Below are 57671 nucleotides of genomic sequence, written 5' to 3'. Positions count from 1 at the left end.
ATCATTTCCTCTTCGGTAAAGACGTTGAAGCCCTCGACCTGCTTCAGGTGTTTGCGAATGGTCGTCAGATGTTCACGCTGCAGTTCTTTTTCGACATAACCAACTAAACCATCCTGAACTGCGCCGGGGCCGGTCATGTCGATGGTACCCAGGGCGTTGAAACGAATGCCGTCCTGGTAATAACCGGCGATGGCCTTTGCGAGTCCGAGGGATGAATAGTCAGACGAATTTGGCAAGCGCCCGTCAGCCTGAGCCTCAAGTATGACCTTGAATACAATATCCTCGACTGCCGACGCATCTGATGGCGTCACGCCTGCGAGACTCAAGCGGCGCTCAACCTCATACAGGCAGTCATAGTTCACCCGGATCAAGTTCATGCTCGCATTGACCATGCCGCTGCCAGGGTGAGCCAGAACATAGGCATTCATTTCACTCGCCGACGGATTGCCCCTGGCCGCGCCGCGCCCGATGGCATCCTGGGGCAAAGAAGTCGGCAAAGGTGCAGAAAAAATCTTCTCCACACCCGGTTTGCTCCGGGCGAATGCACTCAGTGCTTCAAGATGTTCGGCGGGGATCTTTCCGACTCTGTCGACATAACGTTGCCGATCGCGCCCCGGCATCAAGGCATCGTCATGGTTGAGCAGTAACTGCAGAACACCGATCTTCGCGTCCTCACTGAAACCACTGATATCTACGCCGCCCGGCCTCTCGATCAGCGGTGGCAAATAATCCATGTCGCTGTAACGTCCGCCCTCGAGAAATTCGGCCTGCAACCGCACCACATCACTGGCTGCTGCAAAGTTGCCGCGCATGGCGACTTCGCGCTGGTAGACGTCCGCCAGAAAGTGACTGGCAAACTCCTGGCGAACATCGCGCAGGCGCAAGTCCTCACCCACCATGGCCTGATGCGAATCCAGACATTTCTGGCGGAAGGCTTCGAGCGTCGCACGGTCCTTGCCATAACCACGCACCATCAGATCGATCCGCGCCTCGTCCGCACGCCCGGCCCAGCGTGGCTGATTCAAGTAATCGAACATCTGCTGTTTTAATACGCGCGCGCGGTCTTCGATCATGCGTGACAGCGCCGTCGCGTTCGCCGAACTGGCGTCTGGTGACTCCATCGTGTGCGCACGGGCACTGTCGAGAATCACTCGGTTCATTTCAAAGGCCAGCAGCGCGTCACCGTCATACCAGAGGTTGAATGCATATCCCTGCGACGCCAGTACCTTGCGCCAGATGTTCATGTAATCGCGCTGATTCGGCCCGACCTCACTGCCACCCACCCAGACAAAATGCATGATGCGCGGTATCGGTTTACCAGCGGACAGCATCTCCACAGTGGCACTCAGGCGGCGGTCGTAGTCGCCCAATTTCAGCCGTAGCGTCTTGACCTGAGCATCCGCGGCGTCCAGCTGTGTTGATTCAATCGCGTCTTTGAGCAATCTGATCGCTATCAGTTGTTCCGAAAGACTGCTCGCCGCAGCGGCCCCGTCGTAATAGCGCAAAGCAGCCTCCCCCAGGCTACCGCTGACAGACTCAAGTTCAGTGCGCGCAACAAGATCGGCGAACACGCTGCCCATCGTGACTTCATCCATAATGCTCAATGCAATTTCCTTTTTTTAGCCAAGCGAATGCATCACGACGACACGAGCCGTCGCGACACAGAGAGAAAACAAACTTCAAAAAAAACCAACGAAGACTTTCGTCAGGCCGGCACCGCTCCCGACAACTGCGCAAGCGTTGCACTGCCGTCGGCGTCCTCGGCTTCGACGATTTCCCGCAGTTTCTGCACCAGACTCGATACCGCATAGGAACGTCCGCCCTCGAACCCGAGGAAGACGTCGCCGCGCATTGCCGGATCCGCCGAGCACACATCTCGCAGGATCAGGCTGTGCTGGCGATCCGGATCGACGATCAGCAAGTGCTCGTCGACAAACGACAGTTGCAGTGTTTGCGGTGCGTCCAGCGCCCAGATCAGCTTGCCGGGAATCGCCGGGGCCTCGCCCAGTGAGTGGCGGCAATCGACAATCACCGAGTCCAGCCGCAACCAGCAGGCCCTCGACAAGTGATACGTCACGCCGCCCTGCCCCAGGCGCAACACTAGACAACTCACGTCATCAGCGATCAGTGGCAACAGGTCTTCGACCTTGTTCTGGCCCTCGACCACCAGCACCTCGGCGTCGCGCTGCATGTATTCGAACGGGCCGATACTCTGCTGACCGGGGTAGATGTGCACGCGGTGTGCCTGAGGTTCGTGCAACAGCACATGCCGATGGCGGGTGCCGAGCAATTCGCAATCGTGCGGCAGGTCCTGGCCCGCTACCCGGATCAGTTGTACATTCGCCACGTCGAACCATTGCAGGTTGCCCGCGCCAGACTCCACGGCGATGTAGGGCTCATGCTCAGCGGTCTCCAGCAATGCCTGTAGAGACTCCGGCAAATGTTCCGCGTGCTCGCTGGCCCAGTGATGATCGACGCCAATGATTCGTTCAGCTTCCTGATAGCGCAGCTTGAGTGACACGCCGTCCAACGATGTCCCGCACAGACCGGAGCCGTCATTGCGCACGGCGCTGAACCGCCAGTCGTCCCACTCGGCCTGCGGTGCCGGCAGCAAGTCGCTTGCGAGTAACTGGGCGCCGCTGCCGAACGCTGGCTCCAGTTGCCGGCTGTCGAAGAACCGCTGACTGCAGATCTCTCCGCTGGCGACATCGAACAGCCAGACCGCCTGGTTGTCCGGTGTGACCCCAAGCAGGCGCATTTGCCGTTCGTGCCCCGGATCGCACACCAACAGGCGGTTATCCACATACCAGGCACACAGGCTGCGATCACCGGCGGCGTTGCGCAGACCCAGAATGGCGAAACTGTTGACCGGGTACTTCGCCGCCAGCGCTTCGAGTGCTTGCCACCATTGTGCGCGTCCCTTGAGCCAGCGCTCATTCAAGCCACCCAGTTGCACTTCACCCTTTACGGTCAGGTTGAAAAACAGACCGTCGTCGGTCAGGGCCAGATACCCGTCCTGTACCGGCACCACGTCGTTGAGCCCATCAGGCTGAAGCCATCGATGCGTCCAGTGCGCCGGCCAGCGCCCGCTGCCAGCGGACGCGCTGCGTTGCACCTTGCACAGCTTTTGCGCCAGCCGGTCGTAGATGAAAAACAGCTCGTGTTCATCGTTGACCGGCAGAAGCAGCAGATCACCCAGATGTTTGATCGAATCGGCCCAGCCACGGGTATGCCCGAAAGCAAACGGATGAATGCACAACAGGTCACGGCTGCGAATCCAGACCAGGTCGCGCTTGCCCGGATCGAACGCCCAGCAGACCGACACGTAGGCGGCCGGTTGCCAGTCGACGGTGCTGACGCCTGCGCGTTCGGGCACCGGCGATAACGTGAAATAGTGACCAAGCACCGCCGTCCAATCCGTCAAGGTCGGGTTGGCGAACACTCGCTGGCCCAGCTCACGGTCAATCTCTCGGGTAACTGCCACCAGTTGCAATTGGCCCTCATGGATCAGGTAGTTGATTTGCGTGACTTGCCGATCGGTACCCAGCCATTGCTGTTCGATATGAATCACGCCCTGCGCATCGACTTCAATACGCCGAATGCTGCACTGCCCCTCCATCACCAGCAGACGGTAGCGGCATTTGAGCAAACCGCTGACGGCGTCGACCTGCCAGATGTCGTAGTTGCGCACTTCATAGAAAAACGCAGAATCGTCGACCACCGCCGCCAGCAGCATTTCATCGGCCGCCAGTACCTCTTCACTGCGGATGTACAGAAAACGATCCTCGGCAGCGTCGTACCAGGCCGTGGTGTGACGCGGCTGACCCTCGGGCTCGAAAGGAATCGGAAAGTGATGAACCGGCGTGTAAGGCAGCACCAGCCGATGCTCCCGGGCCAGTGTCTGGTAATGCGTGAGCAGCGACTGCTCATTGTCCCCGGCTGGCGCGTTCTGCTCGACAATGTCCAGTCGTCCGTCATGGCGGTTGACCTTGAACGATTGCCGCCCGGTCAGCTGGAGCATGACCTCATGTCGACCTCTACCACCGAACGTCACCTTTACACCGCCCACAGCAAGCACCCCGCCGACCTCAATCCGCACATCACTTTCGGTGGCCCAGGTCGCTACCAGACTCCAACGGCACAGAAGCAGGCTGGGAGACTGCAACTGGACATTGACCCCGCGATTGAGGATCAGTGAACAGGCACCGCCCGCACCTTCGATGCGGTACGACAACTTGTCGTGCCAGACCGCCGGCGTCATGGGCACCGCCAGCGCACGTTCATGGGCATCCAGGCGCACCTCGATCACGGTTGGCCGATAGGACGGGGCGAGACGGTTGATGATGTAGTGCACGGGAAAGGAATAGAAAGAAAACAGAAAGCGCAATCGGCCATCCGCATCCTTCTTCTCCAGCTTGCGGGCGGTATCGAAGCCGGTGTCGTGACGCAGCGTCGAGAAAGGCAGCGCCTTGTATTCGTAACCGTAGTACGTGGTCGGCGTACACGGCAGGACGACCAGTTGCGTGCTCGGCGGATCGAAATGGATGTAGCCGGGAAGTCGCAGTTCACGGCGCAGATCGAGCGCTTGTTGATCATCCGGATTGAAATCCGGCACCCCGAAATGGTCGCGCAGCCGATACACCTTCGGACTGTCGAGCACCAGCATCGTGCGATTGAAGTCCAGGCTCTGGACGACCAGCGAAGGGTGAGCGACCCACGCCCCGAGTCTGTCGTCATACCGATAACCGACACCCCGACAGGCCCGCTCCAGCTCATCGAAGAACAGCCCGACCTCCTGCGCCTGCTCAGCGATCCTGGCAAACCCCTGGGCCAGGGCCGCCACACCCACGGCCAGTCCGCCCAGGATCACCCCGGCTCCACCGAGCACTGCGGCCGCTGTTGCCGCGCCAGCCGTGGCGGCCCCCAGACCACCGGCGGTCAACGCCAGACTGGCGGAGTCGAAGGCCAATTGGGTGCCGAACTGCGCGCGCTCGATCTCGTTGTCCGCGGTCGCCAACTGATAGATGTCGAAGCCGACATTGGCCAGCCCCAGCACCGCGCCCACACCTTCGTTGGCGACATGTCCCAGCGCCTCGCCCACCACTGGCGCACAGGTACGGGCGATGATCTTTTCTTCATTGAGCGCGGTTTTGATCAGACTGATCAGGCCGGCGACATCCGTGACATTGCCATGCACCAGCTGCGCGTAATTGACGTAAGCGTGCAAGCGCACGGCGGTGGTCAAGGTGCGGTCATTACCTTCTCGACCACGCAGGACGTTCATCAGTGCCTGGATGGTGAAGCCGGTGTTGAGGGTGTGAACGACCCCGGCCTCAATCAGCTCTGGCGAGGCTCGGGTGCCCAGTGCCGAAAACTGCTCCGACAGATATTTTTTGATGCGCAGCAGACGATGATCGGTGCTCACCACCTGCGCCACATGCTCGGCCTGCGAAGGATCGATCAGGTTGATGCGGTACTCGCCGGCGGGTGTTATCTCCAGGGTTTCGAACAACGGCACCAGCGGTTTTACTGAAGCATGCAAATCCTGTAAAGCGTCAGTCGCCTGGGCAATCTGCTGTCCCCACCAGTGACTGTCCAGCTCGCGCAGGCTGCGCCCCAGGTGCGGATTGCTGACCAGTGAATGGCCGCGGGCACTGTTCAGGCGCCGACGGATCGGTCGCTGTGTATGCTCCGGCAGCACATTGTCGGATTCCAGCAATTGCCCGACGCGCAAACCGCCGGACAGATCCAGCGCCGATATCTTTTGACCTTGCAGCTCAATCAGATCGAACGTCGGGCGCGCGTCTTCGCCATAGGCCGCATAGTATTTCGCCATGCCCTGTTTCTGGAAAAGATCGGTCAGTGCCAGCTGAAACTGGTCAGGCTGGCTGAATTCGAACACGCCGAAATTGGGATCATAAAAGTGATAGGTGGCGTGTCCATCCTTGAAGATTTTCGCCACCAGCATGGCGTGGTTGTCCGAGTTGAGCATCAGCGTGCGCGAGCTGGCGAACGCTTCCAGCGTGGTGCCGAGCTGCTGCAGATCGACCCGCCCCAGCGGCCTGCCGATGTCGTGCAATTGCACGCCACGCAACTGCTCAAGCGCCTGCAGAAATACCATTGAATCGCGCTGTTGCGGCTCGGCAGTGGCCAGGTAGAATCGCTCGCGCAAGCGTCGCGACGCCGCCACGCCGTGCTCCAGAGCAGCGCTCATGATCAGCGCCAGCGGGTAACAGCGGCCACCGGGATCACCCGGCCCCTGGAGCAACAGATCCTGCGGTACCAGCTTGACGTCATTGGCCTCGATCTGCCCCAACACCTGACCCAGCCGCAGGATCACCTGTTCACGATGCTCGCGGGTGGCGATGGTCTGGATAAGGGCAACATGACGCCCCCATTGAAATAGCGTGTGCGCCTGCGACAGCGCGGCTCGCTTCAACGTCAACGCGTTGTCCGACGAGACCATCGGCTGGTCGACATGACTGGCGAGACCGGCCATGAATTGCGCTGCCCGATGCTGATACAGGTGGCGTTCAATCGCCGCATAACGTACCGACGCCCCCACCTCGGCAACGCTGTTGGCGAGGTTGTCGAGTTCGGCAGCGACCTGCTTGAAGCTTTGGTTATCCAGTGAGCGTACGCCCAGTAGCTGGCCCAGCAATACCCTTTGCAAGGCGCTGGCCTGGAACAGGCGCAGCGGCTCCTGTGCAATACCACTGAGTAGCTCATCCAGCGTCAGTCCGTGAACGCTTGCATCGTTGAGCGACGCCGGAGCCTTGAGGCTGGCAGGCTGAGTCTTGATGGCCTGACGATCATCGAAGTCGAGCCCCGGCCCGCCGGGGAACTGCAGCGGGCCGTTATGCCCTTCGCGCATCGCGGCCACGAACGGTTCACCTAGCCTGTCGATCATCCGCTGCAGTACATCCGTCAACAGCACCGGCCGGCCCTCGATAACCGGCCAGCCCTCCTCGAACACGATGCTTTGCTGGGTCAACAATGCCGTTACATCGCCGCTGTAGCGCGCACTGTACCGCCCTTCACGCCAGCGTCGCTGCTCGTCGAGCACCCACTGCTCGGCATCACTGGCGTTGTCTTTCCAGGAGTGATCCAGCTCTTCCTCAGTCTTGTCGTTGACCATCCACAGCGGTTCGATAGCCGCCTCCACCCGTAATGCTTCCGCTTCGCGCGGGACGAAGTTGTGCCGTTCGTAATCGGCCATGCCATCGCGCATCGCGGCTGGACCGGTCAGATAAATCGTCCCTTCGCTCTGCGGGCGAATGCCGTCACTGAAATAGCCCGCGATGGCCAGCATCAGAAAGTTGGCCGCCACGTCCTCGGTCATCGACAGTTCGGCCAGCGGGCCAAATGTCTGCTCGAGCACTTCGCGCGCCAGCCCTGTCATGCCGTCAAAGTCGCTCAGTGCGACGCCACGCTCGGCAGCGAGGCGATTCGTTTGATCAATGGCCTCATAGTTGAACCGAAACCGCTCGATCACGCTTTTGAGCATCGGCGATTGCGCGTGAGCCATCAGGAACGAGTTGCTCAACGTGTTCTGCACGGCAACGGCACGCAGGTCCTGCGGACGCACAAGCAGCTCTGCCGGCGCCTGGAACACCTCGTTCAGCGCCGGCTGCTGCCGGGCAAAAGCCTCTAGCGCGGCGCGGTGTTCTTCGGGAATCCGCGCCAGATAATCGGTGTATCGGTCACGCAATGCCTGGCGTCCCGGCATCCAGTGCGGGTTGTGATCGAGCAGCAATTGCAGAACGCCAAGGCGCGCATCGCCGCCGAACGTACTGATGTCGATCCCGGCCATGGTTTTGACCAGTGGCGGCAGATTATCGACATCGACGTAGCGGCCCCCCTCGTCGTACACCGCCTCGACCCGCACCACATCGGAGGCGGCGGCCAGATTGCCGCGCAACCGGGTCTCGCGATCATAAATGTCCTGCAGTCGCAGCGGCGCGTCGAGGTCATGCAAGTCGCGCAACTGCAGATCCCCGTCTGCCAGAGCCAGCAGACTGTGCCGGTTTTGCTCGATCAGGGTTTCCAGTTGTGCCGCGTCCTGACCATAGGCGCGGGACAACAGGTCGACCCGCGCTTCATCTGCCGATAATCCCCGCTCAAGCGCCGCATTGATGTGCTGGAACATCTGCTGCTTGAGCACGATGACCCGCTCTTCGTACAGCGTACCCAGTCTGGCCTCGGTCATATTTTCGCTGCCGCCGTGCTGCATGGCGTCTGCCTTGGCGGCCTCGACGATCAACTTGTTGGTTTGCCAGGCCAGTAACGCGTCACTGTCATACCAGAGATGGAGGCTGTAACCCTGCCCGCTCAGTACTTGCTTCCAGAGATTGAGGTAATCATGCTGGATCGCGCCCAGACCACCGCCCAGCCAGACAAAGTGCAGGTTCTTCACAACCGGTGTTGCGGCAGTCTTGGCGTAAGTCTCGCTATTTCGCAGACGGGTCTCGAATGCCTGAATACTGCTGTAGATTCTCGATAAAGCGTCCTTTGGCGGTTCAGGTTGGCTATGGGTGTCACGACGCACACGCGATACACCCATCAACTGTTCCAACGAATGTTTGAGCAGTGTCAGCGGTTCAATCAATCGCGGGGAGTCGAGCAATCCGATACATGCAAAGTAATAGCGCCAGACGGACTGATAAACGTCATTTTCCCGATGTACCAACAGGGCCTGCTCAAGATCAGCCTGTTTGAACAGGCTGATAAATCCAACATAACCACTGACGTCTTGAAGTCTTTGATCGTGCATGAAAGCTTCTCCGTTACTTGTCCAACATCATGTGCGCAGATGGGCACCTGGATGACGAACAAGCTAACGACTGGCGAACCAGTGCTCAAACTTCAGAACTTTCAATACATGTCAAAACAGCCATCTTGAAAACAACTGATAAAGCATGTAACAGCAACCAGTTATTGCTGCCAGCCTGATATAAAAATCGACACAACTTAAGAATACGCGGCGCGACTGCGCCTGAACTTTTATGACTGCCTGTCAAGATTCAGGATAAGTCCGACAAAATATAAGTAACAAGAAAGATCCCACACGGCGCTGGAGCAGATCCCACACGTCCCGCTGAAAGATACGACACCGGCAAATCCGGAAACACTCTACCCGCCATCCCGGTATGGCGAGGGGGCAAGCCCCCTCGCCAGCATTCACGACTGCGGCTTTTCGCCGTACCAGCGCGGCGTGTAGACCCACTCGCCACCGTCCGCTTTGGCAAAGGTGCAAGTGGTCGAGGAACCGATCAGCACCATGGTGCGCATGTCCACCTGATCGGGGGTCAGTTGCCCCAGCGTGGTCACGCGCAGGGTTTGCCCCGGCCGGCCAATGTCGCGCCCCAACACCACTGGCGTCGCCGCGCTGCGATGCTGCGCGACGATTTCCAGGGCCCGGCCCAGTTGCCACGGACGCGCCCGGGAGATCGGGTTGTAGAAGGCCAGGGCCAGATCGGCCTCGGCTGCCAGATCCAGACGCTTCTCGATGATCGACCACGGCTTGAGGTTGTCCGACAGCGACATCACGCAGAAGTCATGCCCCAGCGGCGCGCCCGCTTGCGCAGCCGTGGCGAGCGAGGCGGACACCCCCGGCAGGATTTCCAATTCGACGCTGTGCCAGGCCGGATCGCTCGACTCGTGCAACGCTTCGAGCACCGCCGCGGCCATGGCGAACACGCCGGGGTCGCCGGACGAGACCACAATCACCGAACGCCCCTCGGCCGCAAGGCGGAATGCGTGACGGGCACGCTGCATTTCTTCGCGATTGTCGGTGCAGTGCTGCACCTGATCATCGCGAAACGGGCCGGCCATGCGCACATAGGTTTCATAACCGAGCACATCGGTGGCCCGCGCCAGTTCCGCCTTGACCGCAGGCACCATCAATTCGGCAGCGCCAGGGCCGAGGCCGATCACCGCCAGGCGCCCACGTTGACGACCGATCTGCGCGACGTCCAGCGGCTGTTCGGCGAGGGCAATCGCCAGGCCGTTGGCACTGCTGATCGTGGCCTGTGGCAGTGCCTGACGGGCGAGCTCGCCGAGGTCTTTTTGCGCGGCGACAAAGCGCAACGGCACACCCAGTTCGAGGGCCGCTTCACGCAGTCTGGCCGAGGCCATTTCAGTGTCAGCCGCCAGCAGACAGGCCAGCGACTGCTGCGCAACCCTGGCCTGCTGCAACGCTGCGCGCACGGCGCTCGGCAGATCGTCTAGCTGCGCGCTCACGGCCACCGCCATGCTGCGCGGATAGATCAGCAACTCGTTGGCGCTCGCGACACGCTCGGCACTGCCAACATGAATCGAGCGCTGCGCCTGCGGGTCTTGCGGCAACTGCGCCTGATCCAGCCACGGCGCCGCCCCCTCGATGCGCACGCTGTGCCCGGCCAGCAGATCGGAAACGAAACGCTTGCCCAGTTCCAGATCCGCCAGCGCATAACCGCTGGGTGGATTGAGCAGGCAAGTGCCAAAACGCAATTCGCCACTGGTGGTGATCGCCGCGGCGACCTGCAATGCGGCGCCGATTTCACGGGCCATGACATTCACCCCGCCGAGGCCGCCGAGCAGCGGCACCACGGCGCTGCCATCTTCGGCAACGGCGAGTACTGCCGGTTCAGCGCCCTTCTCCAGCAGCAACGGCGCCAGGGTGCGAATGACAATGCCGGCAGCGCACAAGGCAATGATCGGCGTGTCCTGCTGGTACAGCTCACGCAGGGTCGCACCGAATTCCTGATAGCTGCAGTCGGCACCTTCGACGCGTCCGGCGAGGCCGTGGATCTGCGCCGTCGGATACAGCTGCTGAATACGCCGCGCGGTGGCGAGTGCGCCCTGTCCAAGGATGACAATGGCCGGTGTGGATGGCGTCATCAACCTTGCCACCGTTCGCCCGGGACGATGATCAGCGAGAAGTACGGCGAGGACATCGGCTCGACTTGATCCAGCGGCACGATCTTCTGATTGGCCATGGTCGCGCGTTCGACGTACAGCGCCCGCTCGGCCAGACCGAGTTCTTCGAGTACCGCACGAACTTTGGGAAAATTGCGCCCCAGCTTCATGATCACCGCCGCATCGGCGTCGGCCAGACGTCGCTTCAGATCCTCATGCGGCAATACGCCGGAGAGCACCGACAAGCTCTGGTTGCGATACACCAGCGGCGCGCCGAGCACCGAGGCGCCGCCGAGCATCGAGCATACGCCCGGCACCACTTCGGCGTCGTAGCGCGTGGACAACCGATCATGCAGATACATGTAGGAACCGTAGAAGAACGGGTCGCCTTCACAGATCACCGCTACATCGCGGCCGGCGTCCAGATGTGCGGCCACAGTCTCGGCGGCTTCATCGTAGAAATCGCTGATCACTTGCTCGTAGGACAGCGGTGCCGGCAATACTTCGGTGGTCACCGGGTACACCAGCGGTAGCAGATTCTGCGCATCCTGCAGATGCGCCTCGATAATGCCGAAGGCATTGCCTTTCTTGCCCTTGGCAACGAAGTACGCCACCACCGGCGATTCGCGCAGCAGGCGCAGGGCTTTGACGGTAATCAGTTCCGGATCACCGGGGCCCACGCCGAGGCCGATCAGACGTCCTTTTGCCTGCATCATTCGATCTCCGTGGCGAGGGCATTGACTGCGGCGGCGGCCATGGCGCTGCCGCCGAGCCGGCCTTGCATGATCACGAACGGTACGCCGCGACTGTCCGCTGCCAGCGCCGCTTTCGATTCGGCGGCGCCGACGAAGCCCACCGGGAAGCCAAGGATCAGTGCCGGTTTCGGTGCGCCGGCGTCGAGCATTTCCAGAAGATAAAACAGTGCGGTCGGCGCGTTGCCGATCACCACCACGCTGCCTTCCAGGTGCGGGCGCCACAACTCCAGCGCCGCCGCCGAACGGGTGTTGCCCAACTCGCGCGCCAGCTCCGGCACGCTGTCGTCGCGCAGGGTGCAGATCACTTGGTTGTTCGCCGGCAAACGCGCACGGGTCACGCCTTCGGACACCATCCGCGCATCACACAGGATCGGCGCACCGGCCGCCAGCGCATCGCGCCCGGCCTTGCCGGCGCCCTCGGAGAACTGCAGACCATCGACCGCCTCGACCATGCCGCAGGCGTGGATCACCCGCACCGCGAGTTTTTCCAGATCGGCCGGGATGCGCGCCAGATTGGCCTCGCTGCGAATGATCGCGAAGGAGTTGCGATAGATCTCCTGACCGTCGCGGATGTAATCAAGCATCAAGGGGGCTCCGTGAGCGGGCGTCGAGCAGGATCGCGGCCGCTTCAATAGTAAGGTTGCGTGCGTGCAGCGTGCCGAAACCCGGCAGCGTTGCATCGCGAAAATAGAGGTCATAGTGACCGGGGCTGACCGCCAGCAAAGTCGCCGGTGTGCGATGGGCCGCGGCGCAAGAGCGCGGGCAACCGGACAGGTGCACGCTCTGCGCCTGTGGCAATAGCGTCGCCAGCCGCCGGGCGTCGTGTTTGGTATCGGCCAGGCCTTTGCCGCAGCCGCTGGAGCCGGTGCAGGCGATCAGCCGGGACAACGGCTCGCCGGCATCCGTCAGCCAGTGCAACTGCGCCAGGTGTTGCAGGACTTGCGCAGCGTCGGTGGACTTCACGTTCGGCAACAGCAGACTTTGCCAGGGGGTGAAACGCAGGCTGCCATCGCCGAACTCACGGGCCAGTCGGGCCGCACCACGCAGCATGGCCGGATCGAGACGACCGAGCGCCGGCACCGCACCGACATACACCCGGTCGTCAGCGTTTTGCGCGTGCACACCGATGTGCAGCGCATCCGCCAGCGGCGTGCGCTGTCGGGCAATGGCGGCTCTGATCGCCACGCGTTCGCGCAACTGTTCGAGAAAGGCCAGCATCGGCCATTCATCGAGCAAGTGGCGCATGCGCGTCTGCTCCGGCCGAGCCAGTTCAAGGAACAATTCCAGCACCGCGACCACCAGCGCATGGCCGTTTTCCACGGTCACGGCGCCGACCGCACGATCTGTCGGGCAGCCAGCCAGACCGAACGCCAGGAGCATTTCACCGTCACGTTCGAACGCCGACAGCCACAGATCATGCGGATGTTCGAGCATCGCCAATGCCTCTCCGCCGTCCAGTTGCACGGCAAACTTGGCGCTCAACTCGTGAAAACGTGGGTGCGTTTGCAGGGTCGCCAGAATCTGCTCCGCCAGTGGCCGAGTGTTGAATTGCAGTTGCCGATCGATGCCGGCACTCGGGCTGAGCATCAGGTTGCGCACATCGTCGCCCGCGGCGGTTTGCGGCCCCAGGCCGGCGGTCAGCAAGCTGTCGATCAACGCTGCGGACTGCTCGCCAATGCCGCGAATCTGCAGATTGGCGCGGTTGGTCGCTTCGATCGCGCCACTGGCGAAACGCTCGGCGGCATCGGCCACCGCGTCAGCCTGATCGGCGCTGATCGAGCCGCCATTGAGCTTGATCCGGCAGATACCGCCGTCCAGCGCCTGGACAATACGCAGCAACCCCGGGCAAGCCGAGGGGCGTAAAGCGGTGGACATAGGGCGTTCGTTCAAGGGATGACCGGCTGGCTGGCAGCGCTGTGGTGGGCGAAAGGTCGCCATTATGCCTGCTTTGCCCGAGCGCATGAAAATGCCTGCCGGTCGGAAACTGCGGCTTTTCAGAGTTCGGCCTCTTCAAGGTCGGCCACGCTCTCGCGAATGGCCTGATCTACGACCTCCCGGTTTTCGTCGATAGCCCTGCGCTTGATCACCAGTCTTCTGGCGCGAATGTCCAGTTGCGACATCGGTTGATGGATCTGCCAGAACAGGTAGTTGGTACTCAACACCGACTTGAGAAAGCGGATATGGCTGAGCACCACGACCAACTCGCCACTGGCGTTCTGACTGACCGGAACAATGTGCGAGGTGAAGGTTTTGCCACTCAGGGCGGTAAACCTTCGCAGCAGCGCTACATCTTTTTCCAGCGCTGCCAGCCCTGCTTCAACCTGCGCTAATTGAACGCGCCCGAGCAAGGGAGTTGTCAACCGCCGCCAAGCCTCCTGTACACTTCCGGAAAACTCCTTCTGCTCCAGCACCACCGGTTTTTCTTCGACGCTCCAACCGGTCGACCAAAAAATACCGGCAAAATGATCGAACCACTGCGCAGGCTGAGTGCTGCTGTTATAAAGGCTGTCTGCCTTCACCTGCGCGAGATAAATGCAGTTCCTCACAAATCTGTTATCGGCCTCTGCCCGCCCCTCGAGCCCGGTGAACAACATATTGTTAACGGCAACTGCATTATTCTGACTTAAACGTGTAGCTGAATTGATATCCATATCGCTCCCTGCCAACTTGGCACCTATTAAATTTATAGCTTCATTGCGCCAGACTTATGAAAAATAACTGACTTCAATCAAACTAACAAAAACGAAAGTTGAAAAAATCACTATTGCTCAACATTAAGTTTCCGCATTGCTCTCGACACACCGTGACGACAGACCCGCGTCAGATGCCGGCAGCCGCGTTATCATGCCGCCCTTGAAGATCTACCCTGAATTAAGGAACGGCATGACACCCTGGCTGACGGTTGTGGGAATCGGTGAAGACGGCTTCAAGGGCCTGGGCAAAAACGCCCGGCGCGCCCTGCTGGCCGCTTCGCGGATCATCGGCGGCCAGCGGCAACTGGACTTGCTGCCGGTATGCATACGTGGCGAACGCGCATTGTGGCCGAGCCCGTTTTCCCTCGCGCCTGTACTGGAACGGAGCGGCGAAGCCGTGTGCGTGCTGGCCAGCGGCGATCCGATGTTCTATGGCGTCGGCGCCAGCCTTGCGCGGCACGTGCCGAGTGATCAGATGCTGATCCTGCCGGCGCCATCCTCCTGTTCGCTGGCCGCTGCACGCCTCGGCTGGCCGTTGCAAGAGGTGGTCACACTGTCGCTGGTCGCGAGACCTCTGGCGACACTCAATGCGCAACTGTTCAGCGGGGTGCGCCTGTTGCTGCTGAGCAATGACCGACAAAGTCCGGCGGCCGTCGCGGCGCTGCTGCGTGAGCGCGGTTTTGGTGGCAGTCGCCTGAGCGTTCTGGAGCACTTGGGCGGCGACGCCGAGCGGCGCATCGACGGCACTGCGCGTGACTGGAATGAGCCAACGATTGCCGATCTGAATGTGATCGCCATCGAATGCCTGGCCGATGCGCTGGCACCGCGTCTGTCGCGTCTGGCCGGACTGCCGGACTCGGCATTCCAGCACGACGGCCAACTGACCAAACGCGATGTCCGCGCCATCACCCTCGCCCGCCTCGCGCCGATCCCCGGCGAACTGCTGTGGGATGTCGGCGGCGGTTGCGGTTCGATCGGCATCGAATGGATGCGTGCACACCCGAGCTGTCGCGCCATCGCCATCGAGGCGGACGCAGGCCGACAGGCCTTGATCGAACACAACCGCGACGCGCTGGGCGTACCCGGTCTGCAATTGGTGCGTGGCCGTGCGCCGCAGGCACTTGCCGGGCTGGAGCGACCCGATGCGATCTTCATCGGCGGCGGCGTGACCCGTGAAGGCGTGTTTGAAACCTGCTGGGATCAACTCAAGCCCGGTGGCCGACTGGTGGCCAACGCCGTAACCCTGCAAAGCGAAGTCACCCTGATGAACTGGCGCGAACGCCACGGCGGCGAACTGACCCGTATCCACGTCGCCCAGGCGCAACCGCTGGGTGAGTTCGACACCTGGCGTCAGGCGCTGCCGATCACCCTGCTGGATCTGGTCAAACCCTTCGATGCGTGACGAAACCGCCGAACAACCCGCCCCGCTGCGTAGCGGTCTGACCACCGGCAGCTGCGCCACCGCCACCAGCCTCGCCGCCGCACGCCTGCTGCTGGGCGGCACTTCGGCGGATGCGGTGCAGATCGTCCTGCCCAAAGGCAAACAGGTGCTGATGCGCCTGGAGTTCTGCCGTTTGACCGCCGACGGCGCCGAAGCCGGGACGATCAAGGACGCCGGCGACGACCCCGACGTGACCCACGGTGCGCTGCTCTATTCGCACGTGCGGCTGCTGGCCGAGCCGGGGATTCGCTTCATCGCGGGCGCCGGCGTCGGCACCGTGACCCGGCCGGGATTGGTGCTCGGCGTCGGTGAGCCGGCGATCAACCCGGTGCCGCGCAAGATGATCAGCGATCACCTGAGCCTGCTCGCCGCCGAAAGCGGTTATGGCGGCGGTTTCGAGATCACCGTCAATGTCGAAGGCGGCGAGGCGCTGGCGCTGAAAACCATGAACCCGCGCCTGGGCATTCTTGGTGGTTTGTCGATCCTCGGCACCAGCGGCATCGTCCGGCCGTTTTCCTGCGCGGCGTACATCGCCTCAATCCACCAGGGCATCGACGTGGCGAAAACCAACGGCTATGTGCACATCGCCGCGTGCACCGGCAACGCCAGCGAAGACACCATGCGCCGGGTCTACGACCTGCCGGAAATCGCCCTGATCGAAATGGGCGACTTTGTCGGTGCAGTGCTCAAGCACCTGCGCAAAGTGCCTGTGGATAAACTCAGCCTGTGTGGCGGCTTCGGCAAGATCAGCAAACTGGCGGCCGGGCACATGGATCTGCACTCGCGGCATTCGAGTATCGACCTGCCGCAACTGGCTGAATGGGCCGCAGCGATTGGCGCTGATCAGGCGTTGCAGCAGAGCATTCGTGAAGCGAACACCAGCCAGCAGGCCTTGGCGATGGCCAGCGCGGCGGGCATTGCCCTCGGCGATGTGGTCTGCCGCCACGCGCTGAATTTCGCCCGCAGCGTGGTGCCGGCGCAGGTACAGGTCGAGGTGTTTGCGATTGATCGCCAGGGCGGGATTGTCGGCCACGCCGGAGGTTTTGCATGAAGCGGATCTTGTTGCTCGGCGGCGTCACTGAGGCGCTGGCCATCGCTCGCACGCTGGGGCCAGAACACATTTACAGCCTGGCCGGCGTGGGCCGGGTGCCGACTGATCTGAGCTGCCAGGTGCGGGTCGGCGGCTACGGCGGCGCCGAAGGTCTGGCGCAGTTCATTGGCGCTGAAGGCATCGAACTGCTACTCGACGCGACCCACCCTTACGCCGCGCAAATCAGCCACAACGCCGCCATCGCCGCGCAACTCGCCGGCATTCCCTGCTGGGCCTTGCGCCGCCCCGCATGGCAGCCGCAGCCGGGCGACGACTGGCGCGAGGTCGGCGACTGGGCCGAACTGACCGCAGCCCTCAAACCGTTCCGCCGCCCGCTGTTCACCCTCGGCCGCGAACCGCTGCAACACCTCGACGAAATCCCCGCCAACCAGTTCTGGACCCTGCGCGCCCTCGACGTCTACCCCGGTAACGAACGCTGCGAAGTCATCGGCGCCCGTGGGCCATTTCTGCTTGAGGAAGAACGCGCGCTGTTCGAACGCCGGCAGATCGATGTGCTGATCAGCAAGAACAGCGGCAGCACCGCCACCGAGCCGAAACTGGAAGTGGCACGGGAGTTGGGGGTACCGGTGCTTGTGTTGAAGCGGCCAGTCTTGCCGGGGGTTGATCGGGAGTTTGGATCTACGTCTGAAGTCCTTAATGCACTGCTGACGTCAGACTTTTCCTGATTTCGATTTAATCTGCGAATTAGCCGGCCTGTTTTGAGGAAGCAGCCGACTGTTCTTCGCTATTCCCTCACCCAATACTTCGGTTCCTTTAATCCATACAGGCAGACAACCGTCAAAAAGCGGCTTGCCAGTCTGTATCCCAAGGAATACGATCCTGACATGATCGAACTCGAACGATCCCGTATATTTTCCGAATGGCTCGACTCGTTGAAAGACATCATCGGCAAAGGCCGAATCATCTCCAGACTTCGAGCAGCCGAACATGGCAACTTTGGCGATTGCGGATTTGTCGGTGACACCGTTTACGAAATGCGTGTTCACTACGGCCCTGGTTACAGGATGTACTTCACTCGTCGAGACGAAGTGATTTATCTGCTGTTAATCGGGGGCGACAAATCGACACAACGGCGTGATATCAAGCGCGCCGTACAAATGGCACATAGCATCGGTAATGAGGAGTAAGTCATGACCGAAAAATTCACCCGTTTCGACGCCGCCGAGTACCTTAAAACCCCCGAGGACATGGCGGCTTATCTGGACGCTTGCTTTGATGATGATGAAGGCGATGGCGTACTCATCCGTGCAGCACTGAATGACATAGCCCGAGCCCAGGGCATGACACAGGTGGCACGTGATGCTGGCCTGGGTCGTGAAAGTCTCTATAAAGCGCTGAGCAGCACTGGCAACCCCGAATTCGCAACTATCATGAAGGTCATGAAGGCTTTGGGTTTGAGATTGCACGCCGTCGCGGTTTGATTGATCTGCGACACCAAACCGCACGACGCCTTTTTACTTATCGGCCCTGATCAGGCTAAATAGCCGCGCCTGATCGCCCACCCAACGGATCTGTCCCATGAACCGACACCGGCTCGCATTTGCCTGGATCGCCTGCTTCGCAGTGCTGTTCAACATGCTCGCCATGCCGATGACCGGGGCGATGGCGCAGGCGGCCAGTTCACCGGCCGAACAGTTGCTGTGGAGCAGTTTCTGCACCGGCAGCGGGACGAAGATGGTGGCGATCAACATCGGCACCACGGAGCAGAAAGCCCCGTCCAACGACACCCATTCCAACATGCAGCATTGCTGGTGTTGCTCGGGTTCCGCGCCGCTGGTGGCGTTGCCGGGCCATACGCCGCAGCTGTATTTCGCCCGCTACGAAAGCAATCGCAGCGTGGCGCCGCCCTCGTTGCAAACACCGACACCGCGCCAGCAATGGCCAAGCCTCAATCCCCGCGCCTCGCCTCTGGTCTGATCTGTCTCGCAATTGACCTGCGTTTCATATCGTTCCGGAGAACTGCCATGTTGAACAAACTCATCGTCATCGCTGCGCTGTTGCTGCCGGCGTGCTTCGCCCATGCCCACGAATACAAGGCCGGCGAGCTGGAAATCGCTCATCCTTGGTCGCAGGAGCTGCCGCCCAACGCGCCGACCGTCGCGGCTTATTTCGTGATCAGCAATCCCGGCAAGACCGACGACCGCCTGCTCAGCGTCGACTCGCCGATCACCGCCGAAGCGCAACTGCACGAACATGTGATGCAGGGCGACCTGATGAAAATGCAGCAGGTGCCCGACGTGGTGATTCCTGCCGGCGGCACGGTGACGTTCGCACCGATGGCCTATCACGTGATGCTGCTCAACCCGAAAGACCGCAGTCTGCTCAGCGACGGCAAACGCTTCCCGCTGACCCTGCATTTCGAGAAAGCCGGCAACGTCACCGTCGAAGTCGCGGTGCAGAAGAAACCGCCGGAAACCCAGGCACACGATCACGCCCAGTAACCGATCCGGCTGACCACGCCCGTGCGCCTGCAACGCGCCGGGGCGTCCCGCCTGCATCGCCAGAGCCAGACTCTGACCCGCGGTAGCTGGATCGCCCTGTTCGCCATGTTGATGATCTTCATCGGCCCGCTGATTTCTCAGTCGATGCCGATGGATCAGCACGCCTCGACTTCCATGGCGATGCCCATGGACATGTCGATGGCCATGCCGGGCATGGATCACGCCACGCACGGCGCACCACCGGCTGCCGAACACTGCCCGCCGCAATCCTCGCACCACGCCCTGTGGGAAAAATGCGGTTATTGCAGCCTGCTGTTCAATTGCCCGGCGCTGACCGGTGGCGGCACGTTCGCCACATTCAGCATTGCCCACGTCAACACCTTCACCCCGCCCTCCCCGCGTCTGGGCCATGCCCGGCAGACCTTCTTCCCCGGCGCCCGCACCCGCGCCCCGCCCGTCAACGCGTAAACACCGCACCTTTGATTGCACACGGTTGAGAAGACAGCTTCAGGCTGCCGGCCGTGTCGTTTACGACTGTTTGATGGAAATTGTCATGTCCAGGTTTTCTGCTGTTCCGCGCTCGGGTTCTGTCCGGGCTTCCTTCGCACTGAGCGAATCGCGCATTCGTTTCTCGCACGCTACCGCCGTCCTTTGCGGCGTTCTGTTATCGCCGCTGGTGCTGGCCGATGACCACGCCGGTCACGTTGATGAACTCAGCCCGACGGTGATCACCGCCATCGCTCCCAGCTCGCCACTGACCATCGTCACCAACCCCAAGGACCCGCGCCAACCGGTGCCGGCCAGTGACGGCGGCGATTACCTGAAGACCATTCCCGGCTTCGCCCTGGTGCGCAACGGCGGCACCAACGGTGATCCGGTGCTACGCGGGATGTTCGGTTCGCGGCTGAACATTCTCACCAACGGCAGCATGTTGCTCGGCGCCTGCCCCGGCCGCATGGATGCGCCGACCTCCTACATCTCGCCGGAAACCTACGACAAGCTCACGGTGATCAAAGGCCCGCAAACCGTGCTCTGGGGGCCGGGTGCCTCGGCGGGCACGGTGCTGTTCGACCGTGAACCGGAAAGCTTCGGCGAGCTCGGCACGCGGGTGAATGCCAGCGTGCTGGCCGGCTCCAACGGACGCTTCGACAAGGTTGTCGACGCTGCTGCCGGCGGGCCTTTGGGCTATGTGCGAGTGATCGGCAACACCGCGCACTCCGACGACTATCGCGACGGCAACAACGCCACCGTGCCGTCGCGCTACGACAAGTGGAACGGTGACATCGCCGTCGGCTGGACCCCGGACGCCGACACCCTGATCGAACTGACTGCCGGCAAGGGCGACGGCGAAGCACGCTACGCCGGACGCGGCATGGACGGTTCGCAGTTCCTGCGCGAAAGCCTCGGCCTGCGCTTCGAAAAATCCAATATCACTGACGTGTTGGAAAAGCTCGAAGCACAGGTCTACTACAACTACGCCGACCACGTGATGGACAACTACACCCTGCGCACGCCGTCCGGCACCGGGATGATGGCCGGTCCCATGGCCTCCAACGTCGACCGTCGCACCCTCGGCGCGCGGATCAAGGCGACCTGGCGCTGGGCCGACATCCAACTGATCACCGGCCTCGATGCGCAGACCAACGAGCACCGCCAGCGCAGCGGCATGGGCATCGACACCTACAAGGATCAGCCGTACACCAAGGACGCCGATTTCCATAACTATGGCGTGTTCAGCGAAATGACCTGGTACGCCGCCGACCGTGATCGCCTGATCACTGGCGCCCGGGTCGACCGCGCTTCGGCCAGGGATTATCGGCAGAGCATTGGTTCGGGAATGATGAGCCAGCCCAATCCGACCGCCGACGACACCCGCGCCGACACCCTGCCCAGCGGTTTCGTGCGTTACGAACATGACCTGACCGACGCGCCGGCCACGCTGTACGCCGGCCTCGGCCACGCGCAGCGCTTCCCGGATTACTGGGAGCTGTTTTCACCGAAGTCCGGCCCGGCCGGTTCGCTGAATGCGTTCGACTCGATCAAACCGGAGAAGACCACCCAGTTCGACTTCGGCGTGAACTACAAGACCGCCGAACTCGAAGCCTGGGCCTCGGGCTATATCGGCGTGGTGCGCGATTACATCCTGTTCGACTACACGCCGACGATGATGGGCATGAGCAGCTCCCGTGCCGAGAACATCGACGCGCGAATCATGGGTGGTGAACTTGGTGCTGCGTACAAGCTCACCGACCACTGGAAAGCCGATGCGACGCTGGCCTACGCCTGGGGCAAGAACAGCAGCGACGGCAAGGCCCTGCCACAAATGCCGCCGCTGGATGCGCGTTTCGGCCTGACCTACAGCGAAGACAACTGGAGCGCCGGGGCACTGTGGCGCATGGTCGCGGCGCAAAACCGCATCGACCAGAACAAGGGCAACGTGGTCGGCAAGGACTACGACAAGAGCGGCGGGTTTGGCGTGTTTTCGCTTAATGGTGCGTACCGGATCAACAAGAACTGGAAGGTCAGCACCGGCGTCGACAACCTGTTCGGCAAGGCTTACGCCGAACACCTGAACCTGGCCGGTAACGCCGGTTTCGGCTACCCGGCCAACGACCCGCAAGCGATTAACGAGCCGGGGCGCACGCTCTGGACCAAGGTCGATATGAGTTTCTAACAGTCAAATCCCACCCTGTGGGAGCGAGCTTGCTCGCGAAGGGGACGGCACATCCAACATAGATGCAGCCTGATACGACGCCTTCGCGAGCAAGCTCGCTCCCACAAGGGTCGCAGAACAACGAAAAGATCCAAGCCAAGCGGAGCAAACGTGATGCAAAAGCCCAAAGCGAATTTCTACAACCTGGCCTGGCGCTGGCATTTCTATGCCGGATTATTCGTCGCGCCCTTCATGGTGATGCTGGCCCTGACCGGCATCATCTACCTGTTCAAACCGCAACTCGACTCACTGATGTACAGCAGCCTGCTCAACGTCCCGGCCGGGCATCACACGGTGCCGGCCGATGAGCTGCTGCAACGGGTCAAGAGCGCTTATCCACAGGGTCAGATCACCCAGTACCTGCCGCCGGCCAACGCCGAGCGCAGCGCGCAGTTCGTGGTGAAAAACGCCGGCCATGAACTCAACGTATTCATCGATCCGTACCACGGCGACATCCTCGGCGAGCAGGATGCAAAGAAAAATCTGCAAGCCATCGCCCGCGCCATTCACGGCGAATTGATGATCGGCACGGTGGGTGATCGCCTGATCGAACTCGCCGCCGGTTGGGGTGTGGTGCTGGTGGTATCGGGGGTCTTTCTGTGGTGGCCGCGCGGTCAGGCGGCGGGGATTCTGTGGCCTCGCCTGAACAGTCGCGGTCGGGTGTTATGGCGTGATCTGCACGCGGTCACCGGGTTCTGGGGCGCCGCATTGCTGCTGGTGATGCTGCTCAGCGGCATGACCTGGACCGGCTTCTGGGGCAAGCAGTACGCCCAGGTGTGGAACGTGTTTCCGGCCGCGATGTGGAACAACGTGCCGACCTCCGACGTCGAGGCCGGCAGCCTGAACAACGCCGCGCGCCAGACCGTGCCGTGGGCGATGGAAAACACGCCGATGCCGATGTCCGGCGACCACGCTGAACACATGGCCCACGGCGGCATGCAACACGGTCCCGCCGCACCCGCGATCAGCCTGCAAGATGTGCAGAACATCGCAACTGAGCGCAAGGTCGAACCCGGCTACAGCATCACCCTGCCGACCACCGCGACCGGGGTGTTCACCATTGCCGTGTTTGCCGACGACCCGCGTAACGATGCGACCCTGCATGTCGATCAGTACACCGGCAAGGTCCTCGCCGATGTGCGTTTCGAGCAGTACGGTGCGGTGGCGCGGGCCACGGAAATCGGCGTGATGCTCCACGAAGGCAAGATGTTCGGCACTTTCAACCAGATTGTCGTGCTGCTGATCTGCCTGATGATTCTGCTCAGCGCCGTCAGCGGCGTGGTGATCTGGTGGAAACGTCGTCCGCAGGGCAAATTCGGCGTGCCGCCGCTGCGTCATGACCTGCCGAAATGGAAAACCGGCGTGGCGATCATGCTGGTGCTGGCGGTGATTTTTCCGCTGGTGGGGGCTTCGCTGGTGCTGGTGTGGTTGCTGGACTGGCTGCTGTTGTCGCGTTTGGGGCGCCAAGCTGAATCTGCCTCAACTTCATCATGAAGCAGGCGAGATGCGCGTTTTAGACAGATCTTTAAACTGCCGGGGCTTAAACTCCGGCAGATTCCTGTGGGAGCGGGCTTGCTCGCGAAGGCGCAGTGTCATGCAACGAACAGGGTGCCTGACACGCCCTCTTCGCGAGCAAGCCCGCTCCCACAATTGCCGCTCTGCCCGCCACCAAAAGTGGCGGGCTGTCTTTTGAAGAAGTGATTCACCGCCCCGATGAACAAGTACCTCTTGTCCAGTCTCTGCCTGCTTGCCCTGAACAACGCCAGCGCCGATGGCCAACCGTTGACGCTGCCCACCGGAACCATCAGCGCCCCGGCCATGGATGACGAAAACGTCAGCCTGACCACACCGACCACCGCTGGCTCACGCCTGAACCTGACGGCCATGGAAACCCCGGCCAGCGTCGAAAGCCTCAGCGGCGAGCAGGTGCGCGCCCGTGGCGATCGCAGCGTGCAGGACGCCGTGTCACGCAGCACCGGCATCAGCCGCACCGGCACCCCGGGCGATGGCGGCACCTCGTTGCAGGCACGCGGTTTTACCGGGCAGAGTTCGGTGATGCAGTTGTATGACGGCAACCGGATGTACACCGGCATGGGCACCGTGACCTTTCCGGTCGACACCTGGTCGGTAGCGCGCGTCGACGTACTGCGCGGCCCGGCCTCGGTGCTGTACGGCGAAGGCGCGACCGGCGCGGTGGTCAACGTGATCCCGAAAAAACCGTTCGAGGGTGAAATCGAAAACCACCTGCGCGTCGGCTACGGTTCCTACGACAGCCAGCAGCAGGCATTCGACAGCGGCGGTTCGCTGAGCGACACCCTGAGCTATCGCCTCAATCTCAATCGCCTGCGCAGCAACGGCTGGATCGATCGCGGTGACTCCTCCAGCGACTTCATCAGCGCCGCGCTGCGCTGGCAAGCCACTGATGACCTGGCCTTCACCCTCGCCCACGACTACGGCGACCAGCGTCCGCAGAACTACTTCGGCACGCCACTGATCAACGGCCGATTGCAGAACAGCCTGCGTAACAAGAACTACAACGTGCGCGACGACCAGCAGCACTACAACGATCAGTGGACGCGACTGACCACCGATTGGCAGATCAACGACGCCGTCAGTGCCAGCAACGAGCTGTACTACCTCAAGGCCCAGCGCCGCTGGCAGAACGCCGAAAACTACAACTTCGACACCGCCACGCAACAGCTCAGCCGCAGTGGCTACTTCGGCATCGGCCACCAGCAGGAGCAGGTCGGCGACCGCCAGACCTTCACCTTCAAGCACTCGCTGTTCGGCCTCGACAGCCAGACCGTGACCGGCGTCGATCACAACCGCATCCGCTTCCAGCTCGACAGCAACTCGCCGTTCAACGATGTGTTGCCCAACGGTCAGCCCTTGGACCTGTATCACCCGCAACCGGGCTATTTCGAAAGCGCCAACCCGTACCGCGACCAGTTCGACAGCACCACAAAACAGATGTCAGTGTTCGCTGAAAACCGCACGCAACTGAGCGAGCGCTGGTCGCTGGTGACCGGCGTGCGCCGTGATTACGTGCATGTGGATCGCAACAACCTGGTCGATGGCAGCCAGAGCGACAAGACCCTGACCGGCAACAACTGGAAGGCCGGACTGGTGTTTGCCCTGACACCACAGACTTCTTTCTACGGTCAGGTCGCGACCAGCACCGACGGCATCGGTGGCTTGATTTCGCTGAGCCCGAGCCAGCAGCAATACGACCTCTCGACTGCACGCCAGACCGAGGTCGGCCTGAAGCAGTTGTTCTGGGATCAGCGCGGTGAGTTCACCCTGGCCGCCTATCGCATTGTCAAAAAGAAACTGCTGACCGACGATCCGGGCAACCCGACGCTCAAGCAGCAAGTCGGCCAGCAATCGTCCAACGGCCTGGAAGCCAGCCTCGACCTGCAACTACCGCACGCCTGGCAACTGCAGGCCAACGCGGCGATTGTGAAGGCCAGGTACGATGACTTCTCCGAAGTGGTCAACGGGCAAACCCTGTCGTACAACGGCAATCGCCCGGTGGATGTGCCGCGTCGAACGGCCAATCTGTGGCTGAACAAAAACCTCAGCGATGACCTGAAGGCCGGCGCCGGCGTGCGTTATGTCGATGCGCGTTACGCCGACATGGCCAACCGCAACGAGCTGCCGAGTTACACCGTGGTCGATGCGACGCTGTCGTGGCAAGCCTTGCGCAACACCACGCTGGGCCTGCAGGTGAACAATCTGTTTGACCGCCAGTACGCACAAAGCCAATACAATGAGGGCCAGCAGTGGATTCTCGGCGAACCGAGATCGTTCTTCGTCACGGCCGATTACACCTTTTGATTCATGGGCCTCTTCGCGAGCAAGCCCGCTCCCACATTGAAACGCGATCAACTGTGGGAGCGGGCTTGCTCGCGAAGGCGTCATCAGCAACGCCAGATATTTCAGAGTAGAAGCATGACCTCGCTAAACCTCACCAACCTCGCCTGGACACCCCTGGGCCACGGCCACTGCCATCACCAGTTCCAGCTGCGTGACGCCTCGTTGCAGGTGGCTGCCGGTGAGTTCGTCGGGCTGATCGGCCCCAACGGCAGCGGCAAGACCAGCCTGCTGCGGTGCGCCTATCGCTTCAGTCAGCCGGAAAGCGGTGAGGTCAGACTCGATCACCACAACGTGTGGAAGCAATCCTCGCGCTGGAGCGCAAAACGCATCGCCGTGGTCTTGCAGGAGTTCCCCGATGCCTTTGGCCTGACCGTCGAAGAAGTGGTCGCCATGGGCCGCACGCCGCACAAAGGCCTGTTCGATGGCGACACGCTGGAAGATCGACAGCTGGCGACGCAAGCGCTCACATCCGTCGGCCTCGACGGCTTCGAAGACCATGCTTTCGCCACGCTGTCCGGCGGTGAAAAACAGCGGGTGATCCTTGCCCGCGCCCTGACCCAGCAACCGCAACTGCTGATCCTCGACGAGCCGACCAACCATCTCGACCCGCGTTATCAGCTTGAGCTGCTGCAACTGGTCAAACGCCTGCAGATCGGTACCCTCGCCAGCATCCACGACCTGAACCTCGCGGCCGCCTTCTGCGACCGACTGTACGTGATCAACCACGGACGGATCGTCGCCAGCGGCACGCCGCAGCAAGTGCTCACCACCGAGCTGCTGCGCGACGTGTTCGGCGTCGAAGCGTTGATCGACTCCCACCCCCTCCACGACTACCCGCGAATCACCTGGATAACCCGACCATGACTGTGCGTTCTCTGCTTTGCGTCGCTCTTCTGTTGTGCAGTGCTCAAGCCCTGGCCGAAGCCACGAAATACCCGCTGACCATCCATAGCTGCAACCGCGAAGTGACCTTCAAGCAGGCGCCGAAACACGCGGTCAGTCACGACATCAACATGACCCAGATGATGCTCGCCCTCGGCCTCAAATCGCGCATGGCCGGTTACAGCGGTGTCAGTGGCTGGAAGTCGGTGACGCCCGAAATGCAGTCGCTGCTCGACGGTTTGCCGGAGCTGGCCGCGAAATATCCGTCGGTGGAAACCCTGCTCAACGCCAACGTCGATTTCTTCTTCGCCGGTTGGGATTACGGCATGCGCGTCGGCGGCGATCTCACCCCGCAGACCCTGCAACCGCTGGGCATCAACGTGTATGAGCTGACCGAGTCCTGTGCCTTCGTGATGAAACGCCCGGCGGCGACGCTGGACGACACCTATAACGACCTGCGCAACCTCGGGAAGATTTTCGACGTGCAGGATCGCGCCAACGCACTGATCGCCGACATGCAGCAACAGGTCGCCCAAATCCGTAAAGATCTGCCTGCCGACCAGCCGCGCGTGTTTCTCTACGACAGCGGCGAAGACCGCGCCATGACTTCCGGGCGTCTCGGCATGCCGCAGGCGCTGATCGATGCGGCCGGCGGGCGCAACATTCTCGACGACGTCGAAGCGAGCTGGACCCGGGTCAATTGGGAGACTGTGGTCGAACGCAATCCACAGGTGATCGTGATCGTCGATTACAGCGAAATCACCGCCGAGCAGAAGATCGAATTCCTGCTGAAGAACCCGGCGCTGCAATCGGTGGATGCGATCAAGAACCAGCGTTTCATCGTTATTCCCTACGTGCAGGCCACGCCGGGGATCGATAACGTGCTGGCGGTGGAAACCCTGGCCAAGGGGTTCCACGGCGAATGATCGACCGGCGCTACGCCCTGTTGTTGACCGCCCTCGGCGCCGTGTTGCTGGTGTCGTGCGTGGTGTCGCTGGGATTCGGCCCGGCGCGGGTGCCGGTGGATGTGGTTTGGCGGATTCTCCTGCACAAGGCCTTCAGTCTCGGCGAGGTGAGCTGGAGCGCCGGGCAGGAACACATCGTCTGGCTGATCCGCGTGCCGCGCATGTTGCTCGGGGCGTTGGTCGGCGCCGGGCTGGCGTTGATCGGCGCGGTGCTGCAAGCGGTGACGCGCAATCCGCTGGCCGATCCGCACCTGCTTGGCGTCACCTCCGGCGCGACCCTCGGCGCCGTGATCGTGGTGCTGCACATCGGTGAAATCGTCGGCCTGCTGACCTTGCCGATTGCCGCATTCATCGGTGCGTTGCTGAGCATGTTTCTGGTGCTGGGCATTGCCAACCGTCAGGGTCGGCTCGACAGCGACCGCTTGCTGCTGTGCGGCGTGGCGGTGTCGTTCGTGATGATGGCAATCGCCAATCTGCTGCTGTTCATGGGCGACCATCGCGCCAGCTCGGCGGTGATGTTCTGGATGCTCGGCGGCCTCGGGCTGGCGCGTTGGGAGTTGCTGACGATACCGGCGCTGAGCGTGTTGCTCGGCCTCGGTCTGCTGCTCGGCATGGCTCGGCCATTGAACGCCTTGATGGCCGGCGAGCAGACCGCCGTGACCCTCGGCCTGAATGCCCGCGCGGTGCGCCTGCGGGTGTTTGTGATCGCGTCCTTGATGACCGGGGTGCTGGTGTCGATCAGCGGCTCGATCGGTTTTGTCGGGCTGATGGTGCCGCACATTGCCCGGCGTCTGGTCGGGGCCGAACACCGGCGACTGCTGCCGGCCTGCGTACTGCTTGGCAGCCTGTTCCTGGTGTGGGTCGATGTCGCCGCGCGCACCATGATCGCGCCGGAAGACCTGCCCATCGGCGTTGCCACTGCGGCTATCGGCGGCCTGTTCTTCATCGGTCTGATGCGCCGCCGCTGACACAACCCAATCCCCCCTGTAGGAGCTGCCGCAGGCTGCGATCTCTTGATCTTGCTTTTGATCATTGAAAATCAAAGTCAAAAGATCGCAGCCTGCGGCAGCTCCTACAGGAACAGTGTGCGCCCCAATCTGGCGCGGCCGCTTGCACCAGCGCTCTCTCCGCGTCCCTTCATGGTGCACCCCGCCCGCGCGCAACCGCTCTAAACCGACATTTTCCTGCCCGATCCCGACCGGGCACAGCCCTTGCAAAACAGTCTTCAGTCGTCCGCATCTGCCAACCATAAAAAACTTTAATGTTCATGGAGATCGCACAATGAAGCGTCGCAGTTTGATCAAGGCTTTCACACTCACGGCATCCATTGCCGCGATGGGCATGACCTGGACTGTCCAGGCCGCCGAGACCATCAAGGTGGGGATTCTGCATTCGTTGTCCGGGACCATGGCGATCTCCGAAACGTCGCTCAAAGACATGGCGCTGATGACCATCGACGAAATCAACGCCAAGGGCGGCGTGAACGGCAAGATGCTCGAACCGGTGGTGGTCGACCCTGCGTCGAACTGGCCGCTGTTCGCCGAGAAGGGCCGGCAGTTGCTGACGCAGGACAAGGTCGCGGTGGTGTTCGGTTGCTGGACCTCGGTATCACGTAAATCGGTACTGCCGGTGTTCGAAGAACTCAACGGCCTGCTGTTCTACCCGGTGCAGTACGAAGGCGAAGAAATGTCGCCGAACGTGTTCTACACCGGCGCCGCACCGAACCAACAGGCGATTCCGGCGGTGGAATACCTGATGAGCGAAGAAGGCGGCAGCGCCAAGCGTTTCTTCCTGCTCGGCACCGACTACGTCTACCCGCGCACCACCAACAAGATCCTGCGCTCGTTCCTGCATTCCAAAGGCGTGGCCGACAAGGACATCGAAGAGGTCTACACCCCGTTCGGTCACAGCGACTATCAAACCATCGTCGCCAACATCAAGAAATTCTCCGCCGGTGGCAAGACCGCTGTGATTTCCACGGTCAACGGCGACTCCAACGTGCCGTTCTACAAAGAGCTGGCCAACCAGGGCCTGAAGGCTACCGACGTACCGGTGGTGGCGTTCTCGGTGGGTGAAGAAGAGCTACGCGGCATCGACACCAAACCGCTGGTGGGCAACCTCGCGGCGTGGAACTACTTCGAGTCCGTGGAGAACCCGGTGAACAAGAAGTTCGTCGCTGACTGGAAGGCCTACGCGAAGAAACACAACCTGCCGGGCGCCGACAAAGCGGTGACCAACGACCCGATGGAAGCCACCTACGTCGGCATCCACATGTGGGCGCAAGCCGTTGAAAAAGCCAAGTCCACCGACGTCGACAAGGTCCGCGAAGCACTGGCTGGCCAGACCTTTGCCGCGCCGTCCGGTTACACCCTGACCATGGACAAGACCAATCACCACCTGCACAAACCGGTGATGATCGGCGAGATCCAGGCTGACGGTCAGTTCAACGTGGTCTGGCAGACCGAAGGGCCGATCCGTGCCCAGCCGTGGAGCCCGTTTATCGATGGCAACGACAAGAAGCCGGATTATGCGGTGAAGAGCAACTGAGCCATTGGGTGTCGGGCTGAAGAGCATTTTCGGCCCGACACAATCCCTCTGTGGGAACAATATTTTGTGGTGAGGGGATTTATCCCCGACCGGCTGCGAAGCAGTCGCGAAAGCAGTCGACGCGATCAATCTGATACACCGCGACTGCTGGATTCAGGGCTGCTTCGCAACCCATCGGGGATAAATCCCCTCGCCACAAAGGCTGTGCCCACAATTAGTCCGCGCAAGGCGACTCTTTATGCCGACTACCCTTTACCGCTTCATCCTCGCCATCGCACTGCTGTTGCCGATGACTGCCTTTGCCGGCGACGCCGAAGACTTCGTCGCCGCCAATCCCGTGCAGCAAGCCAAACTGCTCGAAGCCTGGGCCGCGCAGCCCGAGCCGGCGCGTGTCGAGCTGATCAACGCCCTGCAACAAGGCGAATTGACCCTCGACGGCCAAACCAAAACCCTGCGCTTGAACAACCGCCTGCGGGGTCTGATCGACACCGCTTTGGCCAGCCACCAATTGCTCGCCGCCGACGCCAAAATCCGTCTGACTGCTGCGCAGCAATTGCAGAAAAGCGCGAAACCCGCGCAGCTGAAATTCCTCGACCAGCAACTGGCTGGCGAAAAAGATGAAAGCGTCCACGCCGCCCTGAGCCTGGCCCTGGCCAACCTGCAATTGGTGGACAGCGACCCGGCAGTGCGTCTGGCCGCCGTGCGCCTGCTCGGTGAAACCGGCGATCCCCTGGCCCGCACCCGCCTCGAAGGCCTGCTCGAACCCGGCGTCGAAAACGATGCCGGCGTGCGCACCGCCGCCGAAACCAGTCTGGCGCAGGTGAAACACAAACTGCTGGTCGGCGAAATCCTCGGTGAAGCCTTCAGTGGCATGTCCCTCGGTTCGATTCTGCTGCTCGCGGCACTCGGTCTGGCGATCACCTTCGGCCTGCTCGGGGTGATCAACATGGCCCACGGCGAGATGCTGATGCTCGGCGCCTACTCGACCTACGTGGTGCAACTGATGTTCCAGCGTTACGCCCCGCAAGCCATCGAGTTCTACCCGCTGATCGCGCTGCCGGTGGCGTTCTTCGTCACGGCGGCGATCGGCATGGCGCTGGAACGCACGGTGATTCGTCACCTCTACGGCCGGCCGCTGGAAACCCTGCTCGCCACCTGGGGCATCAGCCTGATGCTGATTCAGTTGGTACGCCTGCTGTTCGGGGCGCAGAACGTCGAGGTGGCGAACCCGGCGTGGCTGTCCGGCGGCATTCAGGTGCTGCCGAATCTGGTGCTGCCGTACAACCGCATCGTGATCATCGCCTTCGCTTTGTTCGTGGTGGTGCTGACCTGGCTGCTGCTGAACAAGACCCGCCTCGGCCTCAACGTGCGAGCGGTCACGCAGAACCGCAACATGGCCGCCTGCTGCGGCGTGCCCACCGGGCGCGTCGACATGCTCGCCTTCGGCCTCGGCTCGGGCATCGCCGGCCTCGGTGGCGTGGCGCTGAGCCAGATCGGCAACGTCGGCCCGGACCTGGGCCAGAGCTACATCATCGACTCGTTCCTGGTGGTGGTGCTCGGGGGTGTCGGTCAACTCGCCGGCAGCGTGCTCGCCGCCTTCGGCCTCGGCATCGCCAACAAAATTCTCGAACCGCAGATCGGTGCGGTACTGGGCAAGATCCTGATCCTCGCGCTGATCATTCTGTTCATCCAGAAACGTCCGCAAGGCCTCTTCGCACTGAAAGGACGGGTGATCGACTGATGAACCAGCCTCTACTTGTCACGGCCACGCAAAAAGCCGGGCCGAAAGTCACCCTTGCCATCGGCGCGGTGATCCTCGCGCTGCTGATCGCCCTGCCGCTGCTCTCGCTGCTGGCGCCGGACAGTGCGCTGCATGTGTCGGCGTATACGCTGACGCTGGTCGGCAAAATCCTCTGCTACGCCATCGTCGCCCTGGCGCTGGATCTGGTCTGGGGTTACGCCGGGCTGCTGTCGCTGGGCCACGGTCTGTTCTTCGCACTCGGTGGTTATGCGATGGGCATGTACCTGATGCGTCAGGCGGCCGGTGATGGTTTGCCGGCGTTCATGACCTTTCTGTCGTGGACCGAATTGCCGTGGTACTGGAGCGGCACCAGCAGTTTTATCTGGTCGATGTGTCTGGTGGTGCTGGCACCGGGTCTGCTGGCGCTGGTGTTCGGCTTCTTCGCCTTCCGCTCGCGGATCAAGGGCGTGTATTTCTCGATCATGACCCAGGCCCTGACCTTCGCCGGGATGCTCCTGTTTTTCCGCAACGAGACCGGCTTCGGCGGCAACAACGGCTTCACCAATTTCCGCACGATTCTCGGTTTCGGCATCACTGAGCCGGGCACCCGCGCGGTGCTGTTTCTGGCCACCGTGCTGCTGCTGGTGGCGAGTCTGTTCATCGGCTGGCGTCTGGCACAGAGCAAGTTCGGCCGGGTGCTGACGGCGCTGCGCGATGCGGAAAACCGCCTGATGTTCTGCGGCTACGACCCGCGCGGCTTCAAGCTGTTCGTCTGGGTCTTGAGCGCGGTGTTGTGTGGTCTCGCCGGGGCGTTGTATGTGCCGCAAGTAGGCATCATCAACCCGAGCGAAATGTCGCCGACCAACTCGATCGAAGCAGCAGTGTGGGTCGCCCTCGGCGGTCGCGGCACGCTGATCGGGCCGTTGCTCGGTGCCGGTGTGGTCAACGGCATGAAGAGCTGGTTCACCGTGGCTTTCCCCGAATACTGGCTGTTCTTCCTCGGTGCGCTGTTCATTGTCGTGACGTTGTATTTGCCCAAAGGCGTGATCGGCCTGCTGAAGAAACGAGGTGAACAATGAGAGTCACTGCGAGTGCTGAATTCATGCTCGAACCGGCGTTTTTCCCCGTGGAACCGAACAAGGACGAGGGCACCAGCCGCGACTCGATCGGCCTCGGCCAGCGCGTCGGGCCGGGCCTCGACACCCGGCACGGCACGATCCTGACCCTGGAAGACATCAGCGTCAGCTTCGACGGCTTCCGCGCCTTGAACAATCTGAACCTGTACATCGGCGTCGGCGAACTGCGCTGCATCATCGGCCCCAACGGCGCGGGCAAGACCACGCTGATGGACGTGATCACCGGCAAGACCCGCCCCAGTCGCGGCAAGGCCTGGTTCGGTGAAACCATGGATCTGACGCAGATGAGCGAAGTGCAGATCGCCCAGGCCGGGATCGGGCGCAAGTTCCAGAAACCGACGGTGTTCGAAGCCCTCAGCGTGTTCGAGAACCTGGAGCTGGCGCAGAAAACCGACAAGTCGGTCTGGGCCAGTTTGCGCGCGCGTCTGAGCGGTGAGCAGAAGGATCGCATCAGCGAAGTGCTGGAAACCATTCGCCTGACGGCCTCGGTCAATCGCCCTGCCGGACTGCTGTCCCACGGTCAGAAGCAGTTTCTGGAGATCGGCATGTTGCTGATGCAGGACCCGCAACTGCTGCTGCTCGACGAGCCGGTGGCGGGCATGACCGACGCCGAAACCGAATTCACCGCCGAGCTGTTCAAGTCGCTGGCAGGCAAGCATTCGCTGATGGTGGTGGAGCACGACATGGGTTTTGTCGGCTCGATTGCCGACCATGTGACGGTGCTGCATCAGGGCAGCGTGCTGGCGGAAGGATCGCTGGAGCAGGTGCAGGACAACGAGCGGGTGATCGAGGTCTATCTCGGCCGCTGACGATCCATCCCCTGTGTAGGAGCTGCCGCAGGCTGCGATCTTTTGATCTTGTTTTTAAGATCAAGATCAAAAGATCGCAGCCTGCGGCAGCTCCTACACAGGGATTTGAGGAGAATTTGGACATGCTGCAAGTCGACAAGCTGCACCAGTACTACGGCGGTAGCCACATCCTGCGCGGCCTGAGCTTTGACGTGAACGTCGGCGAAGTCACCTGCCTGCTCGGGCGCAACGGCGTGGGTAAGACCACCCTGCTCAAATGCCTGATGGGCCTGTTGCCGGCCAAGGAAGGCGTGGTGAACTGGGAAGGCAAAGCGGTCACCACGCTCAAGCCGCACCAGCGGGTACACGCCGGAATCGCCTATGTGCCACAGGGCCGGGAAATCTTCGGCCGGCTCACCGTGGAGGAAAATCTGCTGATGGGCCTGTCACGGTTTCCCGGCAGTGAAGCGAAAGAAGTACCAAGTTTCATCTACGAATTGTTCCCGGTGCTGCTACAAATGAAGCAGCGCCGCGGCGGTGACCTGTCCGGCGGTCAGCAACAACAGCTGGCTATCGGTCGCGCCCTGGCCAGTCGTCCGCGTTTGCTGATCCTCGACGAGCCCACCGAAGGCATCCAGCCCTCGGTGATCAAGGAGATCGGCGCGGTGATCAAGAAGCTCGCGGCGCGGGGCGACATGGCGATTTTGCTGGTGGAACAGTTCTACGACTTCGCCGCCGAGCTGGCCGATCAATACCTGGTGATGTCCCGGGGCGAGATCGTGCAACAGGGCCGCGGCGAAAATATGGAGGCCGAGGGTGTACGAGGTCTGGTAACAATTTAATCTGTAGCTTCCTAACGATAATTACAAACCATGAACTTACCGCTTCCCACTGCCCTGTTTACCCCGAGCTGGCATGCCGAGCTGGAGCTGGCCTACGCCCGCTTCGGCGACTGCACGCGCCCGGTTCAGCGCCGGCACCTCGGCCCGTTGCGCGTACAAAAGCACCTGTACGCCGAAGGCCCCGAGGTCTGCCAGCACATCATCGTCCACCCGCCGGGCGGGATCGCCGGGGGTGACCGGCTGAACATCAGCGCCCGCGTCGAACCAGATGCCTGGGCGCAGATCACCAGCCCCGGCGCCGCCAAGTGGTATCGCGCAGCGGGGCCGGCGTATCAGCAGCTCGACCTGAAAATCGCGGCCGGTGCGACGCTGGAATGGCTGCCACAGGAAACCATCGTCTACAGCGCCGCCCAGGCTGAACTCAGCACCTCGATCGAGCTGGAGGGCGATGCGCGGCTGTTTTACTGGGACGTGGTGGCGCTGGGCCGACCGGCCAGTGGCGAGCGCTTCGACCTCGGACACTTTCAAGCGCATCTGGATATCCGCCGCGACGGGCGATTGCTCTGGCACGAGCGTCAACGCATCACCGGCAATGACGGCTTGCTCGATTCGCCGATCGGCCTGGATGGCCATCCGGTGTTTGCGACGCTGCTGGTGACCGGTGAAATTGATGCCGAATTACTGGAGCGCTGTCGCTCACTGGGGCATGCAGTGAGCGGGGATCTGACCCAGTTGCCCGGCCTGTTGGTGGCTCGGTGTCTGGCGTCAGAAGCACTGCTCGCCCGTGCCTGGCTCATCGATTTATGGCGTTTGTTACGCCCGGTTCTGCTGGGCCGTGAAGCCCAGCCCCCGCGAATCTGGAACACCTGAAATGCAATCCAACTGTGGGAGCGGGCTTGCTCGCGAAGGCGATGTGTCATTCACACAGATGCTGGCTGACCTACCGCTTTCGCGAGCAAGCCCGCTCCCACAGGAGATTTGTGCACATTTTTCAATCTGCCCTGATGGATACCCACAATGGACCTGACCCCACGCGAAAAAGACAAGCTGTTGATCTTCACCGCCGGCCTCGTCGCCGAGCGCCGACTGGCCCGTGGCGTGAAGCTCAACTACCCGGAAGCCATGGCCTACATCTCCGCCGCCCTGCTTGAAGGCGCCCGTGACGGTCAGACCGTGGCTGAGCTGATGCACTACGGCACCACCCTGCTGAGCCGCGAGCAGGTGATGGAAGGCATCCCGGAAATGATTCCGGAGATTCAGGTCGAAGCGACGTTCCCAGACGGCACCAAACTGGTCACCGTCCACCAACCGATCGTCTGAGGCCGCGCCATGACTTACTCCATTCGCGATGCCCTGCATGCCGACTTGCCGGCGATCCGCGACATCTACAACGATGCGGTGCTCAACACCACGGCGATCTGGAATGAATCGGCGGTCGATCTCGGCAACCGCCAGGCGTGGTTCAGTGCCCGTCAGGCCCAGGCCTACCCGATTCTGGTGATCGTCGACGCCGACAACAGCGTGCTCGGCTACGCTTCATTCGGTGACTGGCGGCCGTTCGACGGTTTTCGCCATACCGTCGAGCACTCGGTTTACGTGCGCAGCGACCAACGCGGCAATGGTCTTGGCCCGCAACTGATGAGCGTGCTGATCGAGCGGGCCAAAGCCTGCGACAAGCATGTGATGGTCGCCGCCATCGAAAGCGGCAACACCGCTTCCATTCGTCTGCATGAACGCGCCGGTTTCAGCATCACCGGGCAGATGCCGCAAGTCGGCACCAAGTTCGGCCGCTGGCTCGACCTGACCTTCATGCAACTGACCCTCAATCCTGGCGCGGAGCCGCCTGCAGCCAACAAGGAGTGACACCATGAACGCCGCCCAATTGCGACGCGTCAATGCGGAAAGTTTTGCGCACTATCGTCAGGGCCTGATTGATCTGCTGCTCGACGCCGTGGGTTATGGCGCCAGCGTCGGTTTCATGGCCGACCTCGATGCCGCGCAGGCCCGCGCCTATTTCGATGAAGTGCAGCAACAAGTGAACAAGGGCAGCGTGTTGCTCTGGGTGGTGGTCAAGGATGAAGAGGTGCAGGCCAGCGTGCAGTTGGGCCTGTGCCAGAAGGCCAACGGCCTTAATCGCGCCGAAGTGCAGAAACTGCTGGTGCGCGAACAGGCGCGGCGTCGTGGCCTCGGCCAGCAATTGATGAATGCGCTGGAACTTGAAGCGGCCAAGCACAAGCGCGGCATGCTTTACCTCGACACCGAGGCCGGCTCCCCCGCCGAAGATTTCTACAAGGCCCTGGGTTACACCCGAGCCGGTGAAATTCCCGATTACGCCTGCGATCCGCATGGCACGTATCGACCGACCGCCCTCTACTACAAGATTCTGCAAGGAGCCCGGCCATGATTCCCGGCCAGTACCAGATCCAGCCCGGCGACATCGAACTGAATGTCGGCCGCCGCACCCTCAGCCTGAAAGTCGCCAACAGCGGCGACCGGCCGATCCAGGTCGGCTCGCACTATCACTTTTTCGAAACCAACGACGCGCTGACCTTCGACCGCGCCGCCAGCCGTGGCATGCGCCTGAATATTCCGGCCGGCACGGCGGTGCGCTTCGAGCCGGGGCAGAGCCGCGAGGTCGAGCTGGTGGAGTACGCCGGGCATCGCCGGGTGTTCGGCTTTGCCGGGCGGGTCATGGGTGATCTCTAAGTAATGCGGTGTCTGCTCTGGCCCCTTCGCGAGCAAGCCCGCTCCCACATTCGACCGCGTTCCTTCAGTTGAAAGGCGGTCAATTGTGGGAGCGGGCTTGCTCGCGAATCTGTGAGCGCAGCGAACAGCCTCAAAGACCATTGAATTCCAAGGCGAACACATGAAGATTTCCAGACAAGCCTACGCCGACATGTTCGGCCCCACCGTCGGCGACAAGGTGCGCCTGGCGGACACCGAGTTGTGGATCGAAGTCGAAAAAGATTTCACCACCTACGGCGAAGAAGTGAAATTCGGCGGCGGCAAAGTGATCCGCGACGGCCAAGGGCAGAGCCAGTTGCTCGCCGCCGAAGTGGTCGACACGCTGATCACCAACGCGCTGATCATCGACCACTGGGGCATCGTCAAAGCCGACGTCGGCCTCAAGGACGGGCGTATCGCCGCGATCGGCAAGGCCGGCAACCCTGACGTGCAACCGAACGTGACCATCGCCATCGGCGCCAGCACTGAAGTGATCGCCGGTGAAGGCATGATCCTCACCGCCGGCGGCATCGACACGCACATCCACTTCATCTGCCCGCAGCAGATCGAAGAAGCGCTGATGAGCGGCGTCACCACCATGATCGGCGGCGGCACGGGGCCGGCGACCGGCACCAACGCCACCACCTGCACCTCAGGCCCGTGGCACCTGGCGCGCATGCTCCAGGCCGCCGACGCGTTCCCGATGAACATCGGCCTCACCGGCAAGGGCAACGCCAGCCTGCCGGAGCCGCTGATCGAGCAGGTCAAGGCCGGCGCTATCGGTCTCAAGCTGCACGAAGACTGGGGCACCACCCCGGCGAGCATCGACAACTGCCTGAGCGTCGCCGACCAGTACGACGTACAGGTGGCGATCCACACCGACACCCTCAACGAATCGGGTTTCGTCGAAACCACCCTCGGCGCGTTCAAGGGGCGCACCATTCACACCTACCACACCGAAGGTGCCGGCGGCGGCCACGCGCCGGACATCATCAAGGCCTGCGGTTTCCCTAACGTGCTGCCGAGCTCGACCAACCCGACCCGGCCGTTCACCCGCAACACCATCGACGAACACCTCGACATGCTGATGGTCTGCCACCACCTCGACCCGAGCATCGCCGAAGACGTAGCGTTCGCCGAAAGCCGCATCCGCCGTGAAACCATCGCCGCCGAAGACATCCTCCACGACCTCGGCGCGTTCTCGATGATCAGCTCCGACAGCCAGGCCATGGGCCGCGTCGGCGAAGTCATCACGCGCACCTGGCAGACCGCCGACAAGATGAAAAAGCAGCGCGGCCCGCTGCCCCAGGACGGCGAAGGCAACGACAACTTCCGCGCCAAGCGCTACATCGCCAAATACACGATCAACCCGGCGATCACCCACGGCATCAGCCATGAAGTGGGTTCGATCGAAGTCGGCAAATGGGCCGACCTGGTGCTCTGGCGTCCGGCGTTCTTCGGTGTGAAACCGACGCTGATCCTCAAGGGCGGCGCCATCGCCGCCAGTTTGATGGGCGACGCCAACGCGTCGATTCCAACCCCGCAACCGGTGCACTACCGCCCGATGTTCGCCAGCTACGGCGGCTCGCTGCACGCTACCAGCCTGACTTTCATCAGCCAGGCCGCGCAGGAGGCCGGGTTGCCCGAGGCATTGGGCCTGAAGAAGAAAATAGGCGTGGTCAAAGGCTGTCGCGACGTGCAGAAAACCGACCTGATCCACAACGATTACTTGCCGAACATCGACGTCGACCCGCAGACCTATCAGGTCAAGGCCGACGGCGTGCTGCTCTGGTGTGAACCGGCGGAAACCCTGCCGATGGCCCAGCGTTACTTCCTGTTCTGACGCACGGCAAAAGGCCCCGGGGCCGTGTCTTGCACACGGTCCCGGGGCCTTTTTCATGGTGCTGGAAAAGCACGGTGCAAACGGTCGTGTATTTCCCGCCAAAGGGACTAATATTCGATTCGCTCCGCCTATTTTCAGGAACTGCCCATGCGTCTTTCCGAGTTCATCGTGGCCAATATCGACCCTATCGTCGATGAGTGGGAACAGTTCGCCGCGACCATCACGCCGGCCGCCGACTATCTGGATTCCACTGCGCTGCGCGATCACGCCAGCGAGATTCTGCGGGCCGCCGCCCGCGACATGAACAAGCCGCAAAGCCCCGCCGAACAGGCGGCCAAAGCCAAGGGCGAAGGCCCGGAAAAGACCCCGAGCCTGGACGAGGCCGGCGCCAGCCATGGCGAACTGCGCCACACCGTCGGTTTTGACCTGGTGCAGATGACCAGCGAATTCCGCCATTTGCGCGCCTGCGTGATTCGCCTGTGGGTCAACAGCCTCGAATCGCCGGACATCGCCTATTTCCAGGACATGATCCGCTTCAACGAAGCCATCGACGAAGCCCTCGCCGAATCCACTGCGGCCTACGCCGAGCAGGTCAACCGCTCGCGGGACATTTTCCTCGCCATCCTCGGCCATGACCTGCGCGCGCCGCTGCAAGCGGTGAGCATGTCCACCGAACTGCTGCTGCGCAAATCCAGCCTTGAGGGCGATGCCCTGGCCTGCGCCCAGCACATCAAGCGTGGCGCGCGGCACATGGCGACGATGGTCAGCGATCTGCTGGAACTGGTGCGCAGTCGGCTGGGCCGTAGCCTGCCGATCGAGCCGGCACCGATGGATCTGGCCGTTGCAGCGCGAGCGGCGATTGCCGAAGCCTGCGCCGGTAATCCGCTATCCGATCCCAAGCTCACGGTGCACGGCGACACCAGCGGGGTGTGGGACGCCGGGCGAATCGACCAGTTACTGCAAAACCTGATCGGCAACGCCTTGCAGCACGGCACCAGCCAGCGCGACGTGACCCTCAACCTGCGTGGCGAGGGCGACAACGTGTGCCTGTCGGTGCACAACTACGGCACGCCAATTTCCGAGGAGGCCATTGGCACGATTTTCGACCCGCTGGTGCGCAGCGCCGACGAAGAACTCGGACAGCCGTCGACCAGCCTCGGGTTGGGCTTGTTTATCGTCAAGGAAGTGGTGACCGCCCATGGCGGGACGATCGAAGTCAGCTCGAGCGCGGCTGACGGGACGTTGTTCAGTGTGGTGTTGCCGAGAAAGGTTTAAGCAGGCTTACCGCGTAATCGTTCTTCGCGAGCAAGCCCGCTCCCACATTTAGATCGCGATCTCCTGTGGGAGCGGGCTTGCTCGCGAAGGGGCCGGCAAAAACACTCAAAAACCAACGGTAAAACTATTCGACCACCAATCGCCCCAACCGCTGGCGCAGCATGCGATTCTCGGCTCGCAATTCCTTCACTTCATCAAGCAGATCAAGCGCCAGCGCGACGCCCTCCCACTCCAGCTCCAGCTCGCGCCGCAACTTCGCGGCGCGCTTGGCCAGGCTCAACTCGTAGTCGGTGAACCGCCATTCCCGGGGCTGCGCGCCCTGAGGTTCGAGGATGCCGTGTTCGACGATTTCGATCACGTAGACGTCCGACAGATCGGCCGCCTCACAGAATTCTGCCATGTCCAGTTGAACGATCAGGGGGCTGCTCATGATGGGCTACTCCGTCGTCGAATTCAGAAGTTCTCGCGTGGATTGAACGCGGCTTTCTTCGCCAGTTCCTGCCACAGCGCCTTGACCTCGTCGTCCGAAGTCTTCGGCATCACGGCCTTGAGCTGCACGAACAGATAACCGCGCTCACCGGCCTTGTTTTTCAAGCCATGACCCTTGGCGCGCATGCGCTGGCCGTTCTGGCTGCCGGCCGGAACCTTGAGGTTGATCTTGCCGGTCAGCGTCGGCACCGCCACTTCAGCGCCCAACGCCAGCTCCCACGGTGCCAATGGCAGGGTGATGATCAGGTTTTCGCCTTCAACATCGAATTTCGGGTGCGGCGCAAAGCGAATGGTCAGGTACAGATCACCATTGGCCCCGCCACCGATGCCCGGTGCGCCCTGCCCCTTGAGGCGGATGCGCTCGCCGTCGGTCACGCCCGCCGGGATCTTCACGTTCAGGCTCTTGCTGGTGTTGCTGACGTGCTGGCCGTTGGCGTTGTATTGCGGCACCTGAAAGGTGACCTTCTTCGATTCATTCGAGAGCGTTTCCTCGAGGAAGATCGGCAGTTCCATTTCCACGTCTTGCCCCCGGCGCCCTGCACTGCGTGATTGCCGACCCTCGCCGCCACCGAAACCGGGGCCGCGATTGCCGAAGATCGAACTGAAGAAGTCCGAGAAGTCGCCCGTGTCGCCACCGCTGCCGCCAAAGCCGCCACGGCTCTGCCAGCCCGGTGGGCCCTGGAACGGCTGACCGTGCTGGCCATAACGGCGCAGTTCGTCGTATTCGGCGCGTTTGTCGGCGCTTTTCAGCGCTTCATAGGCTTCCGAGGCGTCCTTGAACTTGGCCTCGGCGTCTTTTTCCTTGCTGACATCGGGGTGGTATTTGCGCGCCAGCTTGCGATAGGCAGCCTTGATTGCCTTGTCGTCCGCTGTCGGCTCCACGCCGAGTATCTTGTAATAGTCTTTGAAGTCCATCGAAGGAATCACCATCCGTTATCGATTTCGCGCCGAGGCCAGCATGCGCTCATTCGCGCGTGCCGGGTTGACCGATCTCAAGTTTGTGACCGGGTGGCGCAGCAGAAGTTTATCGGCAGTGGACGACGGTTCTTGCGACCGCCGGTATGTCTGCCGGCCCATGCCAGCAAGTTTGGGGCGAAGCTGCGACTTTCAAGAAGCTTAGTCGCGAAATAGCAGATGACCGGCCTTCGAATCTGCCGCGCACTGACATACACTGCGCGGCCGTTTTTTGACCGGAACCCGAAAGACATGAACAACGCCTCTCCAGCCCGTGCCTGCGGTATCGACTTCGGCACCTCCAACTCCACCGTCGGCTGGCTGCGCCCCGGCATGGAAACGATGATCGCGCTGGAAGACGACAAGATCACCCTGCCGTCGGTGGTGTTCTTCAACATCGAAGAGCGCCGTCCGGTTTACGGTCGTCTGGCCCTGCACGAGTACCTGGAAGGCTACGAAGGCCGGCTGATGCGCTCGCTCAAGAGCCTGCTCGGTTCCAAACTGATCAAGCATGACACCAGCGTCCTCGGCACGGCGATGCCGTTCAAGGATCTGTTGGGGCTGTTCATCGGCCAGCTCAAGAGCCGCGCCGAAACGGCCGCCGGTCGGGAGTTCGAGCAGGTGGTGCTGGGGCGTCCGGTATTTTTCGTCGATGACGACCCGCTGGCCGACCAGGAAGCCGAAGACACCCTGGTCGAAGTGGCGCGCAAGCTCGGTTTCAAGGACGTGTCGTTCCAGTACGAACCGATCGCGGCGGCATTCGACTACGAGTCGACCATCGAGAAAGAAGAGCTGGTGCTGATCGTCGACATCGGCGGTGGTACGTCCGACTTCTCGCTGGTGCGCCTGTCGCCCGAGCGTCGCGGCATGGACAACCGCCACGATGACATCCTCGCCACCGGCGGCGTGCACATCGGCGGGACCGACTTTGACAAACAGCTGAGCCTGCAAGGCCTGATGCCACTGTTCGGCTACGGCAGCCGGATGAAGAGCGGCGCCTACATGCCGACCAGTCACCACATGAACCTGGCGACCTGGCACACCATCAACTCGGTGTACTCGCAGAAATCCACCCTGGCGCTGGGCAGCATGCGTTACGACATCGAAGACACTGGCGGCATCGACCGTCTGTTCAAGCTGATCGAACAGCGCGCCGGGCACTGGCTGGCGATGGAAGTCGAAGAAACCAAGATCCAACTGACCCACGCCGACAGCCGCCACGTGCCGCTGGACCGGATCGAGCCGGGCCTGAGCGTGGAACTGAGCCGCGCCCTGTTCGAATCGTCGATCGACGCCCTGCTTGAGCGCGTGCGCGGCAGCGTTACGCAGTTGTTGAACGATGCCAACGTGTCGGTGGCGCAGGTCGATACGGTGTTCTTCACCGGCGGTTCCAGCGGCATTCCGGCGCTGCGCAACAGCGTCTCGGCGATGCTGCCGAATGCGCGACATGTTGAAGGCAACATCTTTGGCAGCATCGGCAGCGGTCTGGCGATTGAAGCCCGTAAACGCTATGGCGCCATGAACTGACCTGAAATCGGCGTTGCGCCTTTCGCGAGCAAGCTCGCTCCCACATTTGACCGCATTCCTTCAGTTGAAATGCAATCCAGTGTGGGAGCGAGCTTGCTCGCGAAGGCGCCAGATCAGGCAACACAGATCCATCGGTTACACCATCCCGCCCAGCTTCAACTCACTCTTCAGATACGCGTAATAAATCGGCCCCGCCACCACCCCCGGCAGGCCGAACGCGGCTTCGAACACCAGCATCGCCAGTAGCAGCTCCCACGACTTGGCACTGATCTGCCCGCCGACGATGCGCGCGTTGAGGAAGTATTCAAGCTTGTGGATAAAAATCAGATAGCCCAGCGCCGCCACCGCCACCCAGATCGACAGCGACAGACCGACGATGGTGATCAGCGTGTTCGACATCAGATTACCGATCACCGGCAGCAGGCCGAGCAGGAACGTCAGGACGATCAGGGTCTTGGTCAGCGGCAGCTTGATGCCGAACAGCGGCAGAATCACCGCGAGGAAGATCGCGGTGAAGAGGGTGTTCAGCAGGGAAATCTTGATCTGCGCGAAGACGATGTTGCGAAAGGCTTGAACCACCAGGTGCAGACGGTCGAACAGGGCGGCGGCCAGCGGTTTGCGCTTGGTCAGATCCGGCACTCGCTGCAGAGCAATGATCGCACCAAGGACCATGCCGATCAGCAAGGTGACGAACATGTGCGCCGCGTCCTTGCCCACCAGTTGCAGCTCGGCCAGGTGTTTGCTCGCCCATTCGCCGATGGCCACGCGAAACTCCGCAGCACTGGCCGGCAGGTAAGCATCGAGAAACGGTGGCAGTTGCCCGCGCGCGCGGTCGACCACGCCCATGAATTTGTCGAGCGAGGCGCCCGGGTTTTCCGCTTCGTGCAGCAGGAAACTGATGGCGCCGGCAAAGATCAACGCCAGCACGCTGACCACCAAAGTGCCCAGCAGCGCCACCGCCAGCCAGCGCGCGCGCCGCCCTTCGATCAGCCGCTGCAGTTGCGGGGTGAGCATGTTGACCAGCTCGAACACCAGCAAACCGGCCAGCAGGCTGGGCAACAAGCGCAATGGCAACGCCAGCAACAAACCGCCGCAAATGATGATGCAACTGACCCAAAACACAACATGACGCTCAGAAAACGTTGGCATACAGCCTCAAAACGAACGGCGTAAAAGGATTGGCAGTCTGCCAGCGATCCGGGGAGAGCACTAGGTATATGCGGTGCTTGAGATTGGCGGTGCCAAGACCGGTTTCTTCGCGAGCAAGCTCGCTCCCACATTGGATTGCGCACTTCTGTGGGAGCGAGCTTGCTCGCGAAGAGGCCAGCCCGCTCACCACAAGACTCAAGTGCTTACTTTTTCTTCAGGCAATCACTCATGAAGGTCTTGCGCGCATCGCCGGTCAGGGCCTTGGTTTTCGCGTCGGCGTTGCAGGTCTTCATTTTCTCCTGCTGCGGGGTCAGCACCTTGGCGTCATTGGCGGCCGGTGCAGCCTTGAGGCAGTTGCTCATGAAGGTTTTGCGCTCGTCGCCCTTGAGGCTCTTGGCGGTAGCGTCAGCATTGCAGGTGGTCATTTTGTTCTGTTGCGCCGTGGCGGCGAAACCTTGGGAACACAGAAGCAGACCGATCATCAACAAAGGGACACGCAACATCTTCATGGAGTTTTCTCCTTGTCGCCGCATCGATGGATGCGGCCTCTGCTGGAGTGTAGCCAAATCTTGTTACACCTTCCTGCCCTCCAGATGGCTGCGTCGGTATTGCTCCGGCGTACACCCGGCCTGACGGGCAAACATGGCGATGAAGGCCGAGCCGCTGCTGTAGCCGAGGTCGAAGGCGATTTCCTGCACGCTGCGGGTACTTTCCAGCGCCTCGATGGCTGCCAGATAGCGCAGGCGCTGGCGCCATTCGCCGAAACTCATCCCCAGTTCGCGCACGAACTGCCGGGCCAGCGTGCGCTCACTGACGTGTACCTGCGCCGCCCAGTGCGCCAGTGGCTGGTTGTTCCCCGGGTCAGCCTGCAATGCATCGAGAATCGCCAGCAACCCGGGGTTGCTCGCATACGGTAGATAGCACTCATGCACCGGCGCCTGTTGCAGTTGATCGACCAACACTTGGGCCAGACGCTGGTCAGCGTCGAGTTCGGGGATCTTCACGTCGCGGGCGGCGAAGTCCTTGAGAATCGCCTTGAGGATGTCGCTGATCGCCAGGGTGCAGGCGCGCGGCGGCAGATCGGCGCAGACCTTGGGATCGAGGCACACCGCGCGGTAGTTGACCGGTTGGTGGCTGTAGAAACTGTGCTCGACCTGCGGCGGCACCCACACCGCATAGTGCGGCGGCGACATGAAGCGGCTGCCGTCGACGTCCATGTGCAGCACGCCGTGGGCCGCGTACTCCAGCGTGCCCCACGGATGGCGGTGCGGCGCGGCGTATTCATGGGCGTTGAAGTCGGCATAGCGAAAGTACACCGCCGACGGCAGTTCGCTGAAATCCAGCAGATCGATGTGTTTGCTGTTCATGCTGTCCGGTTGCAGAGGCAGGTTGTCCGGTTCGCAGTATAGGGCTGCATCCAGACAGGCGATAATCACCGCTCATCAACGTTCTGGTTTTAACCCATGCAATACGCGTTTCCGCTGCTGGCGATTTTCATCTGGGCCGGCAATACCGTGATCAACAAACTGGCGGTCGGGGCGATCTTCCCCGCCGAGATCGGTTTCTACCGCTGGCTGCTCGCCGGGCTGCTGTTCACCCCATTCATGCTCAAAGCGGTGATCGCGCACTGGCCGCAGATCCGCCCCAATCTGGGCAAGATCTTCATCCTCGGCGTGCTCGGGATGGCGGTCTATCAAAGCCTCGCCTACTTCGCCGCGACGCTGACCACGGCGACCAACATGGGCATCATCCTATCGCTGATGCCGCTGATGTCGCTGGCCATGGCCATCATCAGCCTCGGCCAGCGCCTGACTGCTGGCGCATTGTTCGGCGCGGTGCTGTCGTTCGCCGGCGTGCTGGTGGTGGTGTCGTCCGGCAGCCTCGGCGCGCTGCTGCAACATGGGGTGAACCTGGGTGACGCGATGATGCTGATCGCCACCCTGGCCTACGCGATCTACAGCACCCTGCTGAAAAAATGGCAGCTGCGCCTGCCGCCGCTGGTGTTGTTGTACCTGCAGGTGTTGGTGGCGATTGTGGTGCTGTTTCCGCTGTACGCCGCCTCGCCGAAAACCGGCTTCACCGCGCAGAACATTCCGCTGGTGCTGTACGCGTGCCTGCTGGCCTCGATGCTCGCGCCGCTGGCGTGGATGCAGGCGGTACAGCGCCTGGGGCCGAGCCGCACGACGTTGTTCTTTAACCTGCTGCCGCTGATTACCGCGCTGATTGCGGCGGTGGTGCTGAAGGAGCAGTTGGCGATGTATCACCTGGTGGGTGGGGTGTTGACGTTGGGCGGGGTGATTCTGTCTGAGCGTTGGACCACGGTATTGGGCCGCCGGATCAGCGTTGCCTGATCTGGCCCTGTGGTGAGGGGATTTATCCCCTCACCACAAAAGCGAGTCACACGCCGGCAGCCTTCAGCCGCGCCGCATGCTCGACAAACAGCCGCACCGGATCCGCCCCCTTCCCCACCAGCCCCAGCGACTGATTGACGATGTCGAAGTGATCCAGCGGATAGTCATCGCCAATCACCGTGCCCAGGTGCGAGCTGTAGCGTCCGACCATCCCGTCACACTGCCCCGGCTCGCGTACGAAGGTTTTCGCAAACAGGCGACAGCTGCGATTGGTGCCGTCGAACAGGTTGCCGCCACGATCGGTCTTGCCCGGTTGCAACGTCCCCGACCACGAGTAATAACGCACGCCGTTGACCTCTTCCGGCCCGTGACCGCCCCATGTCTCGGGCAGGCCCTGTGGATAACGCTGATTGAACAGCGCCACGCCTGCACTGGTCAGCGATTGATGCGAGGCGTGGATGTCCACCGGCAGTTTCGGCCCGCGGTAACCGGTTTCCAGCAGCGCCATCAGCCAGCCGACAACACGCAGCAGCACCTCAAGCACGCGGCCCTTAGCGCTGTCCGCCGGATAGTGTTGCTGCAGATAGTCGGCCAGTTCCGAACCGTGATTAGGCCCGGCCACTGACGTCACCGAAGCCACCAGATCCGGCCGTTTGGCGGCGGCATAACGTGCGGTCAGCGAGCCTTGGCTGTGGCCAAACAGATTGACCCTCGCGGCGCCGGTCTCGCGCAGAATCTCGTCGATGCGCGCCAGCAGTTGCTCGCCGCGCACCTCGGTGGAGTTGAGCGGTGACACCTGCACCGCAATCACCGTCGCCCCGCCACGGCGCAACGCCTTGATGATCCCGTACCAGTACGGATACAGCACCAGCCGGATAAACCCGAGCATGCCCGGGACCAGCACCAGTGGATAACGTGTCGCCGTAGCGTGTGACATGGGCAAACATCCTTGTGGTCGTAAGTGGATGCCAAACGTGCAAAACGCCCGCCAAGCCTCCTCCGTGATGATGACAACGCCACCTTCAGCCTACTTCAGGCCCACTCCCCCCGCCACAATCAGTCCTACCGACCGCAAGCGATGAAGAGCATTACACCCCGCAAGCGGCGATTGCCACGCAAGGTCTGGGGCTGATGCCAAGGTCGCACGAAATCCCATAAAACTTTTTGCATCGCGCAGGACTCACAACTTGGGTAAACGATCACGCCTGTAGAGCGTGGCGCCATTGGATTAGCCTCCTGGAGATCAACATGAGCGACGACCTGCACTTGTCAGATGTCAAAACCCTGCGCGAACGTGCGCGGCAACACGTCGAGAACGGCGCGGTTACCGAGAGCTACAGCGCTAACCGTGAGGAGGTGCTGCGCCTGCTCAACGAATCGCTGGCCACCGAACTGGTCTGCGTGCTGCGCTACAAGCGTCACTACTTCATGGCCAACGGTCTGAAAGCCAACGTGGCCGCCGACGAATTCCTCGAACACGCAACCCAGGAAGCGCAACACGCCGACCGTCTGGCCGAGCGCATCGTGCAACTGGGCGGCGAGCCGGAGTTCAATCCGGACCTGCTGTCGAAAATGTCCCACGCCCAGTACGTGGCCGGGAACACCCTGAAGGAAATGGTCTACGAAGACCTGGTGGCCGAGCGGATCGCCATCGACAGCTACCGCGAGATCATTCAGTACATCGGCGAAAAAGACCCGACCACCCGGCGGATCTTCGAAGACATCCTGGCGCAGGAAGAAGAGCATGCGGATGACATGGCCGACATTCTGAAAGACCTGTAAGCCTTCAAAACCGCCTTCGCGAGCAAGCCCGCTCCCACAGTTTTTTCACTAACCTGTGGGAGCGGGCTTGCTCGCGAAGGGGCCCTATCAGTCACCGATCATTTTGTAGGTTTCACAGTGACTGGCGCCTTGCCCGCCTTCATCTGCTCCAGCAACGGCGCGCACTGATTCGGCTCACCACCGCTCGGCGCCACCAGCGCCAGCAGCCCGGCCGCCGGTGCAGCAATCACGCCCAGCGCTACCATCCCCGCCCCGCGCAGCATCAACGGCACAGCCTTGACCCCGGCGTCCGGCTTGATGAACTTGCCACGCACGTACAACGGTGAACGCAGCGAAATCAGACGCCAGCCCTTGGATTCCGGCGTTACCGTCAGATCCAGTTGCTCGGTGGCCATGTTCGCGGTGCCGTCGATGTAGATGATCGCGTTCTCGGTATCGAACACAAACAGCCGCGTGGTCGCCAGGCCGGTCTTGATATCGAAGTCCGCCGCCGCGCAGTTGATCTTCACTTCCTTGTCGCCGAAGACTTTGCCGACCACGTAGTTGCCGACGTTGAGCCCCGCCAGTTCCATCAGTTCACGACTGATGGCACCGTCGTTGATCAGCATCTTCAGGTTGCCGTTGGCCCCGCCCAGCAGTTTGGCTACGGAGTTGCCGCGCCCGCTGATATCAGCGTCGCCATTGAGTTCGCCGAAACTGGTTTTCATCGGTTCGAAGGTCGGGAACAACTGCTTGAGCTTGAAGCCGCGCGCAGTCAGTTTGGCCCGGCCTTCCAGCGGTTCGGTGCGACCATTGAGGCGGATCTGCGCGTCCAGATTGCCGCCGGCCACGCCGAAGCGCAGCGGTTCGAGACTGAGTTCGCCGTCGTTGAGTTTCAGGTGGGTATAGAGGTCGGTGAACGGCAGCTTTTCACTGTGGACGATGCGCTTGCCGGTGAACTCGACGTCGGCATCCATCGCGCGCCAGCGGTCGGTCTTGAATTCTTCCACCGGCAGCACTTTGTCGGTCGGCTGCTTGCTCTCGCCGCCGCGGGCCTTTTGCTTGTCATTCGAGTCGGCGCCGATCAGCGGCGCGAGGTCGGCGAACAGCAGTTGATTGGACAGCAGCGCCCCGCTGAGCTTGGGCCGTGGCTGACTGGCGACGTAGGTCAGGTCGCCATGAATATCGCTGCTGCCAATCTTGCCGTTGAACTGCTCGTAGGTGAATTTCGCCCCGGCGGCGTCATGCAATTTGGCGATCAAATGACCGTCGGTGGAATACGGCGGCGTGTCCGGCAGGGTCACGCCGGTCAGTGGATAGAGGTTGCCGAGGCTGGCGCCCGCCAGCTTCAGACGCAGATCGAGTGCGCCGAGGTTGAGCGGGTCAGTGAGGGTGCCTGCAAGTTCGATGCTGGTGGCGCCGATCTTCGCCTGAGCCTGCAGCGGGAACGGTCTGTTCGCGTCCTGCAACGCCAGCAGCCCGCCGATCTTGCCCTGGCCGGTGAGATTCTGGCCGTGGTACTGGCCTTTGACCTTCAGCGCGAACGCATAGTCCTGCGGCGCAGCGCCCTTGTCCTGGGCGGTCTTCGCGGCTTTGTCGCCGACGATCTCGCTGAACGGAATCGGCTTGCCCAGCGGATCGATCACCACGTCGAGATTGGTCTTCAGCGTCTGGTCATCCAGGGTGACGTGGCCCTTGTCGAAACCGATGGCACCAATGTCCACCACCCAGTTCGACGGCTCGGCATTCGGGTCCTTCGGATCGAACTTGAACGTCCAGTTGGCACGACCATCGGCCAGCCGTTGCAGTTGCGCGTTGGGTTCGGTCAGGTCGATGCGCGGGATCGTCACCCGTTGCGCCAGCAGGGCCAGCGGCGAAATGCGCAGTTCCACGCGTTTGAGCGTGACCATCTGCGGCTGCTTCGACCAGTCCGGGTTGCCCAGCGTCAGGTCTTCAGCCACCACATGCGGCCACGGCACCCAGGCCCGCCAGCCACCCTCGTCCGGCTCGCGTTGCCAGATCACTGCGAGGTTGCCGTTGATGGCGAACGGTCGATGCAGTTCTTCCGAGACTTTGGCATTGAGCGGCGGTTTGATCCGGTTCCAGTCGAAGAACACGATGATCAGAACCAGTACCGCCAGCAGCAGTACGAGGATGGCGAGGGTCCAACTGAAGATTTTTCCGGTGCGCGTCATGCACAAAACTCCTGATGACGACCGCACGCCGACTTCGCGACGCACAGCTGAAACGGCGGGCCAAAGCGGCCCTCATGAAATCTACGACTGGTAAACAGTGCGCAGGTTTAATCGGAATATAGATTCCGCGGCAAAAAATCGCCCGAATGCTGACCGATTGGTCGAACAGCGTTACCGCCACCCGCACATTTGCGAGGCGCGAGTGAGTCGAAAATACCCACTGCGGTGCAAAACCAGCGCCCGCAAACGCCCGAGCTAGAGCGCCTCGGCAGAACAATCAATTCTGTTGATTATTACCATTGCGTTTATGAACTTTTATATCGACTTATCGAGAGTAGCATTGGCTTCGTACCCACTTTATCGCCCTCCCAAGGAGCAACCCATCATGAAACGCCAATTACTGCTCAGCCTTACCCTGTCGATGCTAGCCAGCACTGCTTTCGCCCTGCCCGCTGCCGATCAGGCTACCCCACAAGTGAAAGCCAGCCACTCGGTGTTCAGCCAGACTGTTGCGGCTGACGGCGGCGACCGCACTCCACAAGGTCAGACCCTGGCTGAAAACGGCCGCAATCGTCTGGAAGAAAAAGGCCTGGTACAAGATGGCTACGACAAGACTCCACAAGGTCAAGCTGTAGCAGAAGGTGGCCGTGACCGTCTCGAAGAGAAAGGTCTGGTTCAGGACGGTTCCGATCGCACTCCACTGGGCCAGGCTCTGGCCTCTGATGGCAGCGACCGCACTCCACAAGGTCAAACCCTCGCTTCCGACGGCAGCGACCGCACCCCACAAGGCCAGACCCTCGCTTCCGACGGCAGTGACCGCACTCCACAGGGCCAGACCCTCGCTGAAGGTGGTGGTGACCGTGTGATCGAACGCAACAGCGCTTTGAGCTAAGCCCATGGCGGCCTGGAAAAAAAAGCCCGATCAGCCGATTGGGCTTTTGACTTTTTCAGCCCCGGCCAATCGCAAAACCGCATTTCCCCCCATTGACTCTCCCCCGACGTTCGACGCCAGCAAAGCCGATTTGCTAGAGTGCGGCGCTTGTCCCGCTCAAGAAAACGCCTTTGCGATGCTGCCCCGCGCCGAACAGAAACAACAGACCCGCAACGCCCTGATGGACGCCGCCCGCCATTTGATGGAAAGCGGCCGAGGATTCGGCAGCTTGAGCCTGCGCGAAGTGACCAAGACCGCCGGCATCGTGCCCACCGGTTTCTACCGGCATTTCGCCGACATGGACGAGCTGGGTCTGGTGCTGGTCAGTGAAGTCGGTCAGACCTTCCGCGAAACCATCCGCCTGGTACGCCACAACGAATTCGTCATGGGCGGCATTATCGATGCGTCGGTGCGGATCTTCCTCGACGTGGTCAGCGCCAACCGTTCGCAATTCCTGTTTCTCGCCCGCGAGCAGTACGGCGGCTCGCAGCCGGTGCGCCAAGCGATTGGCCGACTGCGCGAAAACATCAGCGCCGACCTCGCGGCCGACCTGAGGCTGATGCCCAAGCTGCAGCACCTGGACGCGGCCGGGCTGAGCGTGATCGCCGACCTGATCGTCAAATCGGTGTTCGCCACCCTGCCGGACATCATCGACCCGCCCGCCGAAGCCCTGCCGGAACATCTGACGCCACAGGCAAAGATCACCCAGCAACTGCGCTTCATCTTTATCGGTCTCAAGCACTGGCAAGGGCTGGGCAGTACCGAATAACCTTTCTTTATTTGAGATCAGACCAAATCCCCTGTGGGAGCGAGCTTGCTCGCGAAGGCGTCGTGTCAGCCAACTTCCAATTCACTGGTCCACCGCCTTCGCGAGCAAGCTCGCTCCCACATTTGGTTCAGTGCCAAAGCCTCCATTTGGTGCATGTAAAAATCTTCACGCACCAAAACCTTCCAAAATTCTGCAACATCTTGAAACATCCACTACGCTCCGACAGGGATTTCCTACATCTCGGCCGGTTGGCAAGCCCCTTGCTCTAGCCCTCTCTACAAGTCCACTGCTGGAAGCTTTCCGATGCTGGTGATTCATCGCAGAATCGACCCTCAACCTGTCTGGTCCGCCGAGTTGCACCTGACCTTCGAAGCGCGGAGCAAGAGCCGCCTGCGCTGTTTCAGTGCCGATGGCGAAGACGTCGGGTTGTTTCTGGAGCGCGGTCAGGCGCCGTTATATGACGGCGAATGCCTGCAGGCCGAAGACGGCCGCATCGTTCGCGTCTGCGCCCGCCCCGAGCAACTGCTTCACGTCACCTGCGCCAACGCCTTCGAACTGACCCGCGCCGCCTATCACCTCGGTAACCGCCACGTTGCCCTGCAAGTCGGCGACGGCTGGCTGCGCCTGCTTGACGATTACGTGCTCAAGGCGATGCTCGAACAGCTCGGTGCGCAGGTCGAAGCGATTGAAGCGCCGTTCCAGCCGGAACACGGTGCCTACGGCGGCGGCCATCATCATTCGCGGCACGGCGACGAGGACTTCAACTACGCGCCGAAACTGCACCAGTTCGGCGTTCGTTTATGAACCCAGCCTGGGCGCTGTTGCGCCTGGCCAGTCCGCAACTGCCGATTGGCGGCTACAGCTATTCGCAAGGCCTGGAAATGGCGGTGGATAACGGCCGCGTGCACAACCCGGACAGTGCCCGGCGCTGGATCAGCGATCAATTGCTGCTCAACCTCGCCCGTTTCGAAGCGCCGCTGCTGCTCGCCCATTGTCAGGCCGCTGCCGACGAAAACTGGCCCGAGTTGCTGCGCATCTGCGAAACCCACCGGGCCAGCCGCGAGACCCGCGAACTGCATCTGGAGAGCCGGCAGATGGGTTACTCGCTGCAGCAGTTGCTCAACGGTTTGCCGGAACTCGACGCGCCGGCCCGCAGCTTTCTTGAGCAATGCGCGGAACCGCATCTGGCCCTCGGCTGGGCACTGGCTGGCCGCGCCTGGCAGATCAGCCCGCAGGACGCCCTCGCTGCGTGGCTGTGGAGCTGGCTGGAAAACCAGCTCGCGGTGCTGATGAAAACCCTGCCGCTGGGCCAGCAAGCCGCCCAGCGCCTGACCAGCGAATTGCTGCCGCTGCTGCAACAGGCGCAGCAGGACGCCAGCCAAATCAATCCCGAACACATTGGCAGCGCCGCGTTCGGCCTGTCCCTGGCGTGCATAGCGCATGAGCGCCAGTACAGCCGACTTTTCCGTTCCTAGGGCCTGTCATCTTGGAGAAGCACATGAACACACAACCCCTGCGCGTCGGTATCGGCGGCCCGGTCGGTTCCGGCAAAACCGCGTTGACCCTGGCCCTGTGCCTGGCGCTGCGCGACCGCTATAACCTGGCCGTCGTCACCAACGACATCTATACCCGCGAAGACGCCGACTTTCTGGTGCGCAACGAAGCGCTGGCGCCGGAGCGGATCATCGGCGTGGAGACCGGCGGCTGCCCGCACACGGCGATCCGCGAAGACGCCTCGATCAACCTCGAAGCGGTCGATCAGCTGAACCGGCGCTTTCCGGGGCTGGACCTGATTCTGGTGGAGTCCGGCGGCGACAACCTGTCGGCGACCTTCAGCCCGGAGCTGTCGGACCTGACCATCTACGTGATCGATGTTTCGGCCGGCGACAAACTGCCACGCAAGGGCGGGCCGGGGATCTGCAAGTCCGACCTGCTGGTGATCAACAAAATCGACCTGGCGCCGCTGGTCGGTGCCTCGCTGGAAATGATGGATAGCGACACCAAGCGCATGCGCAACGGTAAGCCATTCGTCTTCAGCAACCAGAAAACCGGCCAGGGCCTGGAAGACATCATCGCCTTCATCGAGCGCCAGGGCCTGCTGAACGCCGCCTGATTCAATGACCAACAAGGAAGCTTATCCATGACACTCAAACGCATTCTCGGCGCTGTGGCGCTGCTGCTGACCCCGGCCCTGGCCTTCGCCCACCCGGGCCACGGCGACAGCGGCTTGATCGCCGGCATCAGCCACCCGATCGGCGGCCTCGACCACTTGCTGGCGATGGTTGCGGTCGGCCTGTGGGCCGCGCAGCAGCAAGGCGTGGCACGCTGGGCGCTGCCCTGCACATTCGTCGGCACCATGCTGATCGGCGGCATGCTCGGTTTTGAAGGGCTGCAACTGCCGGCGCTGGAAAGCGGGATTGCGGCTTCGGTGCTGGCGCTGGGCCTGGCCGTGGCACTGGCGGTGCGTCCACCGCTGGTGATGGCGGTGGCGGCAACGGCGTTGTTTGCGCTGTTCCATGGCGTGGCGCATGGCCTGGAGCTGCCGGACATGAGCAGCCCTTGGGCGTATGCCGCCGGTTTCGTCGCGGCGACGGCGGCGCTGCATGCGGCGGGTTATGGCCTGGTGCGTGTGTTGCCTCAGGCTGCTGCACCATTGGTGCGAGTGGCGGGGGCTGCTTCGGCGGTGACCGGTGCATGGTTGCTGGCCGGCTGATCTTTATCGCCTGAACCGGCCTCTTCGCGAGCAAGCCCGCTCCCACCCTGGATTTGCGGTGTACACAAAACCTGTGGGAGCGGGCTTGCTCGCCAAGGCGGACTGACAGACACCGCGTCTCATCAGGCCGTCGCTCTGCTACCATGTCGCGCAATCGCCCCAGCCGTGACGACGTCCGCCAATGCCCCATGCTTCCCGCTCCACCTCTCTGCCCGAATTGACCGCCCTGTTCAGCGACGTGCAACAGCACTTTCTGAACGTGATCGTGCCGCTCTGGCAAGGCCCGGGCTGGAATGCCGACATGGCGCTGCCCTACGAAGCACTGGACGCCGCACATCAGCCGCTGCCGCCGCAACGCTATCGGGCGATGGCCTGCGCACGGCAGCTGTACCTGTTTTCCAGCCTGATCGGGGTTGTGGATAACGCCGAGGTGCGCGCCGCCGCGCTGTTCCGCTCGCTGCAACGGCATTTCCACGACGCCGAGCACGGCGGCTGGTTCTACAGCATCGACGCGCAAGGCAAGCCGCTGGATCAGCGCAAGGATCTCTACACCCACGCTTTCATCCTGTTCGCCTGCGCCCATTACTGGGCCAAGTCCCGCGAGCCGCTGGTGGAGTCCACACTCAACGCCGCACTGGAAGTCATCGCCCGGTGCTTCGCCACCGGTGACGGCCTCTACGAAGCGTGCCTGGACCGCGACTGGATCACCCTGCAAACCGGCCCGCTGCAAAACCCGCTGATGCACCTGGCCGAAGCGTTCCTCGCCACCCTCGCGGTACGCGAAGACGCAGCGACGCAGCAAGCGCTGGTGGAGTTATGCACAGCCATGCACAAGCAGTTCGTCGACCCGCAGCATGGCGTGCTGATGGAGAAACCGCTGGGGGCTGTGGATAACTGGTACGAGCCGGGGCATCAGTTCGAATGGTATTTCCTGCTCGAGTCTTCAGCCCTGCTGCGTGGTTCGAAACTGCATGCAGCGCTGGATCGGGCATTCGCTTTCACCGAGCAATTCGGCGTTGAACAACCTTCAGGTGCGGTGCGGGCGATGCTCGATCTGCAACTGGACGGTCGCCCGAAAGATTCGACTCAGCGGATCTGGGCTCAGGCTGAATACCTGCGCGCGCTGACCTTGCGTGCGGGCAGCGAAGCTACAGTGTTGCGCCAGCTGCAGGCGCTGCAGCAGCGTTTTCTGCACGCGGGCGGGTGGCATGAATGCCGGGATGAGCAAGGAGAGGTCAGCCGCAAGGACATGCCTTCGACGACGCCTTATCACTTGGCGACGTGCTACAGCGGGCTGGCTGAATATCTGAACTAACTGACTGAACCTATCCTGTGGCGAGGGAGCTTGCTCCCGCTTGAGTGCGCAGCACTCACAAAAATCTGGGGCCGCTTCGCAGCCCAGCGCGAGCAAGCTCGCTCGCCACAGGAGATTCAGCAGCTCTGAATCAGGCAATCCACTTCTTGTCACCGGTAAAGCTGATCGTCAACCAGCGTGCCGCATCCGGCTCGCCGAGCTGCGCCGAGATTTCCTCCCGCAACACATCCAGCTGACCTACGCTGCTCAGCGCATAATCCGCCGGCAACACCACATGAATCTCGATAAACCGCGCCCGCCCGTGCTTCTGCACGTAGGTCACGTAATCGTCGAAACCATGCTCGACCTTTGCCGCCTCCATCACTTGGCGCACCTGATCATCCAGGGTGTCCGGGGCAATACCCAGTACATCGCGCAACGCCGGGCCGAGGATCTTGAACGCCGGTGGCAACATGGTCAGCGCCAGGACGATCAGGATCAGCGGGTCGACAAACTTCGCCCACTCGTCAAAGCCCTGGGCCTTGAGCAGCAACGCGGCGAGAAAACTGATCAACAGGCCGACCGAGAGCATCGCGTCCACCAGCCAGCTGATGTTGTCGAACTGGATCAGGCTGGATTTGAGCTTGCGATTGCGCCGACGCACGTAGAAGAAGTAGGCGAACTCGACGACGGTGAACACTGCCGCATAAATGATCACCAGCCCCAGTTCGATCTCACGGCCGCCGTTGATGATGCCGAACACACCGTTGAGAAAGGCATAGATCGCGATCAACAGCAGGAAGCTGCCTTCGATCAGCAGCACCATCGGCTCCAGATGCCAGAAACCGAACTGGAAGCGGTGATTG

At 61.8% G+C, this 57671-nt stretch carries 51 protein-coding genes (2 of these 51 only partly in view); 36 read left to right on the top strand and 15 right to left on the bottom strand.

Annotated elements, in window-relative coordinates; all coding sequences use genetic code 11:
• The 7 genes from V9L13_RS23845 to V9L13_RS23815 all read right to left on the bottom strand — a co-directional run.
• Positions 1-1595 carry the 5' end (the start) of a TcdA/TcdB pore-forming domain-containing protein gene (locus V9L13_RS23845; RefSeq protein WP_338802899.1) on the bottom strand. Its footprint begins 5371 nt before the window's first position, so 1595 of the gene's 6966 nt are visible here — the first part of the coding sequence; it begins with the start codon at positions 1593-1595; its stop codon lies beyond the left edge, outside the window.
• Between the two features lie 110 nt (positions 1596-1705).
• Positions 1706-8773: a TcdA/TcdB pore-forming domain-containing protein gene (locus tag V9L13_RS23840; protein ID WP_338800690.1), complete on the bottom strand. Its 7068-nt coding sequence runs from the start codon at positions 8771-8773 to the stop codon at positions 1706-1708.
• 407 nt (positions 8774-9180) lie between these two features.
• A complete protein-coding gene (gene cobJ / locus V9L13_RS23835) occupies positions 9181-10881 on the bottom strand; it encodes a precorrin-3B C(17)-methyltransferase (RefSeq protein ID WP_338800689.1) in 1701 nt (566 codons plus the stop codon).
• Positions 10881-11612 (bottom strand): precorrin-2 C(20)-methyltransferase, encoded by a 732-nt coding sequence (locus V9L13_RS23830; protein WP_247841333.1) that lies wholly within the window; start codon positions 11610-11612, stop codon positions 10881-10883. Before V9L13_RS23830 ends, cobJ begins: the two co-directional genes overlap by 1 nt.
• A complete protein-coding gene (locus tag V9L13_RS23825) occupies positions 11612-12238 on the bottom strand; it encodes a precorrin-8X methylmutase (RefSeq protein ID WP_103520958.1) in 627 nt (208 codons plus the stop codon). Before V9L13_RS23825 ends, V9L13_RS23830 begins: the two co-directional genes overlap by 1 nt.
• Entirely contained in the window at positions 12231-13529 is a 1299-nt protein-coding gene (gene cobG / locus V9L13_RS23820) for a precorrin-3B synthase (RefSeq protein ID WP_338800688.1), read from the bottom strand. Before cobG ends, V9L13_RS23825 begins: the two co-directional genes overlap by 8 nt.
• 119 nt (positions 13530-13648) lie before the next feature.
• Entirely contained in the window at positions 13649-14305 is a 657-nt protein-coding gene (locus tag V9L13_RS23815; protein ID WP_338800687.1) for a hypothetical protein, read from the bottom strand.
• A 232-nt stretch (positions 14306-14537) separates the two neighbouring features.
• Here V9L13_RS23815 and cbiE point away from each other — a divergent pair, with 232 nt between their 5' ends.
• From cbiE to V9L13_RS23685, 26 genes are all read left to right on the top strand, one after another.
• The gene (gene cbiE / locus V9L13_RS23810) at positions 14538-15749 is read left to right on the top strand and encodes a precorrin-6y C5,15-methyltransferase (decarboxylating) subunit CbiE (RefSeq protein ID WP_338800686.1); all 1212 of its coding nucleotides are present in this window, start codon (positions 14538-14540) and stop codon (positions 15747-15749) included.
• On the top strand, positions 15742-16839 hold the full coding sequence (locus V9L13_RS23805) for a cobalt-precorrin-5B (C(1))-methyltransferase (protein ID WP_338800685.1): 1098 nt from the start codon (positions 15742-15744) through the stop codon (positions 16837-16839). Before cbiE ends, V9L13_RS23805 begins: the two co-directional genes overlap by 8 nt.
• Positions 16836-17564: a cobalt-precorrin-6A reductase gene (locus V9L13_RS23800; RefSeq protein WP_338800684.1), complete on the top strand. Its 729-nt coding sequence runs from the start codon at positions 16836-16838 to the stop codon at positions 17562-17564. The genes V9L13_RS23805 and V9L13_RS23800 overlap by 4 nt, the downstream gene beginning before the upstream one ends.
• Before the next feature lie 159 nt (positions 17565-17723).
• Positions 17724-18026, top strand: coding sequence for a type II toxin-antitoxin system RelE/ParE family toxin (locus V9L13_RS23795; protein ID WP_003221246.1), 303 nt, complete (start codon positions 17724-17726; stop codon positions 18024-18026).
• A 3-nt stretch (positions 18027-18029) separates the two neighbouring features.
• Positions 18030-18320 (top strand): addiction module antidote protein, encoded by a 291-nt coding sequence (locus V9L13_RS23790; protein WP_003221244.1) that lies wholly within the window; start codon positions 18030-18032, stop codon positions 18318-18320.
• A 97-nt stretch (positions 18321-18417) separates the two neighbouring features.
• A complete protein-coding gene (locus tag V9L13_RS23785; protein ID WP_338800683.1) occupies positions 18418-18816 on the top strand; it encodes a DUF2946 domain-containing protein in 399 nt (132 codons plus the stop codon).
• Positions 18817-18863: 47 nt separating this feature from the next.
• The gene (locus V9L13_RS23780; protein WP_338800682.1) at positions 18864-19340 is read left to right on the top strand and encodes a copper chaperone PCu(A)C; all 477 of its coding nucleotides are present in this window, start codon (positions 18864-18866) and stop codon (positions 19338-19340) included.
• 21 nt (positions 19341-19361) lie between these two features.
• Positions 19362-19808 carry a DUF2946 domain-containing protein gene (locus V9L13_RS23775; protein ID WP_338800681.1) on the top strand — a complete coding sequence of 149 codons (447 nt, stop codon included), beginning with the start codon at positions 19362-19364 and terminating at the stop codon, positions 19806-19808.
• An 85-nt stretch (positions 19809-19893) separates the two neighbouring features.
• The gene (locus V9L13_RS23770) at positions 19894-22014 is read left to right on the top strand and encodes a TonB-dependent copper receptor (protein WP_338800680.1); all 2121 of its coding nucleotides are present in this window, start codon (positions 19894-19896) and stop codon (positions 22012-22014) included.
• A gap of 153 nt (positions 22015-22167) precedes the next feature.
• The gene (locus tag V9L13_RS23765) at positions 22168-23547 is read left to right on the top strand and encodes a PepSY domain-containing protein (protein ID WP_338800679.1); all 1380 of its coding nucleotides are present in this window, start codon (positions 22168-22170) and stop codon (positions 23545-23547) included.
• Between the two features lie 219 nt (positions 23548-23766).
• Positions 23767-25890: a TonB-dependent receptor gene (locus V9L13_RS23760; RefSeq protein WP_338800678.1), complete on the top strand. Its 2124-nt coding sequence runs from the start codon at positions 23767-23769 to the stop codon at positions 25888-25890.
• A gap of 114 nt (positions 25891-26004) precedes the next feature.
• Positions 26005-26793, top strand: a complete 789-nt coding sequence (locus V9L13_RS23755; protein ID WP_338800677.1) for an ABC transporter ATP-binding protein — start codon at positions 26005-26007, stop codon at positions 26791-26793.
• Positions 26790-27737 carry an ABC transporter substrate-binding protein gene (locus tag V9L13_RS23750; RefSeq protein ID WP_338800676.1) on the top strand — a complete coding sequence of 316 codons (948 nt, stop codon included), beginning with the start codon at positions 26790-26792 and terminating at the stop codon, positions 27735-27737. The genes V9L13_RS23755 and V9L13_RS23750 overlap by 4 nt, the downstream gene beginning before the upstream one ends.
• The gene (locus V9L13_RS23745; protein WP_338800675.1) at positions 27734-28744 is read left to right on the top strand and encodes an iron ABC transporter permease; all 1011 of its coding nucleotides are present in this window, start codon (positions 27734-27736) and stop codon (positions 28742-28744) included. The genes V9L13_RS23750 and V9L13_RS23745 overlap by 4 nt, the downstream gene beginning before the upstream one ends.
• 313 nt (positions 28745-29057) lie before the next feature.
• Entirely contained in the window at positions 29058-30323 is a 1266-nt protein-coding gene (gene urtA / locus V9L13_RS23740; RefSeq protein ID WP_003221226.1) for an urea ABC transporter substrate-binding protein, read from the top strand.
• Between the two features lie 238 nt (positions 30324-30561).
• The gene (urtB, locus tag V9L13_RS23735) at positions 30562-32064 is read left to right on the top strand and encodes an urea ABC transporter permease subunit UrtB (protein ID WP_338800674.1); all 1503 of its coding nucleotides are present in this window, start codon (positions 30562-30564) and stop codon (positions 32062-32064) included.
• Complete coding sequence (gene urtC, locus V9L13_RS23730; RefSeq protein ID WP_166496046.1) at positions 32064-33143, top strand: urea ABC transporter permease subunit UrtC; 1080 nt, start codon at positions 32064-32066, stop codon at positions 33141-33143. The genes urtB and urtC overlap by 1 nt, the downstream gene beginning before the upstream one ends.
• Positions 33144-33166: 23 nt before the next feature.
• The gene (gene urtD, locus V9L13_RS23725; RefSeq protein ID WP_338802898.1) at positions 33167-34009 is read left to right on the top strand and encodes an urea ABC transporter ATP-binding protein UrtD; all 843 of its coding nucleotides are present in this window, start codon (positions 33167-33169) and stop codon (positions 34007-34009) included.
• A 122-nt stretch (positions 34010-34131) separates the two neighbouring features.
• On the top strand, positions 34132-34830 hold the full coding sequence (gene urtE, locus V9L13_RS23720) for an urea ABC transporter ATP-binding subunit UrtE (protein WP_338800673.1): 699 nt from the start codon (positions 34132-34134) through the stop codon (positions 34828-34830).
• A gap of 30 nt (positions 34831-34860) precedes the next feature.
• On the top strand, positions 34861-35700 hold the full coding sequence (locus tag V9L13_RS23715; protein ID WP_338800672.1) for an urease accessory protein UreD: 840 nt from the start codon (positions 34861-34863) through the stop codon (positions 35698-35700).
• Between the two features lie 147 nt (positions 35701-35847).
• Positions 35848-36150, top strand: coding sequence for an urease subunit gamma (gene ureA, locus V9L13_RS23710; RefSeq protein ID WP_003221215.1), 303 nt, complete (start codon positions 35848-35850; stop codon positions 36148-36150).
• A gap of 9 nt (positions 36151-36159) precedes the next feature.
• Entirely contained in the window at positions 36160-36693 is a 534-nt protein-coding gene (locus V9L13_RS23705; RefSeq protein WP_338800671.1) for an N-acetyltransferase family protein, read from the top strand.
• Between the two features lie 4 nt (positions 36694-36697).
• Positions 36698-37234, top strand: a complete 537-nt coding sequence (locus tag V9L13_RS23700) for a GNAT family N-acetyltransferase (RefSeq protein ID WP_003221211.1) — start codon at positions 36698-36700, stop codon at positions 37232-37234.
• Positions 37231-37536, top strand: coding sequence for an urease subunit beta (locus V9L13_RS23695; RefSeq protein ID WP_098966985.1), 306 nt, complete (start codon positions 37231-37233; stop codon positions 37534-37536). Before V9L13_RS23700 ends, V9L13_RS23695 begins: the two co-directional genes overlap by 4 nt.
• Before the next feature lie 160 nt (positions 37537-37696).
• Entirely contained in the window at positions 37697-39397 is a 1701-nt protein-coding gene (gene ureC, locus V9L13_RS23690; protein WP_027613556.1) for an urease subunit alpha, read from the top strand.
• Positions 39398-39544: 147 nt separating this feature from the next.
• Positions 39545-40672, top strand: coding sequence for a sensor histidine kinase (locus tag V9L13_RS23685; RefSeq protein ID WP_338800670.1), 1128 nt, complete (start codon positions 39545-39547; stop codon positions 40670-40672).
• 124 nt (positions 40673-40796) lie between these two features.
• On the opposite strand, the gene V9L13_RS23680 is transcribed toward V9L13_RS23685, so the two are convergent.
• Both V9L13_RS23680 and V9L13_RS23675 read right to left on the bottom strand, forming a co-directional pair.
• Positions 40797-41102: a chaperone modulator CbpM gene (locus V9L13_RS23680; RefSeq protein ID WP_027613554.1), complete on the bottom strand. Its 306-nt coding sequence runs from the start codon at positions 41100-41102 to the stop codon at positions 40797-40799.
• A 23-nt stretch (positions 41103-41125) separates the two neighbouring features.
• Positions 41126-42076, bottom strand: a complete 951-nt coding sequence (locus V9L13_RS23675) for a DnaJ C-terminal domain-containing protein (RefSeq protein ID WP_338800669.1) — start codon at positions 42074-42076, stop codon at positions 41126-41128.
• Between the two features lie 291 nt (positions 42077-42367).
• Here V9L13_RS23675 and V9L13_RS23670 point away from each other — a divergent pair, with 291 nt between their 5' ends.
• Positions 42368-43642 (top strand): Hsp70 family protein, encoded by a 1275-nt coding sequence (locus V9L13_RS23670; protein WP_003221197.1) that lies wholly within the window; start codon positions 42368-42370, stop codon positions 43640-43642.
• Positions 43643-43777: 135 nt separating this feature from the next.
• On the opposite strand, the gene V9L13_RS23665 is transcribed toward V9L13_RS23670, so the two are convergent.
• From V9L13_RS23665 to V9L13_RS23655, 3 genes are all read right to left on the bottom strand, one after another.
• A complete protein-coding gene (locus V9L13_RS23665; protein WP_003221195.1) occupies positions 43778-44791 on the bottom strand; it encodes a hypothetical protein in 1014 nt (337 codons plus the stop codon).
• A 203-nt stretch (positions 44792-44994) separates the two neighbouring features.
• The gene (locus V9L13_RS23660) at positions 44995-45300 is read right to left on the bottom strand and encodes a PsiF family protein (protein WP_338800668.1); all 306 of its coding nucleotides are present in this window, start codon (positions 45298-45300) and stop codon (positions 44995-44997) included.
• A 63-nt stretch (positions 45301-45363) separates the two neighbouring features.
• A complete protein-coding gene (locus V9L13_RS23655) occupies positions 45364-46158 on the bottom strand; it encodes a helix-turn-helix transcriptional regulator (protein WP_338800667.1) in 795 nt (264 codons plus the stop codon).
• A 96-nt stretch (positions 46159-46254) separates the two neighbouring features.
• On the opposite strand from V9L13_RS23655, the gene V9L13_RS23650 reads away from it, so the two are divergent.
• A complete protein-coding gene (locus tag V9L13_RS23650; protein WP_003221189.1) occupies positions 46255-47142 on the top strand; it encodes a DMT family transporter in 888 nt (295 codons plus the stop codon).
• A 46-nt stretch (positions 47143-47188) separates the two neighbouring features.
• Here V9L13_RS23650 and V9L13_RS23645 read toward each other — a convergent pair whose 3' ends face one another.
• Positions 47189-48079: a triacylglycerol lipase gene (locus V9L13_RS23645; protein WP_338800666.1), complete on the bottom strand. Its 891-nt coding sequence runs from the start codon at positions 48077-48079 to the stop codon at positions 47189-47191.
• A 311-nt stretch (positions 48080-48390) separates the two neighbouring features.
• Between V9L13_RS23645 and V9L13_RS23640 the strand changes: the two genes are divergently transcribed.
• A complete protein-coding gene (locus V9L13_RS23640; RefSeq protein ID WP_003221186.1) occupies positions 48391-48924 on the top strand; it encodes a ferritin-like domain-containing protein in 534 nt (177 codons plus the stop codon).
• Between the two features lie 98 nt (positions 48925-49022).
• Here the strand turns inward: V9L13_RS23640 and V9L13_RS23635 are convergent, their stop codons facing one another.
• A complete protein-coding gene (locus V9L13_RS23635; RefSeq protein WP_338800665.1) occupies positions 49023-51098 on the bottom strand; it encodes an AsmA family protein in 2076 nt (691 codons plus the stop codon).
• Positions 51099-51483: 385 nt separating this feature from the next.
• Between V9L13_RS23635 and V9L13_RS23630 the strand changes: the two genes are divergently transcribed.
• The 7 genes from V9L13_RS23630 to V9L13_RS23600 all read left to right on the top strand — a co-directional run bounded on the left by V9L13_RS23630 (position 51484) and on the right by V9L13_RS23600 (position 56826).
• Positions 51484-51990: a hypothetical protein gene (locus tag V9L13_RS23630; RefSeq protein ID WP_338800664.1), complete on the top strand. Its 507-nt coding sequence runs from the start codon at positions 51484-51486 to the stop codon at positions 51988-51990.
• 175 nt (positions 51991-52165) lie between these two features.
• Positions 52166-52798: a TetR family transcriptional regulator gene (locus tag V9L13_RS23625; RefSeq protein ID WP_045122272.1), complete on the top strand. Its 633-nt coding sequence runs from the start codon at positions 52166-52168 to the stop codon at positions 52796-52798.
• A gap of 303 nt (positions 52799-53101) precedes the next feature.
• A complete protein-coding gene (gene ureE, locus V9L13_RS23620) occupies positions 53102-53602 on the top strand; it encodes an urease accessory protein UreE (RefSeq protein WP_003221180.1) in 501 nt (166 codons plus the stop codon).
• The gene (locus V9L13_RS23615) at positions 53599-54273 is read left to right on the top strand and encodes an urease accessory protein UreF (protein WP_338800663.1); all 675 of its coding nucleotides are present in this window, start codon (positions 53599-53601) and stop codon (positions 54271-54273) included. The genes ureE and V9L13_RS23615 overlap by 4 nt, the downstream gene beginning before the upstream one ends.
• Before the next feature lie 23 nt (positions 54274-54296).
• A complete protein-coding gene (gene ureG, locus V9L13_RS23610) occupies positions 54297-54911 on the top strand; it encodes an urease accessory protein UreG (protein ID WP_003221176.1) in 615 nt (204 codons plus the stop codon).
• 27 nt (positions 54912-54938) lie between these two features.
• On the top strand, positions 54939-55511 hold the full coding sequence (locus V9L13_RS23605; RefSeq protein WP_338800662.1) for a HupE/UreJ family protein: 573 nt from the start codon (positions 54939-54941) through the stop codon (positions 55509-55511).
• A 181-nt stretch (positions 55512-55692) separates the two neighbouring features.
• Positions 55693-56826 (top strand): AGE family epimerase/isomerase, encoded by a 1134-nt coding sequence (locus V9L13_RS23600; protein WP_338800661.1) that lies wholly within the window; start codon positions 55693-55695, stop codon positions 56824-56826.
• Positions 56827-56956: 130 nt separating this feature from the next.
• Here V9L13_RS23600 and V9L13_RS23595 read toward each other — a convergent pair whose 3' ends face one another.
• Positions 56957-57671, bottom strand: the 3' portion of a protein-coding gene (locus V9L13_RS23595; protein ID WP_338800660.1) for a cation diffusion facilitator family transporter. Its footprint extends 191 nt past the window's final position; 715 of the gene's 906 nt are visible here — the last part of the coding sequence; the start codon falls outside the window, past its right edge — the gene reads right to left on this strand; the stop codon is at positions 56957-56959.

Origin of the sequence: Pseudomonas sp. RSB 5.4, assembly GCF_037126175.1 — a bacterium.
GTDB lineage: Bacteria > Pseudomonadota > Gammaproteobacteria > Pseudomonadales > Pseudomonadaceae > Aquipseudomonas > Aquipseudomonas fluorescens_H.
This window is presented reverse-complemented; position numbering and strand designations above follow the sequence as displayed.

What these genes read in the sequence shown, in the direction of transcription:
- V9L13_RS23800 (WP_338800684.1), top strand. Translation starts at nt 16,836, where the DNA reads ATGAAGCGGATCTTGTTGCTCGGCGGCGTCACTGAGGCGCTGGCCATC.
- V9L13_RS23635 (WP_338800665.1), bottom strand. Translation starts at nt 51,098, where the DNA reads ATGACGCGCACCGGAAAAATCTTCAGTTGGACCCTCGCCATCCTCGTA.
- V9L13_RS23825 (WP_103520958.1), bottom strand. Translation starts at nt 12,238, where the DNA reads ATGCTTGATTACATCCGCGACGGTCAGGAGATCTATCGCAACTCCTTC.
- V9L13_RS23645 (WP_338800666.1), bottom strand. Translation starts at nt 48,079, where the DNA reads ATGTCACACGCTACGGCGACACGTTATCCACTGGTGCTGGTCCCGGGC.
- cobJ (WP_338800689.1), bottom strand. Translation starts at nt 10,881, where the DNA reads ATGACGCCATCCACACCGGCCATTGTCATCCTTGGACAGGGCGCACTC.
- V9L13_RS23745 (WP_338800675.1), top strand. Translation starts at nt 27,734, where the DNA reads ATGATCGACCGGCGCTACGCCCTGTTGTTGACCGCCCTCGGCGCCGTG.
- V9L13_RS23785 (WP_338800683.1), top strand. Translation starts at nt 18,418, where the DNA reads ATGAACCGACACCGGCTCGCATTTGCCTGGATCGCCTGCTTCGCAGTG.
- urtB (WP_338800674.1), top strand. Translation starts at nt 30,562, where the DNA reads ATGCCGACTACCCTTTACCGCTTCATCCTCGCCATCGCACTGCTGTTG.
- V9L13_RS23660 (WP_338800668.1), bottom strand. Translation starts at nt 45,300, where the DNA reads ATGAAGATGTTGCGTGTCCCTTTGTTGATGATCGGTCTGCTTCTGTGT.
- ureG (WP_003221176.1), top strand. Translation starts at nt 54,297, where the DNA reads ATGAACACACAACCCCTGCGCGTCGGTATCGGCGGCCCGGTCGGTTCC.
- V9L13_RS23790 (WP_003221244.1), top strand. Translation starts at nt 18,030, where the DNA reads ATGACCGAAAAATTCACCCGTTTCGACGCCGCCGAGTACCTTAAAACC.
- V9L13_RS23640 (WP_003221186.1), top strand. Translation starts at nt 48,391, where the DNA reads ATGAGCGACGACCTGCACTTGTCAGATGTCAAAACCCTGCGCGAACGT.
- V9L13_RS23780 (WP_338800682.1), top strand. Translation starts at nt 18,864, where the DNA reads ATGTTGAACAAACTCATCGTCATCGCTGCGCTGTTGCTGCCGGCGTGC.
- V9L13_RS23615 (WP_338800663.1), top strand. Translation starts at nt 53,599, where the DNA reads ATGAACCCAGCCTGGGCGCTGTTGCGCCTGGCCAGTCCGCAACTGCCG.
- V9L13_RS23795 (WP_003221246.1), top strand. Translation starts at nt 17,724, where the DNA reads ATGATCGAACTCGAACGATCCCGTATATTTTCCGAATGGCTCGACTCG.
- V9L13_RS23630 (WP_338800664.1), top strand. Translation starts at nt 51,484, where the DNA reads ATGAAACGCCAATTACTGCTCAGCCTTACCCTGTCGATGCTAGCCAGC.
- V9L13_RS23605 (WP_338800662.1), top strand. Translation starts at nt 54,939, where the DNA reads ATGACACTCAAACGCATTCTCGGCGCTGTGGCGCTGCTGCTGACCCCG.
- urtD (WP_338802898.1), top strand. Translation starts at nt 33,167, where the DNA reads ATGCTCGAACCGGCGTTTTTCCCCGTGGAACCGAACAAGGACGAGGGC.
- V9L13_RS23840 (WP_338800690.1), bottom strand. Translation starts at nt 8,773, where the DNA reads ATGCACGATCAAAGACTTCAAGACGTCAGTGGTTATGTTGGATTTATC.
- urtA (WP_003221226.1), top strand. Translation starts at nt 29,058, where the DNA reads ATGAAGCGTCGCAGTTTGATCAAGGCTTTCACACTCACGGCATCCATT.
- V9L13_RS23685 (WP_338800670.1), top strand. Translation starts at nt 39,545, where the DNA reads ATGCGTCTTTCCGAGTTCATCGTGGCCAATATCGACCCTATCGTCGAT.
- V9L13_RS23805 (WP_338800685.1), top strand. Translation starts at nt 15,742, where the DNA reads ATGCGTGACGAAACCGCCGAACAACCCGCCCCGCTGCGTAGCGGTCTG.
- V9L13_RS23600 (WP_338800661.1), top strand. Translation starts at nt 55,693, where the DNA reads ATGCCCCATGCTTCCCGCTCCACCTCTCTGCCCGAATTGACCGCCCTG.
- urtE (WP_338800673.1), top strand. Translation starts at nt 34,132, where the DNA reads ATGCTGCAAGTCGACAAGCTGCACCAGTACTACGGCGGTAGCCACATC.
- urtC (WP_166496046.1), top strand. Translation starts at nt 32,064, where the DNA reads ATGAACCAGCCTCTACTTGTCACGGCCACGCAAAAAGCCGGGCCGAAA.
- V9L13_RS23650 (WP_003221189.1), top strand. Translation starts at nt 46,255, where the DNA reads ATGCAATACGCGTTTCCGCTGCTGGCGATTTTCATCTGGGCCGGCAAT.
- V9L13_RS23695 (WP_098966985.1), top strand. Translation starts at nt 37,231, where the DNA reads ATGATTCCCGGCCAGTACCAGATCCAGCCCGGCGACATCGAACTGAAT.
- V9L13_RS23715 (WP_338800672.1), top strand. Translation starts at nt 34,861, where the DNA reads ATGAACTTACCGCTTCCCACTGCCCTGTTTACCCCGAGCTGGCATGCC.
- ureE (WP_003221180.1), top strand. Translation starts at nt 53,102, where the DNA reads ATGCTGGTGATTCATCGCAGAATCGACCCTCAACCTGTCTGGTCCGCC.
- V9L13_RS23815 (WP_338800687.1), bottom strand. Translation starts at nt 14,305, where the DNA reads ATGGATATCAATTCAGCTACACGTTTAAGTCAGAATAATGCAGTTGCC.
- ureA (WP_003221215.1), top strand. Translation starts at nt 35,848, where the DNA reads ATGGACCTGACCCCACGCGAAAAAGACAAGCTGTTGATCTTCACCGCC.
- ureC (WP_027613556.1), top strand. Translation starts at nt 37,697, where the DNA reads ATGAAGATTTCCAGACAAGCCTACGCCGACATGTTCGGCCCCACCGTC.
- V9L13_RS23755 (WP_338800677.1), top strand. Translation starts at nt 26,005, where the DNA reads ATGACCTCGCTAAACCTCACCAACCTCGCCTGGACACCCCTGGGCCAC.
- cobG (WP_338800688.1), bottom strand. Translation starts at nt 13,529, where the DNA reads ATGTCCACCGCTTTACGCCCCTCGGCTTGCCCGGGGTTGCTGCGTATT.
- V9L13_RS23760 (WP_338800678.1), top strand. Translation starts at nt 23,767, where the DNA reads ATGAACAAGTACCTCTTGTCCAGTCTCTGCCTGCTTGCCCTGAACAAC.
- V9L13_RS23750 (WP_338800676.1), top strand. Translation starts at nt 26,790, where the DNA reads ATGACTGTGCGTTCTCTGCTTTGCGTCGCTCTTCTGTTGTGCAGTGCT.
- V9L13_RS23830 (WP_247841333.1), bottom strand. Translation starts at nt 11,612, where the DNA reads ATGCAGGCAAAAGGACGTCTGATCGGCCTCGGCGTGGGCCCCGGTGAT.
- cbiE (WP_338800686.1), top strand. Translation starts at nt 14,538, where the DNA reads ATGACACCCTGGCTGACGGTTGTGGGAATCGGTGAAGACGGCTTCAAG.
- V9L13_RS23770 (WP_338800680.1), top strand. Translation starts at nt 19,894, where the DNA reads ATGTCCAGGTTTTCTGCTGTTCCGCGCTCGGGTTCTGTCCGGGCTTCC.
- V9L13_RS23680 (WP_027613554.1), bottom strand. Translation starts at nt 41,102, where the DNA reads ATGAGCAGCCCCCTGATCGTTCAACTGGACATGGCAGAATTCTGTGAG.
- V9L13_RS23655 (WP_338800667.1), bottom strand. Translation starts at nt 46,158, where the DNA reads ATGAACAGCAAACACATCGATCTGCTGGATTTCAGCGAACTGCCGTCG.
- V9L13_RS23700 (WP_003221211.1), top strand. Translation starts at nt 36,698, where the DNA reads ATGAACGCCGCCCAATTGCGACGCGTCAATGCGGAAAGTTTTGCGCAC.
- V9L13_RS23765 (WP_338800679.1), top strand. Translation starts at nt 22,168, where the DNA reads ATGCAAAAGCCCAAAGCGAATTTCTACAACCTGGCCTGGCGCTGGCAT.
- V9L13_RS23625 (WP_045122272.1), top strand. Translation starts at nt 52,166, where the DNA reads ATGCTGCCCCGCGCCGAACAGAAACAACAGACCCGCAACGCCCTGATG.
- V9L13_RS23675 (WP_338800669.1), bottom strand. Translation starts at nt 42,076, where the DNA reads ATGGACTTCAAAGACTATTACAAGATACTCGGCGTGGAGCCGACAGCG.
- V9L13_RS23705 (WP_338800671.1), top strand. Translation starts at nt 36,160, where the DNA reads ATGACTTACTCCATTCGCGATGCCCTGCATGCCGACTTGCCGGCGATC.
- V9L13_RS23665 (WP_003221195.1), bottom strand. Translation starts at nt 44,791, where the DNA reads ATGCCAACGTTTTCTGAGCGTCATGTTGTGTTTTGGGTCAGTTGCATC.
- V9L13_RS23670 (WP_003221197.1), top strand. Translation starts at nt 42,368, where the DNA reads ATGAACAACGCCTCTCCAGCCCGTGCCTGCGGTATCGACTTCGGCACC.